Origin of the sequence: Litorivicinus lipolyticus (assembly GCF_009650135.1) — a bacterium.
In the GTDB taxonomy this organism is placed as follows: domain Bacteria; phylum Pseudomonadota; class Gammaproteobacteria; order Pseudomonadales; family Litorivicinaceae; genus Litorivicinus; species Litorivicinus lipolyticus.
In genome coordinates, this window is the sequence record NZ_CP045871.1 from 2,026,996 (window position 1) to 2,083,181 (window position 56,186).

General features: G+C 60.6%; 62 protein-coding genes and 1 other RNA gene (1 of these 63 running past the window's edge). 19 read left to right on the top strand and 44 right to left on the bottom strand.

Annotation, left to right across the window (positions count from 1 at the left end):
- From ftsZ to rsmI, 17 genes are all read right to left on the bottom strand, one after another.
- On the bottom strand, positions 1–292 hold the beginning of the coding sequence (gene ftsZ, locus GH975_RS10305; RefSeq protein ID WP_153714442.1) for a cell division protein FtsZ. It extends 863 nt beyond the left edge of the window; the window shows 292 of its 1,155 coding nt (coding positions 1–292); it begins with the start codon at positions 290–292; its stop codon lies off the left edge, out of view.
- 18 nt (positions 293–310) lie between these two features.
- Entirely contained in the window at positions 311–1,546 is a 1,236-nt protein-coding gene (gene ftsA, locus GH975_RS10310; RefSeq protein WP_170272626.1) for a cell division protein FtsA, read from the bottom strand.
- Positions 1,539–2,354, bottom strand: a complete 816-nt coding sequence (locus tag GH975_RS10315; RefSeq protein ID WP_170272627.1) for a cell division protein FtsQ/DivIB — start codon at positions 2,352–2,354, stop codon at positions 1,539–1,541. The genes ftsA and GH975_RS10315 overlap by 8 nt, the downstream gene beginning before the upstream one ends.
- On the bottom strand, positions 2,338–3,243 hold the full coding sequence (locus tag GH975_RS10320; RefSeq protein WP_153714445.1) for a D-alanine--D-alanine ligase: 906 nt from the start codon (positions 3,241–3,243) through the stop codon (positions 2,338–2,340). Before GH975_RS10320 ends, GH975_RS10315 begins: the two co-directional genes overlap by 17 nt.
- Positions 3,240–4,652, bottom strand: coding sequence for a UDP-N-acetylmuramate--L-alanine ligase (gene murC / locus GH975_RS10325; protein ID WP_153714446.1), 1,413 nt, complete (start codon positions 4,650–4,652; stop codon positions 3,240–3,242). Before murC ends, GH975_RS10320 begins: the two co-directional genes overlap by 4 nt.
- On the bottom strand, positions 4,649–5,707 hold the full coding sequence (gene murG / locus GH975_RS10330; RefSeq protein ID WP_153714447.1) for an undecaprenyldiphospho-muramoylpentapeptide beta-N-acetylglucosaminyltransferase: 1,059 nt from the start codon (positions 5,705–5,707) through the stop codon (positions 4,649–4,651). Before murG ends, murC begins: the two co-directional genes overlap by 4 nt.
- Complete coding sequence (ftsW, locus tag GH975_RS10335) at positions 5,704–6,840, bottom strand: putative lipid II flippase FtsW (RefSeq protein WP_153714448.1); 1,137 nt, start codon at positions 6,838–6,840, stop codon at positions 5,704–5,706. The genes murG and ftsW overlap by 4 nt, the downstream gene beginning before the upstream one ends.
- The gene (gene murD / locus GH975_RS10340; protein ID WP_153714449.1) at positions 6,837–8,183 is read right to left on the bottom strand and encodes a UDP-N-acetylmuramoyl-L-alanine--D-glutamate ligase; all 1,347 of its coding nucleotides are present in this window, start codon (positions 8,181–8,183) and stop codon (positions 6,837–6,839) included. Before murD ends, ftsW begins: the two co-directional genes overlap by 4 nt.
- 3 nt (positions 8,184–8,186) lie before the next feature.
- Positions 8,187–9,269, bottom strand: coding sequence for a phospho-N-acetylmuramoyl-pentapeptide-transferase (gene mraY, locus GH975_RS10345; RefSeq protein WP_153714450.1), 1,083 nt, complete (start codon positions 9,267–9,269; stop codon positions 8,187–8,189).
- Complete coding sequence (locus GH975_RS10350) at positions 9,270–10,583, bottom strand: UDP-N-acetylmuramoyl-tripeptide--D-alanyl-D-alanine ligase (protein WP_170272628.1); 1,314 nt, start codon at positions 10,581–10,583, stop codon at positions 9,270–9,272. It lies immediately after the preceding gene.
- Positions 10,576–11,991, bottom strand: a complete 1,416-nt coding sequence (locus GH975_RS10355) for a UDP-N-acetylmuramoyl-L-alanyl-D-glutamate--2,6-diaminopimelate ligase (RefSeq protein ID WP_153714452.1) — start codon at positions 11,989–11,991, stop codon at positions 10,576–10,578. Before GH975_RS10355 ends, GH975_RS10350 begins: the two co-directional genes overlap by 8 nt.
- On the bottom strand, positions 11,988–13,682 hold the full coding sequence (locus GH975_RS10360; RefSeq protein ID WP_153714453.1) for a peptidoglycan D,D-transpeptidase FtsI family protein: 1,695 nt from the start codon (positions 13,680–13,682) through the stop codon (positions 11,988–11,990). Before GH975_RS10360 ends, GH975_RS10355 begins: the two co-directional genes overlap by 4 nt.
- A complete protein-coding gene (gene ftsL / locus GH975_RS10365) occupies positions 13,676–13,984 on the bottom strand; it encodes a cell division protein FtsL (protein ID WP_170272629.1) in 309 nt (102 codons plus the stop codon). The genes GH975_RS10360 and ftsL overlap by 7 nt, the downstream gene beginning before the upstream one ends.
- Complete coding sequence (gene rsmH, locus GH975_RS10370; protein WP_153714455.1) at positions 13,981–14,907, bottom strand: 16S rRNA (cytosine(1402)-N(4))-methyltransferase RsmH; 927 nt, start codon at positions 14,905–14,907, stop codon at positions 13,981–13,983. The genes ftsL and rsmH overlap by 4 nt, the downstream gene beginning before the upstream one ends.
- Positions 14,904–15,356 (bottom strand): division/cell wall cluster transcriptional repressor MraZ, encoded by a 453-nt coding sequence (mraZ, locus tag GH975_RS10375; RefSeq protein ID WP_153714456.1) that lies wholly within the window; start codon positions 15,354–15,356, stop codon positions 14,904–14,906. The genes rsmH and mraZ overlap by 4 nt, the downstream gene beginning before the upstream one ends.
- A 269-nt stretch (positions 15,357–15,625) precedes the next feature.
- Positions 15,626–15,962: RNase P RNA component class A (gene rnpB, locus GH975_RS10380), an RNA gene on the bottom strand.
- A 12-nt stretch (positions 15,963–15,974) separates the two neighbouring features.
- Complete coding sequence (gene rsmI, locus GH975_RS10385) at positions 15,975–16,904, bottom strand: 16S rRNA (cytidine(1402)-2'-O)-methyltransferase (protein WP_170272630.1); 930 nt, start codon at positions 16,902–16,904, stop codon at positions 15,975–15,977.
- Between rsmI and GH975_RS10390 the strand changes: the two genes are divergently transcribed.
- The 4 genes from GH975_RS10390 to GH975_RS10405 are packed head-to-tail and all read left to right on the top strand — an operon-like array spanning position 16,904 to position 20,108.
- Positions 16,904–18,595 (top strand): penicillin-binding protein activator, encoded by a 1,692-nt coding sequence (locus GH975_RS10390; RefSeq protein ID WP_170272631.1) that lies wholly within the window; start codon positions 16,904–16,906, stop codon positions 18,593–18,595. The genes rsmI and GH975_RS10390 overlap by 1 nt on opposite strands.
- Positions 18,592–18,948: a YraN family protein gene (locus tag GH975_RS10395; RefSeq protein WP_153714459.1), complete on the top strand. Its 357-nt coding sequence runs from the start codon at positions 18,592–18,594 to the stop codon at positions 18,946–18,948. The genes GH975_RS10390 and GH975_RS10395 overlap by 4 nt, the downstream gene beginning before the upstream one ends.
- 2 nt (positions 18,949–18,950) lie before the next feature.
- Positions 18,951–19,529: a D-sedoheptulose-7-phosphate isomerase gene (locus tag GH975_RS10400; protein ID WP_153714460.1), complete on the top strand. Its 579-nt coding sequence runs from the start codon at positions 18,951–18,953 to the stop codon at positions 19,527–19,529.
- Positions 19,530–19,532: 3 nt separating this feature from the next.
- Complete coding sequence (locus GH975_RS10405; RefSeq protein ID WP_153714461.1) at positions 19,533–20,108, top strand: BON domain-containing protein; 576 nt, start codon at positions 19,533–19,535, stop codon at positions 20,106–20,108.
- On the opposite strand, the gene GH975_RS10410 is transcribed toward GH975_RS10405, so the two are convergent.
- From GH975_RS10410 to GH975_RS10450, 9 genes are all read right to left on the bottom strand, one after another.
- On the bottom strand, positions 20,105–20,512 hold the full coding sequence (locus GH975_RS10410; protein WP_153714462.1) for a ClpXP protease specificity-enhancing factor: 408 nt from the start codon (positions 20,510–20,512) through the stop codon (positions 20,105–20,107). The two genes, GH975_RS10405 and GH975_RS10410, sit on opposite strands and share 4 nt — an antisense overlap.
- Before the next feature lies 1 nt (position 20,513).
- Positions 20,514–21,143, bottom strand: a complete 630-nt coding sequence (locus tag GH975_RS10415) for a glutathione S-transferase N-terminal domain-containing protein (protein ID WP_153714463.1) — start codon at positions 21,141–21,143, stop codon at positions 20,514–20,516.
- Between the two features lie 71 nt (positions 21,144–21,214).
- Complete coding sequence (locus GH975_RS10420; protein WP_153714835.1) at positions 21,215–21,994, bottom strand: cytochrome c1; 780 nt, start codon at positions 21,992–21,994, stop codon at positions 21,215–21,217.
- Entirely contained in the window at positions 21,994–23,247 is a 1,254-nt protein-coding gene (locus tag GH975_RS10425; protein ID WP_153714464.1) for a cytochrome b, read from the bottom strand. The genes GH975_RS10420 and GH975_RS10425 overlap by 1 nt, the downstream gene beginning before the upstream one ends.
- The gene (gene petA / locus GH975_RS10430) at positions 23,247–23,867 is read right to left on the bottom strand and encodes a ubiquinol-cytochrome c reductase iron-sulfur subunit (protein WP_153714465.1); all 621 of its coding nucleotides are present in this window, start codon (positions 23,865–23,867) and stop codon (positions 23,247–23,249) included. The genes GH975_RS10425 and petA overlap by 1 nt, the downstream gene beginning before the upstream one ends.
- A 218-nt stretch (positions 23,868–24,085) precedes the next feature.
- Positions 24,086–24,478: a 30S ribosomal protein S9 gene (rpsI, locus tag GH975_RS10435; RefSeq protein ID WP_153714466.1), complete on the bottom strand. Its 393-nt coding sequence runs from the start codon at positions 24,476–24,478 to the stop codon at positions 24,086–24,088.
- Positions 24,479–24,487: 9 nt separating this feature from the next.
- Positions 24,488–24,916 (bottom strand): 50S ribosomal protein L13, encoded by a 429-nt coding sequence (rplM, locus tag GH975_RS10440; protein ID WP_153714467.1) that lies wholly within the window; start codon positions 24,914–24,916, stop codon positions 24,488–24,490.
- Positions 24,917–24,996: 80 nt separating this feature from the next.
- A complete protein-coding gene (gene zapE / locus GH975_RS10445) occupies positions 24,997–26,103 on the bottom strand; it encodes a cell division protein ZapE (protein WP_153714468.1) in 1,107 nt (368 codons plus the stop codon).
- Positions 26,100–26,735: an alpha/beta hydrolase gene (locus GH975_RS10450; RefSeq protein WP_153714469.1), complete on the bottom strand. Its 636-nt coding sequence runs from the start codon at positions 26,733–26,735 to the stop codon at positions 26,100–26,102. Before GH975_RS10450 ends, zapE begins: the two co-directional genes overlap by 4 nt.
- Before the next feature lie 106 nt (positions 26,736–26,841).
- Between GH975_RS10450 and GH975_RS10455 the strand changes: the two genes are divergently transcribed.
- Complete coding sequence (locus GH975_RS10455; RefSeq protein ID WP_153714470.1) at positions 26,842–27,267, top strand: YhcB family protein; 426 nt, start codon at positions 26,842–26,844, stop codon at positions 27,265–27,267.
- Here GH975_RS10455 and GH975_RS10460 read toward each other — a convergent pair.
- Positions 27,264–28,004: a Nif3-like dinuclear metal center hexameric protein gene (locus GH975_RS10460; RefSeq protein ID WP_153714471.1), complete on the bottom strand. Its 741-nt coding sequence runs from the start codon at positions 28,002–28,004 to the stop codon at positions 27,264–27,266. The two genes, GH975_RS10455 and GH975_RS10460, sit on opposite strands and share 4 nt — an antisense overlap.
- Before the next feature lie 39 nt (positions 28,005–28,043).
- On the opposite strand from GH975_RS10460, the gene GH975_RS10465 reads away from it, so the two are divergent.
- Positions 28,044–29,183: a S1C family serine protease gene (locus tag GH975_RS10465; RefSeq protein ID WP_153714472.1), complete on the top strand. Its 1,140-nt coding sequence runs from the start codon at positions 28,044–28,046 to the stop codon at positions 29,181–29,183.
- Positions 29,184–29,186: 3 nt separating this feature from the next.
- On the opposite strand, the gene hisC is transcribed toward GH975_RS10465, so the two are convergent.
- The 9 genes from hisC to GH975_RS10510 are packed head-to-tail and all read right to left on the bottom strand — an operon-like array spanning position 29,187 to position 35,983.
- Complete coding sequence (gene hisC, locus GH975_RS10470) at positions 29,187–30,275, bottom strand: histidinol-phosphate transaminase (RefSeq protein ID WP_211365807.1); 1,089 nt, start codon at positions 30,273–30,275, stop codon at positions 29,187–29,189.
- Positions 30,268–31,578, bottom strand: coding sequence for a histidinol dehydrogenase (hisD, locus tag GH975_RS10475; RefSeq protein ID WP_153714473.1), 1,311 nt, complete (start codon positions 31,576–31,578; stop codon positions 30,268–30,270). The genes hisC and hisD overlap by 8 nt, the downstream gene beginning before the upstream one ends.
- Positions 31,575–32,201, bottom strand: a complete 627-nt coding sequence (gene hisG, locus GH975_RS10480) for an ATP phosphoribosyltransferase (protein WP_153714474.1) — start codon at positions 32,199–32,201, stop codon at positions 31,575–31,577. The genes hisD and hisG overlap by 4 nt, the downstream gene beginning before the upstream one ends.
- Positions 32,198–33,457: a UDP-N-acetylglucosamine 1-carboxyvinyltransferase gene (gene murA, locus GH975_RS10485; RefSeq protein ID WP_153714475.1), complete on the bottom strand. Its 1,260-nt coding sequence runs from the start codon at positions 33,455–33,457 to the stop codon at positions 32,198–32,200. Before murA ends, hisG begins: the two co-directional genes overlap by 4 nt.
- Before the next feature lie 2 nt (positions 33,458–33,459).
- Positions 33,460–33,711, bottom strand: coding sequence for a BolA/IbaG family iron-sulfur metabolism protein (locus GH975_RS10490; protein WP_153714476.1), 252 nt, complete (start codon positions 33,709–33,711; stop codon positions 33,460–33,462).
- On the bottom strand, positions 33,708–33,953 hold the full coding sequence (locus GH975_RS10495) for a hypothetical protein (protein WP_153714477.1): 246 nt from the start codon (positions 33,951–33,953) through the stop codon (positions 33,708–33,710). The genes GH975_RS10490 and GH975_RS10495 overlap by 4 nt, the downstream gene beginning before the upstream one ends.
- Positions 33,953–34,414 carry an outer membrane lipid asymmetry maintenance protein MlaD gene (gene mlaD / locus GH975_RS10500; RefSeq protein WP_153714478.1) on the bottom strand — a complete coding sequence of 154 codons (462 nt, stop codon included), beginning with the start codon at positions 34,412–34,414 and terminating at the stop codon, positions 33,953–33,955. Before mlaD ends, GH975_RS10495 begins: the two co-directional genes overlap by 1 nt.
- Positions 34,414–35,196, bottom strand: coding sequence for a lipid asymmetry maintenance ABC transporter permease subunit MlaE (mlaE, locus tag GH975_RS10505; RefSeq protein WP_153714479.1), 783 nt, complete (start codon positions 35,194–35,196; stop codon positions 34,414–34,416). The genes mlaD and mlaE overlap by 1 nt, the downstream gene beginning before the upstream one ends.
- Complete coding sequence (locus GH975_RS10510; RefSeq protein ID WP_246164719.1) at positions 35,189–35,983, bottom strand: ABC transporter ATP-binding protein; 795 nt, start codon at positions 35,981–35,983, stop codon at positions 35,189–35,191. Before GH975_RS10510 ends, mlaE begins: the two co-directional genes overlap by 8 nt.
- A 103-nt stretch (positions 35,984–36,086) precedes the next feature.
- Between GH975_RS10510 and GH975_RS10515 the strand changes: the two genes are divergently transcribed.
- From GH975_RS10515 to mgtE, 12 genes are all read left to right on the top strand, one after another.
- A complete protein-coding gene (locus GH975_RS10515) occupies positions 36,087–37,019 on the top strand; it encodes a calcium/sodium antiporter (protein WP_153714480.1) in 933 nt (310 codons plus the stop codon).
- The gene (locus tag GH975_RS10520; RefSeq protein WP_153714481.1) at positions 37,016–37,984 is read left to right on the top strand and encodes a KpsF/GutQ family sugar-phosphate isomerase; all 969 of its coding nucleotides are present in this window, start codon (positions 37,016–37,018) and stop codon (positions 37,982–37,984) included. Before GH975_RS10515 ends, GH975_RS10520 begins: the two co-directional genes overlap by 4 nt.
- Positions 37,981–38,493 (top strand): KdsC family phosphatase, encoded by a 513-nt coding sequence (locus tag GH975_RS10525; protein WP_153714482.1) that lies wholly within the window; start codon positions 37,981–37,983, stop codon positions 38,491–38,493. Before GH975_RS10520 ends, GH975_RS10525 begins: the two co-directional genes overlap by 4 nt.
- On the top strand, positions 38,490–39,014 hold the full coding sequence (gene lptC / locus GH975_RS10530) for an LPS export ABC transporter periplasmic protein LptC (protein WP_153714483.1): 525 nt from the start codon (positions 38,490–38,492) through the stop codon (positions 39,012–39,014). The genes GH975_RS10525 and lptC overlap by 4 nt, the downstream gene beginning before the upstream one ends.
- A complete protein-coding gene (gene lptA / locus GH975_RS10535; RefSeq protein ID WP_153714484.1) occupies positions 38,999–39,481 on the top strand; it encodes a lipopolysaccharide transport periplasmic protein LptA in 483 nt (160 codons plus the stop codon). Before lptC ends, lptA begins: the two co-directional genes overlap by 16 nt.
- Positions 39,478–40,209 carry an LPS export ABC transporter ATP-binding protein gene (gene lptB, locus GH975_RS10540; RefSeq protein ID WP_211365808.1) on the top strand — a complete coding sequence of 244 codons (732 nt, stop codon included), beginning with the start codon at positions 39,478–39,480 and terminating at the stop codon, positions 40,207–40,209. The genes lptA and lptB overlap by 4 nt, the downstream gene beginning before the upstream one ends.
- A gap of 43 nt (positions 40,210–40,252) precedes the next feature.
- Positions 40,253–41,701, top strand: coding sequence for an RNA polymerase factor sigma-54 (locus GH975_RS10545; protein ID WP_153714485.1), 1,449 nt, complete (start codon positions 40,253–40,255; stop codon positions 41,699–41,701).
- A 102-nt stretch (positions 41,702–41,803) separates the two neighbouring features.
- Positions 41,804–42,106 (top strand): ribosome hibernation-promoting factor, HPF/YfiA family, encoded by a 303-nt coding sequence (hpf, locus tag GH975_RS10550; RefSeq protein WP_153714486.1) that lies wholly within the window; start codon positions 41,804–41,806, stop codon positions 42,104–42,106.
- A 54-nt stretch (positions 42,107–42,160) separates the two neighbouring features.
- On the top strand, positions 42,161–42,637 hold the full coding sequence (locus GH975_RS10555) for a PTS sugar transporter subunit IIA (protein ID WP_170272632.1): 477 nt from the start codon (positions 42,161–42,163) through the stop codon (positions 42,635–42,637).
- Positions 42,634–43,497 carry an RNase adapter RapZ gene (gene rapZ / locus GH975_RS10560; RefSeq protein WP_246164720.1) on the top strand — a complete coding sequence of 288 codons (864 nt, stop codon included), beginning with the start codon at positions 42,634–42,636 and terminating at the stop codon, positions 43,495–43,497. Before GH975_RS10555 ends, rapZ begins: the two co-directional genes overlap by 4 nt.
- On the top strand, positions 43,490–43,774 hold the full coding sequence (locus tag GH975_RS10565; RefSeq protein ID WP_153714488.1) for an HPr family phosphocarrier protein: 285 nt from the start codon (positions 43,490–43,492) through the stop codon (positions 43,772–43,774). The genes rapZ and GH975_RS10565 overlap by 8 nt, the downstream gene beginning before the upstream one ends.
- Positions 43,755–45,113: a magnesium transporter gene (gene mgtE, locus GH975_RS10570; RefSeq protein WP_153714489.1), complete on the top strand. Its 1,359-nt coding sequence runs from the start codon at positions 43,755–43,757 to the stop codon at positions 45,111–45,113. Before GH975_RS10565 ends, mgtE begins: the two co-directional genes overlap by 20 nt.
- Here the strand turns inward: mgtE and GH975_RS10575 are convergent.
- The gene (locus GH975_RS10575; protein WP_153714490.1) at positions 45,110–46,459 is read right to left on the bottom strand and encodes a TldD/PmbA family protein; all 1,350 of its coding nucleotides are present in this window, start codon (positions 46,457–46,459) and stop codon (positions 45,110–45,112) included. The two genes, mgtE and GH975_RS10575, sit on opposite strands and share 4 nt — an antisense overlap.
- On the opposite strand from GH975_RS10575, the gene yjgA reads away from it, so the two are divergent.
- A complete protein-coding gene (gene yjgA / locus GH975_RS10580) occupies positions 46,458–46,940 on the top strand; it encodes a ribosome biogenesis factor YjgA (RefSeq protein ID WP_153714491.1) in 483 nt (160 codons plus the stop codon). The two genes, GH975_RS10575 and yjgA, sit on opposite strands and share 2 nt — an antisense overlap.
- 1 nt (position 46,941) lies before the next feature.
- Here yjgA and tldD read toward each other — a convergent pair whose 3' ends face one another.
- From tldD to GH975_RS10615, 7 genes are read right to left on the bottom strand one after another with little or no spacing between them, the layout of a single operon-like run.
- Positions 46,942–48,378, bottom strand: coding sequence for a metalloprotease TldD (tldD, locus tag GH975_RS10585; RefSeq protein ID WP_211365890.1), 1,437 nt, complete (start codon positions 48,376–48,378; stop codon positions 46,942–46,944).
- Positions 48,375–51,755 (bottom strand): YhdP family phospholipid transporter, encoded by a 3,381-nt coding sequence (locus GH975_RS10590; RefSeq protein WP_153714493.1) that lies wholly within the window; start codon positions 51,753–51,755, stop codon positions 48,375–48,377. Before GH975_RS10590 ends, tldD begins: the two co-directional genes overlap by 4 nt.
- A complete protein-coding gene (gene rng, locus GH975_RS10595) occupies positions 51,755–53,194 on the bottom strand; it encodes a ribonuclease G (protein WP_153714494.1) in 1,440 nt (479 codons plus the stop codon). Before rng ends, GH975_RS10590 begins: the two co-directional genes overlap by 1 nt.
- Complete coding sequence (locus GH975_RS10600; RefSeq protein ID WP_153714495.1) at positions 53,184–53,765, bottom strand: Maf family protein; 582 nt, start codon at positions 53,763–53,765, stop codon at positions 53,184–53,186. Before GH975_RS10600 ends, rng begins: the two co-directional genes overlap by 11 nt.
- A complete protein-coding gene (gene mreD, locus GH975_RS10605) occupies positions 53,765–54,241 on the bottom strand; it encodes a rod shape-determining protein MreD (protein WP_153714496.1) in 477 nt (158 codons plus the stop codon). The genes GH975_RS10600 and mreD overlap by 1 nt, the downstream gene beginning before the upstream one ends.
- Complete coding sequence (gene mreC / locus GH975_RS10610; RefSeq protein WP_153714497.1) at positions 54,241–55,068, bottom strand: rod shape-determining protein MreC; 828 nt, start codon at positions 55,066–55,068, stop codon at positions 54,241–54,243. Before mreC ends, mreD begins: the two co-directional genes overlap by 1 nt.
- A 55-nt stretch (positions 55,069–55,123) precedes the next feature.
- On the bottom strand, positions 55,124–56,161 hold the full coding sequence (locus GH975_RS10615) for a rod shape-determining protein (protein WP_153714498.1): 1,038 nt from the start codon (positions 56,159–56,161) through the stop codon (positions 55,124–55,126).
- Between the last annotated feature and the right edge of the window lie 25 nt (positions 56,162–56,186).

The window sequence follows — 56,186 nt, forward strand, 5'->3', positions numbered from 1 at the left end:
CCGAGCCCTGGATCGCCTCGGCAATAGTTTCACGGTCTTCCATCGCCGCATTGCGGCCGACTTCGGGGTTGGCACCGGCACCCAAACCGCGGGTTACATTCGGGCCCAACTGCAATGTGGTGTTAGCGGACGCGTCATTGAGCGCCTGGCTGTCGGTGTTGGCGATAACAAATTCGACGCCGTCGACGTCAGCTCGGGTCATGTGCGAGATGGCATTGCCACCACCGCCGCCGACTCCGATGACTTTAATAACGGCGCTGTTACCCGCTGTTTCTGCTAGATCAAAATTCATGGCTGTTACCTGCTGTTGTTAAAATTGTTTAAAGAGCTTTTTCAGCGATGCGCCGATGCCACTCCATCCCTCACCCTGACGTGAACGCTGACGACGCCCACCTTCAGAATCTTGTGTGCTGGCATGCAATGCCAACCCCGCCAACCCGGCCATTCCCGGGTCGGACAAAAACTTTGCGTCGGCCGCCAGGCCCTGGATCTGACCCAATCGAACCGGCAGCCCCAGAATGCTTTTGGCCAGCGGCGCAATCCGCTCCAGCCGCGCCGTGCCGCCGGTCAGTACGACCCCGGCACCAAGCACTTCGCCAAGCCCGCTGGCGCTGATTTGCTCGCCGACCATTTCCAAAATTTCGCGCACGCGCGGCTGCATGTAATCGACCACCAAACGGCGCGACCAGTCCGCGGACTGGGTGCCGTCCACGCGGCGCACGGGAATGGGCTCTTCCATCCGCGCCGCATCGATGTCCGGATCCAAATACGCCGTGCCGAACTCGCATTTGATGCGTTCCGCGTCCGGCGCCGAGATGTGCGCAGCGACCGCCAAATCTTTGGTCAGGTGCTCGCCGGCGACCGGCAATACCGCCATGTAACGCAGCGCGCCTTCTTTGAACACGGCGACGTCCGTGGTGCCGCCACCGATGTCTACCAGGCACACCCCAAGGTCCTTGTCCGCGTCAGACAAACAGGCCGCCGCGGCGGCCAGGCCGCTGGGCAACAATTGGTCGCACTCGACGCCGGCGCCGGTCAGGCATTTTTTCAGGTTGCGCGCAGTCGCTTGTGACCCAGTCACCAGCGTCACATTGGCCGCCAAACGCACACCACTCATGCCCACGGGCACCAAAATTCCGGCCTGGCCGTCGATCAAGAATTGGCGCGGCACGACCTTGACCACGGTCTGGCCGGGCGGCAGCACAATGGCGCGGGCGGCGTCGTATACACGCTCGACGTCAATCGGGGTGATTTCGTCACCGCTGACCGGGACCGCGCCTTCGCTGTCGTGGGTCGCCAAGTGCGAGCCCCCTAGGTTGCAGGTGACCGACGAGATGCGGCACTGGCCCATTTCAGCGCATTGGTTGATGGCGCGCTCGATAGCACGGGTGGCGGCCTCAATATCGACCACCATTGAACGTGAAATGCCTTTGGACGGCGCGTTGCCCAGCCCCAACACTTCGGGTTGTTCACCGTGGCTGACGCCGACCACCAAAGCGCGTACGCGATGACTGCCGACGTCCAGCGCGACCACCAGCTTATCCATCGTTTGACTCCTCAAAACCCAGGCTGACGCCATTGGGGTAACGCAAATCGACCCGAACCAAGTTCGGTGTTTGGGCCAGCTTTAACTGCCAGGCTTGATCAAAACGGGTCAAGCGACCCTCCAAATCCATACGCCCCAGCTGGATGTCCAAGCCGCCGACGGTGTGCAGACGCCAGCCACGGTCAACATCAAACTCGACCCCATCTAATTCCAAACCGCTTTGGGCCATGCGCTCGGCCCACAGCTGAAAGCGCTCAAACACATCGCGTTGCATGCCACGCGGGCCCGCTAGGTCAGGCAAGGCCATCAGCGGCGCGCGGGCCGGCTCAAACAAATCGCCCTGCATGCCCAAAAACTGGTCGCTATTCCAGCGCGCCACGGGGCGCTGCTCGATCACTTCGATACGCAGCGCGTGCGGCCATACCCGGCGCACCCGCACCTCGGCAATCCAGGGTTGGGCGCTGAGCTGGCGCTGAATCTGTGACAAGTCGCTGCTGGCACGTGCATTGACCAGCAAATCGTCCAGCCGGCGCTGAACATCGCCCGGTCGCAGGTGGACAAAGTCGCCCTCGACTTCGACCCGCTCGATCACAAAGTCACCGAGTAATCGCTCGCTCGCCATGACCACACCTGCGCCGCTGATGGCGGCACACAGACACAGCACCAGGCCCCAGGCGCTGGTCAAACTAGGCACTGCCAGCCGCGGCAGCCGCAGCCAAGCCGGACGTGACAAACGCGTCCACAACCGTTGACGGATGGGCTGGGCGCCGCGGCGCGTGCGGTTGCGCGGCTTAACCACGTGATTCACCGACTGCATCATTTAAAAGTTGCAGGCAAAGATCGTCGAAACTCAGCCCGACCGCCGCCGCCGCTTTGGGCACCAGCGAGGTCGGTGTCATCCCCGGCACGGTATTCACTTCCAGGGCGACAAAACCGGTCTCGCCTTGGATAAAATCAACACGGCTCCAGCCGCTGCATCCGAGCGCGTCGTGCGCGCGCAGCGCCAGCGACTGCAGGTAGGATTCGTCGTCGTCCGATAGCCCGCACGGGATGTGGTACTGGGTATCGCCGGTCTCGTACTTGGCCGCGTAGTCATACACGCCGCCCTGGGCTTGGATACGGATCACCGGTAAAGCCACACCGCGGACCACGGCACAGGTGAATTCCGGGCCGTCGACAAAATGCTCGGCCATGACCGCGCCAAATTCGCGGGCCTGGGCAAAGGCTGCCGCGACCTGATCGCTGGAGTGGCAAATGAAGTTACCGACGCTCGAGCCTTCCGCGTTCGGTTTGACCATCACGCGCGGACCGAGCGCGTCATACACAGCGCCGGCTTGGTCGGCCGAGGTCATGATCTGGCTATCGGCGATCGGGATTCCGGCGGCGGCGAACAGCTGTTTACTGCGCTGTTTGTCCATCGCCAGGGCGCAGGCCGCGGGGCCGGAGCCGGTGTAGGGTACCGCCATCAAGTCCAGCACCGCTTGAATGCGGCCGTCTTCACCGGCGCCTCCGTGCAGCACAACAAAGGCGGCATCGAACGGCTCGGATAACAGGGTGGCAATCGGGTCGCGGTCCGGATCCATGGCGAAGGCATCGATGCCCTGACGCAACAAAGCTGCAAGGACGGGTTGCCCGCTCGCCACTGACACAGCGCGTTCGCTGCTGTTGCCGCCAAATAAGACCGCGACCCGAGTCATGGTGCCAATCCCTGCTTAATTAACTCAGGCAGACGACCGACGTCGCCTGCACCTTGGGTGATCAAGACCGTTTGATCAACCAATAACGGAACTAAGGTATCACAAACACCTTCCGGTTGTGTTACCACGATCGGGCTCACTTTGTTACGCATGCGCAGCGCGCTGGCCAGTGCTCGGCTATCGGCATGGCTAATAGGGGATTCCCCTGCCGGATACACATCCAACAATACCAGCTGGTCAACCGCCTCTAATACCTGGACAAAATCGTCGAACAGATCGCGGGTGCGGCTGTAACGGTGCGGCTGAAAAACCAAACTCAGCGGTTGGCCCGGGAAAGCCTCGCGTGCCGCTCGAATGGTGGCGGCAACCTCGGTCGGATGGTGGCCGTAGTCGTCGACCAAGTGGATTTGACCGCCCTGGGGCAAGGCCAACTCACCGTGTGACTGAAAGCGCCGGCCGACGCCGGCGAACTCGGACAGCCCGCGTTGAATGGCGGCCACTGCGACCCCCAAATCCAGGGCAATCGCAATCACACCGAGGGCGTTCAGGACGTTGTGACGACCCGGCATCTTGACCGCGAACCCGGCCTCGAATCCATTCGGCCCCAACACGTCGAAATGTGTCGTCATGCCACGCACATCCAAATTGATGGCCCGATAGTCGCAGTCCGTATCGATACCAAACGTCAGCATCGGGCGCTCAAAGCGTGCCAGCAGCTCGCGAATCACCGGATCGTCGGCGCACACCACCGCCAAGCCGTAAAACGGCAGATTGTGAATAAAGCGCACAAAGGCGTCTTTGAGCTGGCTAAAGTCGCCGCCGTAGGTCGACATGTGGTCCGCTTCGATGTTGGTAATCAAGGCGGTCATCGGCAACAGCTCCAGGAAGCTGGCATCGGACTCGTCGGCCTCGGCCACCAGCAAATTACTTTGCCCAAGCTTGGCATTGGTGCCGGCGGCGTTTAAACGCCCGCCAATGATGTAGGTCGGGTCCATGTCGGCGCCAGCCAGGACCGAGGCCAGCAAACTGGTGGTAGTGGTCTTGCCGTGGGTGCCGGCGACCGCGATGCCATGTCGAAACCGCATTAACTCGGCCAACATGACCGCGCGGCGGACCACCGGAATGCGCCGTGCGCGGGCCGCTTTGACCTCTGGGTTTTCCTCATTGACGGCACTGGAGACGACGACCACGTCGGCATCACCCAAATTCTCCGGGGCGTGGCCTTGATGGACCCGGGCGCCCTGGCTAACCAGACGACGGGTGACCGCTGAATCGGCCAAGTCCGACCCCGAAATACGGTAGCCCAGGTTCAAGAGCACCTCGGCGATACCGGACATGCCGCTGCCGCCGATGCCAATAAAGTGGATCCCTTGGATCCTGCGCATAGGGTTGGATGGAGCAATAATCATAGTGCGCAGTCCTCGCATAAGTCGGCCAGCAAATCGGTCGCCTGGGGTTGTGCCATTGCACGCCCCCGCGAGGCGGCCTGAGCCATCAGCTCGGCATCGCCAAGCCAGTGCTTGAGCATCCCGCCCAAGCGCGTTGAAAGTTCAGACTGGGGCAGCACATCCGCCGCCCCAGCACGCGCCAGCCAGCGCGCGTTTTGGGTCTGGTGATCGTCGACCGCCGACGGCAACGGCACCAAGATCGCCGCGACACCGGCGCAGGCCAGTTCACTAACGGTCAGGGCGCCGGCGCGGCCAATGACCAAGTCGGCCCAGGCATAGGCGTCCGCCATGTCGTCGATAAATTCGCTGACACTGGCCTCAATGCCTGCGCTCGCATAGGCGGCACGGGTCGGCTGGTCTTTGCCGCGCCCGGCCTGGTGACGGATCTCCAGCGCCATGCCAACACTGGCCAGCGCGCCGGGGACCTGTTCGTTCAGGGCTTGGGCGCCTTGGGAGCCGCCGAAAATCAACACCCGCGCCGGGCGGTGGCGACCGGCATCACGCGTCACCGGGTCGGCGATGGCTTGGATCGACTGGCGCACGGGGTTACCCGTCACGCGGGCGCAGGCCAAGGCACCGTCGAAGGCCTGCGCCTGGCCACGGGCAATTTTGCTGAGTAGCCGATTGGTGACACCGGCGACCGCGTTTTGTTCGTGCAGCACCAGTGGCACGCCCAACACCTTGGCGGCGACGCCGCCGGGGCCGGCGGTATAACCGCCTAGGCTGACCACCAGCGCGGGCTTTAGTTGACGCAGCAATAGCAAAGCCTTGACCCCGGCGCGGACCACTTTTAGCAGCCCGAGCACCCGGCCGACCGGGCCACGACCGCGAATCGAGTCGGTGCCCAAGATATCCATCGGGTAACCGGCCGCCGGCACCGCGCGCGTCTCGATACCGCGACTGCCGCCGAGCCAGTGGATGCGCCAGCCGCGCCGACTCAACTCATCCGCCAAGGCCAACGCAGGGAACACATGGCCACCGGTGCCGCCGGCCATGATCACTGCCAGGCGGCTCATTGCTTGGCCTCCCAGGCGATGCGCTGGAGCAAGCCGAGCATAATCGCGCTGACAATTAAGCTGGACCCGCCGTAGCTCATCAACGGCAAGGTCAGGCCCGTGGTCGGCAACAAGCCGGTGTTAACGCCCATGTTGACGGTGGCTTGACCGGCCATCATCAGGGCGAAGGCGTAGGCCAGGTAGGCATTAAAGAACTGACCTTTTAGCTCGGCCATGCGGCCAATTCGAAAACTGCGCCAGATCAGCACGACAAACAGTGCCACCACCGTCAAAGCGCCGACCAGACCCAGCTCTTCGGCCAAGATGGCGAACAAAAAGTCGGTGTGGGCTTCGGGCAGATAAAACAGCTTTTGCACGCTGTTGCCCAAGCCTTCGCCGAACCAGCCGCCTTTGCCAAACGCCAACAACGCCTGGGTCAGCTGGTAGGCCTCCGAGTAGCGGTACTCCCAAGGATCCAGCAGCACCATCACGCGCTTCATGCGATAGGCCTCGGTGGTCGCCGCATAGGCCACCATCAACCCGGCCGCGCCCAACATGACGAACCATTCGACCAGCCGCGAACCGGCCAAGAACATCACGCACAGGACCATCGCAAAGATGATCACAAAGGCCCCCAAATCCGGCTCCGCCAACAACAGCGCGCCATACACCAGGGTCACCAAGATCGGCCGAATAAAGCCCCAAAAGGTCTGAGTGGCGGCCTGACCAAAGCGGACCAGAAAGCTGCTCAGGTAAATCGCCAGACACAGCTTGGCCACTTCCGAGGCCTGGAGCTTGATGATCACTAGGTTAAGCCAGCGCGTTGAACCGTTGACGGTGTGGCCAATGCCGGGCAAGAAAACCGCCGCCAACAGCACCAGACCCAGCAAATAAAACCATGCGCTGTGGCGCTGTAAAACGTTCGGGTTCAAACGCGCAGCGGCAATGCCGGCGCCCATCGCCAAGACCCAAAAAATGCTGTGCCGGACCAGGTAGTGAGAGGGGTCATTTTGCTTCGCCGCCGCGTACTCGATACTGGCAGACCCGACCATGACCACACCGAGCAAGCTCAGCGCGATCGCGGTCCAAAACAAAATCGGATCCGGCAGCGTCAGGGTTTTGCCCTGGGGCAAGGCCTGCAATGCCGTGCTCATTGGGCCACCGCGCGAGCGCTGACCAAGGCTTCGAATTGCTCGCCACGGGCCAGGTAGCTGGCGAACTGATCAAAGCTGGCACAGGCTGGCGACAACAACACCGCGTCACCGTCAGCCGCATCCACCAGCGCCGCGTCCAGAGCCTGGGCCAATGTCTCGACCCGCTGGCCGCGGCCGGCGGCGTCGACAATTTGCTGGCCATCACGACCAAACCCAATAAGTTGTGCGTCGACTCGCTGGACGGCCTTAGCCAAGGCCGAAAAATCGGCGCCCTTGCCGTCACCGCCGGCCAACAAGAACACCCGCCCCGGCAGTGCCGAGGCCAGACCGGTCAGAGCGGCGATCGAGGCGCCCTCGTTCGTGCCCTTGGAATCGTTAACACAAATGGCACCATTGACGCGGCCACAGACCACCCCGCGATGGGGCAACCCGGCGAACTGTTTCAACACGTCAAGCGCCGGCGCCAAATCCAAATCCAGCGCCTGAACCACACCAAGTGCGGCCATGGCATTGGCCAGGTTGTGGTCGCCGACCATGGCCAACTCGTTGACCTTGATCAGGGGTTTGAGGCGGAAGTAGATCGCGCGATGATCGCCCTGCCCCTCGACGCCAAAGCGGTGGAAGTCGCTGGCATAAAGCGAAAACTCAACCATTTTTAGGTTTTCGCCAACCAGTGGGCGCGACAAGGCGTCTTCAAAATTGACCACACAGGCGCTGGCACCCGAGAAAATGCGGTGCTTGGCCTTGTAATAGCTCGGCATATCCCCGTGCCGATCCAGGTGATCCGGACTCATGTTCAGCACCGTCGCCACGCGCGGTCCGAAAGGCCGCGCCCGCTCAAGCTGGAAGCTAGACAGTTCCAACACCAAACAATCGGCACCGTCGTTCAACAAATCCAGCATCGGACGGCCGAGGTTGCCGCCGACCGCAACCCGGCGACCACAGGCCGCGAGCATCTTGCCAACCAGGGTGGTGACGGTGCTTTTGCCATTGGTGCCGGTGATGGCGACGATGTCCAAATCCGGTGCCGCGCGACGCAGCAGGTCCAGCTCGCCGATCAACGGCACCTCGCGCGACCGGGCTTGCTCCAGCAGCGGATCATTCAGGGCAATGCCCGGCGACACCACCACTTCACTGGCCTGGGCGACCCAAGCCGCGTCGACCTGATCGCCAGTGCGGCACACCACGCCTGGATAGTCCGCCAGCAGTGCCGCCACATCCACCGCCGCACGGGTATCGGCCAACTGCACCGGCACGCCGTGCGATAGCAGGTGACGCGCACAGGCCTGCCCGGCAATGCCAAGGCCCAAGACCAGGGTGTAGGTGGAGGCAATCAGCTGCATCGGTTAACGCAACTTCAAGCTGGCAAGGCCGATCAACACCAATACGACGGTGATGATCCAAAAACGCACGATCACACGCGGTTCCGGCCAGCCTTTTAATTCAAAGTGGTGATGGATCGGCGCCATCCGAAACACGCGCTTGCCGGTCAGTTTGAACGACGTCACCTGGATGATCACCGACAGGGTTTCCATCACGAACACGCCGCCCATAATCGCCAACACGATTTCTTGGCGAGTCATCACCGCCAAGGCACCGAGCGCGCCACCCAGTGCCAACGCGCCGACATCGCCCATAAAGACCATCGCGGGATAGGTGTTAAACCACAGAAAGCCGAGGCCGGCACCGACCAAGGCGCCGACAAAGATGACCAATTCACCGGTGCCGGGCAGGTAGGGTATCAACAGGTATTCCGAGAACACCAGGTTACCGCTTAGGTAGGCAAACACGCCCAGCGCGGCCCCGACCAGAACCGTTGGCAAAATGGCCAAGCCATCCAATCCGTCGGTCAAGTTGACTGCGTTTGACGAGCCGACAATGACGAAATACGTCAGCACGATGTAACCCAAGCCAAGGTCAAACACCGCATCTTTAAAGAACGGGATTAGCAGCTGAGTTTCCGCAGGCGCCTTGGCGGTGGCGTACATGAACACGGCGGCGGTGAAGGCGATGATCGACTGCCACAGGTACTTCCAACGTGCCGGCAAACCCTCGGGGTCCTTGTTGACCACCTTGCGCCAGTCATCGACCCAGCCCACCGCACCCAAGCCCAGTGTCACAAACAGCAGCACCCACAGGTAACGATTGGACCAATCACCCCAAAGCACACAGCTCAGGGCAATACCGACCAAAATCAGGGCACCGCCCATGGTCGGCGTGCCGCTTTTGCTCAGATGCGCTTCAGGGCCGTAATCCCGCACGGTCTGGCGAATCTGGCGGATACCGAGCTTGCGAATCATGATCGGACCGACCCACAGGGTGATGATCAGGGCCGTGAGCACGCTCAAAATTGCGCGCAGCGTCAGGTACTGAGCGACCCCAAACATTGGGTCAAACTGGGCCAACCACTGGGATAACCAAAGCAGCACTTATTTCTCTCCTTGAATAAAGTCGCTAAAACAGCGTTCCATCCGCGCCCCGCGCGAGCCCTTAACCAGCAGCCAATCGCCGGCGCCGGTGTGGGCTTCAATCCAGCCCGCAACCGCGCCGGTGTCGGCAAATTCTTGGGCGTCAGCACCAAAGCCTTGGGCGATGCGCGGGTCAGTGGTGACCAGAGTCTGGACCCCGATCGTGCGGCAATAGGCGCCCAGTTCGCGGTGCAGCTGGTCCGCCGATTGGCCGAGCTCGTACATGCTGCCCAACACCGCAATACCCTTGGGCGACTGGCTCAGTAACTGGGCAATCGCGGCGCGCATGGCCTGGGGGTTGGCGTTATAGCTGTCGTCGATCAGAGTGGCGCCGGTACTGAGGCGCAGGTACTGGCCGCGGCCTGCTTCGGGCTGCACCTCGGACATGGCTTGAATGCTGTCGTCCAGCGCCAGCCCCGAGGCCACGCAGATCGCCAGCGCACACAGCGCATTGGTAATTTGATGGTCGCCTTCCAGCGCCAGCACCAAGCCCAAACGGCGGCCCTGGTGTTCGACCAGCCAGCCGTCGCCGTCACGAACACCGCGCACATCGGACGCCACATCCAAACCAAAACTCAATTGGTTGCAGGCATCGGCGCGGGCCGCCCAGATGCCGTAGGCTGAATCGTCACGATTAAGCACGGCGATACCGCCCGGCTCGATGTGATCCAGTATCTCGCCCTTGCCCTTGACCACACCTGCGAGGCCGCCAAAACCATCCAGGTGCGCAGGACCGGCCAGCGTAATCGCCGCCACATTGGGTCGCACCAGACCCGCCAGCTGATCGATCTCGCCCTGATGGTTGGCACCCAGTTCCAGCACCGCCTGACTTTCACGCGTGGCCCGAATCAGCGTCAAAGGCACACCTAGGTGGTTGTTGTAGTTGCCCTGGGTGGCCAAGGTCGGTTTCGGCATACAGGCGTTAAACGCCGCCTGAACCAAGCGGCGCGTGGTGGTTTTACCCATCGAACCGGTAATCGCAACGACCCACTTCAGCTCGCGCCGGTGAATCGCCGCCATCTTGGTCAAGGCGACCAAACTGTCACTGACCTGAAGGTCACAATCCGCACGCTCGCCCATCACCCAGGCGCCGCGGGCGCGGGCGTCATCAATAAAGTCATGGCCGTCACGTTGGCCACCACGCAGCGCAACGAATAGATCGCCAGGACCGCAATCGACGCTGTTCATCATCACGCGCCGGGGCATGGCCGATTCAACCTGGTGCAAGGTGGCACCCAGTTCGCGGGCCCAACGACTGAGGCTGCGCTCAAGCATCCAGACCATCCAGTGCGCGACGCGCGACCTCGGCATCGTCGTGATGCATGACCTGGTGGCCAATAATCTGTTCGCGCTCGTGCCCCTTGCCGGCAATCAACAGCGTGTCCTGTGGTGCCATCTGGCGAATCGCCCATTCGATCGCCAGCGTGCGCTGGGTCTGGCGATGGACCGGGCGATGAATCGCCGCTTCGATGTCGTCCATAATCAATTCAGGGTCTTCGGATCGCGGATTATCGCTGGTCAGCACAATACGGTCGGCCAATTGATCGGCCGCCTGACCCATCAGCGGCCGCTTGCCGGTATCGCGATCACCGCCAGCCCCAAAGACGACCCACAACTGACCGTGACAGTGCGCGCGGGCACCGCGCAACGCCGCCGCCAAGCCGTCAGGCGTGTGCGCATAATCCACCAGCACCAGCGGTGACTGACTGATCACCTGCATCCGACCACGCACCGGACGCAGCCCAGCCAGCGTTTTACAGACCGTGGCGAATGCGACGCCCTGGGCCAACAGCACCGCGGCACAGGCCAGCAGGTTGTCAACGTTAAAATCGCCCAGCAACTGGGACTCGACAGTGCCCCGATCAGCCTCGGTGACCAGCTCAAAGGCGACCCCGGATGGGCGCGCCTGAATGTGTTGCGCACGGACCGAACCGCCGTCGCCATACAGGGTCGCCGCGTCGGCCAACGGCGCCAACAGTGCCGCCTCCGGAGTCTGGGCGTTTAACACCCAGTGGCGTGGTCGCAGGCCAACAAACAGGTGCTGCTTGGCCAGTGCATAGCGGTCCATGTCACCGTGGTAATCCAGATGATCACGGCTCAAATTGGTGAACACGCCGACATCAAAGCGCAGCGCCTCGGCGCGGCCCTGTGCCAGGCCATGCGACGACACTTCCATGGCGACATCGGTGACCGCATCGGTGCGCAGCGCCGCCAAATCCGCCTGTATCTGGATCGGATCGGCCGTGGTGTTGCCCGAATAGCCATAGTCGCGGGCGCCGTACACACCCAGCGTGCCCATCGCCGCACTGCGATGACCCAAGGCATGGTGGGCCTGTTGCAGCAGGTCACACAGCGTTGATTTTCCGTTGGTCCCAGTGACACCGACTAGACGCAGGTCATGGCTCGGATCGGCATAAAAGCGCCCAGCCAGGGCACTCAGAGAATGGCGCAGTTGGGGGTCCACCACACAGGGCACCGACAGCTCGCAGGCGCGTTCACAGATAACCGCACTGGCGCCCGATTCAATCGCCGCCTGGATAAAGTCGTGACCGTCGCTGAGTGCACCGCTGACTGCGCAAAACAGCATGCCCGGAGCGATCGCCCGGCTATCGAGCGTCAAACCGGTAATCTCGGGGTTATCGAGGCCGCTGTAATCGCCACACAAATCGCGTAAACGGATCATCGCGCCGCCTTGGCAACAAGCGGCTCAGCTTGATCGGGGCGAATATTCAAAATACGCGCCGCTTCGCGGGTGATGTCAGCAAATGCAGGCGCGGCGGTGTTGCCGCCGTAGAATTGATCGCCCTGTGGATCGTGCATCACGATCGATATGATCAGGCGCGGGTCGGACGCTGGGAATAGCCCGGTAAAACTGGCGTCGTAACGGCGCGACTCGTCGGAGTAACCGCCGACACCGGCCTTGATCGCGGTACCGGTTTTACCTGCGCTGCTGTACCCCGGAATTTTGGCCTGGGTCGCGGTGCCGCCCTGCTCAGTCACCAGCCCCATCATCGCCAGTACTTTGGGAGCAATGCCGCGTTCGAATACACGCACCGGATCAGCCGGCGGCAACCCACGCACCAGCTGAATACCACGCATTTCTCCGTCATTGGCGAACACGGTGTAAGCCCGAGCCAGCTGCAAGACATTAGCGTTTAAGCCATAGCCGTAGGCCAACGTGGCCTGCTCGATGTCGCTCCAGCGTTTGGGTGACGGTAACCGCCCCGCCGCTTCGGCCGGCAGCGACAAACCGACATCTTGGGAAAAGCCAGCCAATCGCAAACGGTCAGCCAAGTCACCCGGCTCCAGGCGCAAAGCGACCTTGGCGGTACCGACGTTGGACGATTTTTTAATGATGCCGGCGGGGTCCAACTCGACATAATTACGATGATCGCTGATGGTTTTACGGCCAACTTTAAACAGCTTCGGGGTCTTGATAACCTCGGTCAGCCCAAGCTTGCCCTGCTCCAGCGCCAGCGCAATGGTAAAGGGCTTGATCGCCGAACCGGGCTCAAACAGGTCAGCAACAAAACGTGGCCGGGTCCGAGCCGGAGTCCGGTCACGCGTTTCATTCGGGTTAAAACTCGGGAATGAAGCTGCCGCCAACACCTCACCCGTTTTGGCGTCGATGACGACCGCACTGCCGGCGACGCTGCGCGTTCGGATGGCCGCGCTTTTTAACGCTTTATAGGTCGCGTACTGAAGGTCCAAATCCAAGGTCAACTGGATATCGTTACCGAAGGCCTCGCTTTCGCCGCCTGGCAAATAACGCACGGCTTTTTGCGGCCGATCGACCAGCACCCAACGGCTGCCGTGTTTCGGCGACATAAACCCGTCAAACGCCAGCTCCAGCCCCTCGCGGCCACGGTCATCAACATCGGTGAAACCAACAATGTGCGCGGTCGCTTCGCCGGCTGGGTAAAAGCGACGCGCCTCGCGGATCGCAGTCACGCCCGGTACGCCCAAGTCCATCACTCGGCTGGCCTGTTGCGGCGTCATGTTACGGCGAATGTACATAAAGCGCCGATCGCGGGCGTCGTTAAAGCGCACCGCCAAGCGATTCATGTCGACACCGGCGGCGTCGGCGACCTGGGACAACCACTCGCCCGGCGGCGGCGCTTTGGACGGGTCGACCGCGACTGACATCCCCGGCGTACTCATCGCCAACGGCTGGCCGTTACGGTCCGAAATCGACCCGCGAAAGGCCGGCACCGCTTCCTTGCGGACACTGATCTGCTCACCCCACGAACGCAGGCGTTCTTGGTCCGACACCTGCAACACGTATAGGCGTGCGACGATCGCCAACGCAATCAACAGCAGACCCGCGTAGGCCAGCCACAAACGCCATACCGGCGTCGCCGAGCGGGTCACCACGACAGCACCTCGTGCTCACTGGCAACCTCGAAGCCTTGCTCACGGGCCCAGGCATCAAGGCGTGCATGCGAGGCCAGTGCACCGACCTCGAGGCCGAGCTGGGAGCGTTCGTTTTGCAAACTTTGAATGCGTGCGAACTGGCTTTGCTGGGCCTGATACAGCAACCGGGTCTCGTGGGTGGTTCGATTGACTGCGATTGCGCTGCCCATGACCACCAACACCATCAGCGCCAAGGACACCACATGACGGTTAGTGAGCAACCCAACTGCGACGGCCAAGGCCTCGAAAAACAGGCTTTTCACGCCGGCACCGCACATTTTTCAGCAACCCGAAGCACGCTCGAACGCGAGCGCGGATTAGCCTCAACTTCGGCCGTGCTGGGGCGAATCGCCTTGCCCAATGGGCGCAGGCGCGGTGCCGGCTGCGGCAGCAATCCCAGCGGGTCACCCGGCGGATTGGCCTGATCGCGGATAAAACGCTTGATGCGGCGGTCTTCGAGCGAATGAAAGCTGATCACCGCCATACGGCCAGCGGGTTTCATCACCGATAGGATTTGCGGCAGCACGGCATCGATCTGCTCGAGCTCGGCGTTGACCGCGATCCGGATCGCCTGAAAAGTTTTGGTGGCCGGATGGCGGCCTGGCTCCCAGCGTGGGTGCGCCGCCTTGACGATCGCCGCCAATTGCAGGGTCCGCTGAATCGGCGCCTCGACACGCGCCTCCAAGATAGCACTGGCGATACGCGACGCGTTCTTCTCGTCGCCCAAGGTTCGCAGCGCCCGCGCCAAGTCCGGGTGCTTAACACGCGCCAGCCAGTCAGCGGCAGACACCCCCCGGGTCGGGTCCATGCGCATGTCCAGCGGGCCGTCAACCTGAAAACTAAAGCCACGATCGGCGACATCTAACTGTGGCGAGGACACCCCCAAGTCGGCGATGATGCCGTCGACTTGCCCAGTCAAACCGAGCGAACCCAGCTCGGATTCAAGATCCCCAAAGGCTGCATGTACCGCCACGAATCGGGGATCGTCGGCAAAGCGGGCACTGACGAACGCGATCGCATCCGGGTCACGGTCAAAGCCGATGACGCGGGCGTCCTCTCCCAGCTGACTCAGTAAGTAGGCGGTATGGCCACCACGGCCCAGGGTGCAGTCGACGTAAAGGCCATTGGGATCGGCAAGCACCGCATCGACGGTCTCGTGCAGCAGTACACTGACGTGGGCGCTCATAAGGTGAAGCCGGCTAACGCATCGGCATCGGCATCGTCATCCTCGTCCGCCAAGTAGGCTTCGGTCTTGGCTTGCCACAGGGTCTCGGACCAAATCTCGAAACGCGAATTTTGACCCATCAAAACGACACGCTTTTCCAGTCGAGCGTGCTCGCGCAACACCGCCGGTAGCATGATTCGACCGGCCGAGTCCAAATCCAAGTCGGTGGCGTGGCCAACCATCATGTACTGCAGGCGACGCGCCGCCTTGGTGTGGTTGGGCATGGCATTGATTTGTGACTCGACCGTGGCCCAGTCCGGCGCCGGGTACAGCAGCAGGCAGCGCTCGCGATGATCAACGGTCAGGACCATTTTTTGGGCGCAACGCTGCTCGATCACGTCGCGGAACCGCGTCGGAATCGCCAGACGCCCCTTGGCGTCTAAGTTGACCTGCGTTATGCCTCTAAACATCCTGCTCTAAATACCCACTGTTGCGTTCAAAAATTCACTTTTCGACACTTTTTACCAAAATTTCCCACCAACGAAGTCTAGAGACGCCTCGGATCAGGGTCAACCAAGCTTGGGGCTTGGTGCCAGACCAATAAGTCGTTTATTTTCAAACAGTTAGTCGTACTGTATATAAGAACAAGTGGCGCAAAAAAGCGCGCCCAAAATCGCAAAATCAACGACTTACGGCGCGCGGCGGAAGTAACTTCGAGAAGAAAAGTTTTTTAGGAATAAGGTGAAGACGACCTATAAGCCGGGTTCTGTCGTGGACAGTCATTCATCTAGGCGCGCCATCGCTGACGCGCTCAAGCAACCTACCCGGATCCAGCGCGAGCCACGCCAAAGGATCCCTATTTGGTCTTGCTCCAGGTGGGGTTTACCCTGCCATCCACTGTTACCAGGGATGCGGTGCGCTCTTACCGCACCTTTTCACCCTTACCCGAAGGCGGTATATTTTCTGCGGCACTTTCCGTGGGCTCACGCCCCCCAGGCATTACCTGGCACCTTGCTCTATGGAGCCCGGACTTTCCTCCCGCCATTTACATGGCCGGCGACTGTCCAGTCGTCTTCGGCGCGCAGTGTCTAGGCTTTGCCGTCGTTGTGCAAGGCTTCAATCAGCTCAAACAGCTCACGCCGTGAACCACCGGTGATTTCGGCGGCGACCTTGGCCGCTTTCGAGGGTGGCAGCGCCTTAGCCAAGGCCTTGAGCACGCGCATTTGGTCAATCTCACTGCCCTGACGCTCGCCGGCACTGACCACCACCGCGTATTCGCCGCGGGCGTGATCGCTACTGGCGTCGTACCACGCCTGGGCTTCGCCGACCGACCCGCGCCATATTTGCTCATGCAGCTTGGTCATTTCGCGGCAAAATGCGACCTGCCGGTCCGGCCCACACTGATCCACCAGATCACGAATCAAGACCGGCATTCGGTTGGCCGACTCGTACAACACCATCGCCCCGCCGGAACGCTCGCCACGTTCCAACCGATCGCGCCGGCCGCTGCCCTTGTGCGGCAAAAATCCAAGGAACTGCAGGTGATCCATGGCGAAACCCGAAACCACGGTGGCAGCCAACAGCGCCGACGCCCCCGGGATCGGAATAATCGGCACCCCTTGGGCAATCGCCTCACGGACCAGCGGCAAACCCGGGTCGGACAGCAGCGGTGTCCCAGCATCACTGACTAATGCCAAGGGCATATCTCGAGCCTGGGCCACCAATTCCGGGGCCAAACGGGCTTCATTGTGCTGATGGACGGCAATTAATCGCGGACTCAGACCGTAGGCCGTCATCAATTGACGGGCACGTCGCGTATCCTCAGCCAATACGATCTCGACTGACGACAACACCCTCAGCGCCCTAAGGGTTAGGTCCCCAAGGTTGCCGATGGGGGTCGAGACCACGTAAATTGCGGGCTCAATAGGCCCTCTTGCGACCAAACGCTCTGGAATTTGCAACGATGAAAGCTCCTCAAAATCATGCCACTCGACGCCGCCTATGGCTGGCGACCGCATTGACTGCAGCATTGTTGGGCGGGTGTGCCAGCGGGCCGGGCACCACGGTGGTAACGCCTCTGGACACAGAACTTGCGAGTCTGACGCAATTAGCTGGTGCCGAACAGGCCTCTCAGTTGGCGCTGCAACTGGGCGCACTCAACCGCTCCGGCCAATTCGAGCTGGCGTTGGCGCTGTCGCAGCGCGTTCCGGTGGACGCTGCGCTCGGGCCACTGTATCAACAGGTTGAACGCCAAGCGACCGCCGCCATGATCGGCGTGGGCGACTACAATGGCGCCTTGGCCCGTATCGAGCGCGCCAGCCAAGCCCCGGACCAACTAGAATGGCTGGGGTTGGAGACGCAGGCCTACGATGGTCTGGGCGACCAGCGCGCCGCCATGGCTGCGCTCGCCCGCTTAATTGAACTCACCCCGGACGACGCCAATGGGCGCTTGCTAGGCGATATCTGGGTGCGCGCCCAGCTGGCCAGCCTACTAGACGCAGGCGGCGACGATGCCGTCAGTGGCTGGCTGGCGCTGGCCCAAGCCGCCGAAGCCGGTGCAGGCGACGTGCGCGCGTGGCGCAAAGCCTGGCCGGATCACCGCGCCAACCGGGTTCTACCGGCCGACATCCAAGCGCTATTAGCCAGAGGCTGGGCCAAGCCCGCACGCATTGGCGTGATCTTGCCCCTGTCCGGACCGCTGGTTGGGGTCGGCTCCAACCTACTCGACGGCATCATGTCCGAACAGCTGAGTGACCGAAGTACCACCGTAATCGTCAGTGATGGCAGCCTAGGGGTCGAGGCGGCGGTGGCCGAACTGACCGCGCAGTCGGTTGACTTAATTGTTGGCCCCCTGCCGAAAGACCAGGTCAATCAATTGCTGGCGATGGCCATTGATTTGCCACTTCTGACCCTGAACTACAGCGACATCGAGGCCGATGCACTGGCGCCACGTGCGCAAATGGGACTGGCGCCGGAAGACGCCGCACGCGATGCGGCACGGTTGATGATGCTGGACCTTGACGACCCACGGCGCCCCATCGTGTTGGTGCCGGGTGACGCGACCGGCGAGCGTGTCAGCGCGGCTTACATCAGCGAATGGACCGACAACGGGGGTGTCGCCCCAGTCATCGCGCCCTACCTCAACGACAACCAGCGCCAAGTGGTCGCGGATGCGATCGGCATCGCCGCCAGCCAAGCCCGGCACAGCGCACTGCAGCGACTGTTGGCCGCGGACTTGGAGTTTACGCCACGCCGACGCGCAGACATCAGCAGCGTTTACATCTACGCCAACGCCGTCACCGCCGCCCAGCTTAAACCCTTGCTGGCGTTCTATTACGCCGGCGACCTTCCAGTGTGGGTCGCCGACGCCGCACTGGACCGGGATCTGGACCTGGTCCGCGACGACCTGGTCGGTGCCAACCTTGTGGCAATGCCATGGCAGCTCGATAGCCTGGCTGATTCGAACGTACTATTTGAGCTCGGACGCGATGCCTGGCTGCTGGCCAATAGCTTGGACAGCCTCGCCCAAGGCAACGCATTCGACGGCCGCACGGGGCTGTGGACCCTGGAATCCGAGCGTCTGACTCGTGCGATGAGCCCGGCGCGCCTAACAGCCGAGGGCTTCACCGCCCTCGAGCGACCGCCAGAGCGGGCTGAACCGCTGGCGACAGGACTGCCTGCCAACAGCGCCCCGCCGCTCGAACTGTGAGCGACCGCCAGGCCCGCGGCCTCGCCGCTGAGAACTGGCTGATTGGGCGCCTGGCCAACCGCCGGGTTCAACTCAGGCACCACCGCTATGGCTGCCGGCTTGGGGAAATTGACTTGGTGCTGGAAGATCCGGACCACATCGTCATGGTCGAGGTCCGCTACCGCAGCTCGCTGACGGCCGCCATCCAGAGCATTGACTGGCATAAACGCCGACGGCTCAAAGCCTGCGCGTATGTCTGGCTGGCAAATAACCCTACCGACAAAGTCATTCGCTTTGATACCGTAGGCATTAGCGGAACGCCACCAAACTGGCGGCTTCGCTGGATACCCCACGCATTTGAGATGGATGATTGACCATGCTGGAGCGCATCGCCCAGGATATAGCCGAGCACCAAGCCGCGGTCACTGCACTGCAAACTGAACACGCCGCCAGCATCGCGCAAATCGCCGCTCGGCTGACCCAGACGCTGTTAAGCGAGGGTCGGATACTGGTGTGCGGCACCGGGACTGCGGGGGCGCTGGGGCAAATGTTTGCCACTCACTTGAATCATCGACTGGATCGCGAGCGACCATCGCTGCCAGCATTGTCGCTCAACAACGACACCCATTTGATCAATGCAGTCGCCACCGCGCACGGCTCGGCTAACGTCTTTGCCCATCAGATACGCGCCATGGGCCGGGAGCTGGATTTGTTGGTGGTGCTGAGCGCGACCGGCAGTGAGCCGGCATTGATGAAGGCGGTCCAGGCCGCCCACGACCAAGACATTGGGGTCATCTTATTAAGCCAGCACGAGGGTGGACAGATTTCGTCCCTGAGCGGCTTTGAGGACCAGGAGCTACGACTGCCCGCGGTAACCCCATCGGGGGTGGCGCAGTTGCAGCTACTAACTCTAAACTTACTAACACAATCCATTGAATCGCAACTGTTCGGGTAAACCATGAAAAAACTAGTCAGCGTCACCCTTATTTCCGCAGCCGTTATGCTGAGCGGCTGCACCACCGTCGTCAGCAGCATCGTCGACGAACCGATCCAACCGAACATCGGCAGCCGAACCTTTGGCGGCTATGTCAGTGACCAACTGATTGAAGAAATCACCTCGGTCAACCTAAACAAGACGTCGGAAACGCTGAAGCAATCGCATATCGTCGCCACCACGTTTAACGGCACCACTTTGTTGACCGGCCAGGTACCCGACCAAACCACCCAGCAAGCCGCTCAGGCCGTGGCCGCACAGGTGCGCGGCGTCAAAAAGGTTGAGAATGCGCTGACCGTGGCCGGCGCCACCAGCTTTGGTGTACGCGCCAACGACGCCTACTTAACCGCCGCGATTAATACCGCGCTGGCGAAAGATCTCGGATTCACACTGGCACGCCGAACCAAGGTAACGACTGAAGACGGCACCGTGTATTTGCTGGGATTTTTGACCGAAAACGAGATTGCTCAGGTCACCGCGTCCGCGCAAAGCGTCGGCGGTGTTGAGCGGATCGTCGCGCTGTTTGAACGAATCGACTAACGGACGATGCGCAGCCCCGGACGCGAAGGCGTCGGGGGTTCATCATCCGGATCGGCGTCGGCGCCTTCCGGCTCGACCCCTGCGGGCGGATCACCTGGCTCGGTCAAAAACTGCATGCCCTCGCCCGTCTCTTTGCTAAAAATACCTTTGACCGCCGCCATTGGCACCCATACATTTTCGGGCTTGCCGGCGAAGCGCGCCGAAAAACTCAGGTCAGTATTGGTAATGCTCAAATCGCGCACCGCCGACGGCGACAAACTCAGCACCACCATACCGTCCTGACCGAACCCAGCAGGCACCTGAACGCCGTACTGAGTTTCATCGACCATGATGTGCGGCGTGGCGTCGTTGTCGAGCATCCACTCGTACAGACCGCGCAACAGGTAAGGACGCGATGAATTCATATCAGTCGCGCATTTCCGCTTCGACTTCAGACATCGACAGCTGGAAACACTCGCGACCAAACACACGCTCGCCGTATTCACGGATCGCCACGGTGCTTTTGGCCGGCAAGTCCAAGCCGAGCAAGTTCGAGCGCCACAAAATCGGCGCAACCGCGCAATCGACCAAACTAAAGTCGTCGCTCATGAAGTACGGCTTTTCTTCGAAAATCGCGTTGGTCGCGATCACCGAATCACGCAGTGCTTTACGCGCCGTGTCGACACGCTTGCCGGTTTTCTCTTTCAAGATGACTCGAGCCAACGCGGTCCACTCACGGTCAATACGGGTAATCATTTGGCGACTGTTGGCACGCGCCACCGGGTAAACCGGCAGCAACGGCGGGTGCGGAAAGCGCTCGTCCAGGTATTCCATCATCACGTTGGCTTCAAACAACGACAGATCACGATCCACCAAGGTCGGCAGTTTTCCATAGGGGTTGAGCTCACGCACTTCGTCCGGAACGTTTTCCGGGTCGCAGTCGACGATCTCGACGGTCACGCCCTTTTCGTGCAGCACCATGCGCACCCGGTGCGACATAATGTCAGTCGGGTCGGAGAAAAAGGTCATTGAAGAACGTTTGGTGACCACGGTCATGTGGGGTCTCTCCTTAAAATACAAAAACCCCCGCAGGCAATCCCACGGGGGTTGATCAAGCCTAGGCTGCGTTAGTGAACGTCTTTCCAGTATTCACGCTTAAGCAGGTACGCCACGATAAAGAACACAAACAGGAACAACAGAACGTAGATACCCAGACGTTCCGATTGGGCTCGGCTAGGCTCAGCAACATAGGCCATGTAATTTACCAAGTCGTAAATGACTCGATCATACTCATCAGCCGACAGCTGACCGCTGCCCTCGACCACGTCCAACACGCCACACTGATCTTCCAGTATCGGGTTGCCGGTTAGCGGATCGGTTTTAACTACGCCATTTTCTTTGACCGGTGCATTCGTGCACACCAGCCGCTGCTCGCCCTGCAACGGCTGCAAAGCGTGCGGCATTCCGACCTTAGGGAACACCAAGTTGTTCACGCCCAAAGGACGCGACGGATCGGTGTAAAAGGTCTTGAGGTAGGTATAGACCCAGTCGTTACCACGCTTACGCGTGACCAAGGTCAAATCCGGCGGCGGTGCGCCGAACCATTCACCCGCGGCATCGGCCGGCATTGAAATGGTACCCAGGTCGCCAATTTTCTTGTGGCCCGGCAGCAAGTGCTCCTCGAACAGGGCATTTGAAATACCCAGGTCATTCGCGGTGCGCTCGTAACGCTGGTATTCCATGCTGTGACAGCCTGCACAGAACTGGCTGTAGGTCGCCAGTCCGCGCTGCAGCGACGGCTGGTCCGTCACGTCGGTATCAATGTGTTCCAGCGGGTAGCCAGAGCCACCGGCCGCTACTGCGGCGCCTGACACCAGAGTCAGCGCCAATAAAATTCCCTTAATCATCAGCCAGTCACCCTTGTCGGAGCAGGTTTGCATTTTTCCATCCGCGTGTACCAAGGCATCAGGATGAAGTAAGCGAAGTACAACGCGGTGCACAGCTGCGCCAGCGCGGTACGGCCAGGCGACGACGGAATCGCGCCCAAAACACCCAGGATGACGAAGGACACGGCAAACACCGCCAGCCATACACGCGAGATCCAGCCTTTGTAGCGCATGGAGCGAACCGGCGAGCGGTCCAACCAAGGCATGACAAACAGCACCGCAATCGCCGCGCCCATAAAGACCACACCCCAGAACTTGGCGTCCAACCCAAACATCGGGAAGGTAATCGCGCGCAAGATGGCGTAGAACGGCGTGAAGTACCAAACCGGCGCAATATGCTCGGGGGTCTTCAGCGGGTTAGCCGGTTCAAAGTTCGCGTACTCCAAGAAGTACCCGCCCATTTCTGGGAAGAAGAACACCACCAAACTAAACACAAACAAGAATACCGCGACACCGGCAATGTCTTTGACTGTGTAGTACGGGTGGAAGGGAATGCCGTCCAACGGCTTACCGTTCTCGTCTTTGTTGTCCTTGATATCAATGCCGTCGGGGTTGTTAGAGCCGACTTCGTGCAAGGCCAAAATGTGCAAAACGACCAAACCGGCAATCACGAACGGCAATGCAATGACGTGCAGTGCAAAGAAGCGGTTCAAGGTAATGCCCGAGATCAGGTAGTCGCCCCGGATCCACTGCGCCAAGTCCGCACCGACCACGGGGATCGCCCCGAACAGTGACACGATGACCTGAGCACCCCAGTAGGACATTTGCCCCCACGGCAGCAGGTAGCCCATGAAGGCTTCTGCCATCAGCGCCAGGTAAATGGCCATACCGAACAACCAAATCAGCTCGCGCGGCTTTTGATACGAGCCGTAAAGCAAGGCGCGGAACATGTGCAGATAAATCACGACAAAGAACGCCGAAGCACCGGTCGAGTGCATGTAGCGAATCAGCCACCCGAACTCGACATCACGCATGATGTACTCGACCGAGGCGAATGCACCTTCGGCGCTGGGTACATAGCTCATAGTCAGCCAAATACCAGTCAGGATTTGGTTAACCAGCACCAACAGCGCCAGTGAGCCAAAGAAATACCAGAAGTTAAAGTTCTTGGGCGTGTAATACTTGCCCAAGTGCTTATCCCAGGCGTCAACCACGGGCAGACGTTCGTCAATCCAGCCCAACACGCCTGTTGCTGTACTTTTACGCAACGCCATTATGCAACACCCTCATCTTCACCAATCACCACAATCGCGTCAGTTTCATAGCGGTGCGGCGGAACCACCAGGTTCAACGGCGCAGGCACAGCTTTAAAGACACGACCGGCCAAATCAAACTTAGAGCCGTGGCACGGACAAAAATAGCCGCCCTGCCAATCAGCCCCCAAGTCGGCAGGCCCGACTTCGGGGCGGAACTGCGGCGAACACCCAAGGTGCGTACAGATCCCGACGGTGATAAAGACTTCGGGCTTAATCGACCGGGTTTTCTTATCAACGTAAGACGGCTGCTGTTCTTTGGCAGACATCGGATCGGCGACCGTGTCGACCAGCGCATCCAATGATGCCAGGTTGGCTTCGGTGCGGCGCAAAACGAACACCGGCTTACCGCGCCATTCGGCACGAATCTGTTCGCCAGCGCGGACCTTACTGACGTCAACACGGACGGGGGCGCCGGCGGCCTTGGCCTTGGCACTCGGGTTCCATGAACCGACAAAGGGGGTGGCGACGCCAACCGCGCCAACCGCGCCCATGGCCGCCGTAGCGGCCACTAAGAACTTGCGTCGACCTGGATTGACCGTCGAATCATCAGGCGTTTCCGCCATGGTGGAGTCGGACATGCTGGGTCCTCTAGAGAGTAAAGGGTTGCGATATAAAATTCCGCGCAAAGGATAGGGTTTCAGGCGCGCGTAATCAAGTTTTGGGTGTAAGCAAATAGCCGCACAGGGGCGCTTTTCACGGCCGATTGGCGCAAAACCGAAAGCGGCAGGCGACCGCAAAATCGAGCGCCCACAAAAAAGCCCGGACCAAGCCGGGCTTTCGCACCACCAAAAGCGTATTAACGCTTCGAGTACTGCGGACGCTTACGCGCTTTGTGCAGACCGACCTTCTTACGCTCAACCATGCGCGAATCGCGGGTTACAAACCCAGCTTTACGCAGCGCAGGGCGCAGAGTTTCGTCCATTTCCATCAGGGCACGTGTAATGCCGTGACGAATTGCACCCGCCTGACCAAATTCACCACCACCTTTGACGGTGCAGTAAACGTCGAGCTTTTCCAACATCGCAACCAATTCCAGCGGCTGACGCACGATCATACGTGCGGTCGGGCGACCGAAATACACGTCCACCGGACGCTGGTTAACAGTAATAGTGCCGTTACCGGGGCGCAAAAATACGCGTGCGGCTGAGGTCTTGCGTCGGCCTGTGCCGTAGTTCTGAATCGCTGACATAATCGTTCCTTACAGAGCCAGAGGCTTCGGCTCTTGGGCCGCATGCGGATGTTCCGCACCAGCGTAAACTTTAAGTTTGCGATACATGGCGCGACCCAAGGGGTTCTTAGGCAGCATGCCCTTTACGGCAAACTCGATCACTTTCTCGGGACGGCGTTCGATCAACTGTTCGAACGAGGCTTCTTTCAAGCCACCCGGAAATCCTGTGTGGTGGTAATACATCTTGTCGCTTGCTTTGCGGCCAGTCACTGCGACTTTCTCTGCATTTACTACGACGATGTAATCACCGGTGTCTACGTGAGGCGTGTACTCGGCCTTGTGCTTACCACGCAGACGGCGTGCAATCTCAGTCGCCATGCGACCTAGAGTTTGGCCCGCCGCGTCTACTACCAGCCATTCGCGGCTGACTTCTTCTGTTTTGGCGCTGAAAGTCTTCATAATTCCTGCTGCTGCTTGTGGGGCGCACCCCATTAACGAGGGGGAGGATTCTATAGAGCGTCCCCGATGATATCAACCCCTCATGGCAAATGCGGTTGAGCCAAATACTCTTGACTCTGCATTTCCGTGAGTCGGGACACGGTTCGATCAAATTCAAAGGTCACACGAGACCCCTGATAGAGCGACATTAACGGCGCCTCGGCGCTGACGATCAATTTAACATTACGGTCGTAAACTTCATCAATTAAATTTACAAATCGTCGTGCGGCATCGTCCATCTGATCGGTCAGGACTGGAACGTCCGAGACCACCAGTGCATGAAAACGCTTAGCCAACTCAATGTAATCGCTGGTCGATCGCGGGCCCTGGCACAACTCTTTAAAGCTGAACCAGACCACATCGTCGCTGATCGCCCGGGTACTGAATTGACGACCATTGACGTCAATCTTTACGCCCTCGTGAACCTGACCGGGCGCCAGCTGGGCGAATTCCTGAGCCAGCAAAAGGTCCGCATCCGGCCGCTGGGCATCCAGGTACAACTCGACCTGGGTCAACACGCGCAACCGCCAGTCCGTACCACCGTCCAGATTAAACACCTCACAGTGCGCATACAGCATGTCAATGGCCGGCAAAAATAAGGCCCGCTGCAAGCCGTCTTTGTACAGCCAGCGTGGCTCGACGTTGGAGGTGGTGACCAATGCCACCTGGCGCCGGAACAAGCCTCGAAACAGATTCGCCAAGATCATCGCATCGGTGATGTCGGTGACGATGAACTCGTCCAAGCACAGCACCCGCATATCATCCGCCAAACGATCGGCGACCCGCTCTAGCGGATCCGGCTGGCCCTGCATTTCACGCAACTGGGCGTGCACGCTCAACATGAACCGGTGAAAGTGAATGCGCTTTTTGTCCTCGAACGGCAGGCTGTCGTAGAACAAGTCCATTAAAAAAGTTTTGCCACGCCCGACCCCGCCCCAAAAATACAGCCCGCGTTCGGGCAAGGGAGGCGGCGGTGGCTTCCAGCGCCCTAACAGGTTACTGACAAAGCCCTTGGCCGGGTGCGCCGGCTGAAAATTGATCAGGCGGGAGCGCAGCTGGTCCAGCATCCCGACCGCAGCGGCCTGAGACGGATCAGGGTAGATCTCGCCGCTATCCAGCAGCGCCTGATAGCGCGTCAGCGGATTCATCGGCGCTGCGCCTCCAGCCAGGCCTGGACGGCACGCTTCAAGGGGCCCAAACGGCCGTGGTAGAAATGCCCACCGACCTCATCGATGACACAACTCGGCGGCGTATGCTGAGCATCAACCCACGCCTGCATCGAGACCGGGGTAACCACGTCATCATCGCGGTTAAACGCGACCAGGGTCGGCACCTGACTTTGCACGGCGGTCATATCAAAGCGACTGGCGGCCGGGGCAATCAACACCAAGCCGGCCACGGACTGGCGCTCGGACAGTTTGGCGGCGATATAGCCGCCAAACGAAAAGCCCATCAACCACAGCCGAGCATTCGGGTAGCGCCGGCGCAGCTCAGCAGCGGCCAACTCGGCGTCGTCGACCTCGCCACGACCTTCATCCCAGACCAGCGCACTGGCGCCGACCCCGCGAAAGTTGAAGCGCAACGCCGGCAGCCCCAAATCACGCGCCATCCGAACCAGGGTGGTCACGACCTTATTGTTCATACTGCCCTCGTGCAGCGGATGCGGATGGCACACCAGCGCCACATCGGACACCGCGGGGTCGGGCTGATCGACGGCGACGGCCGTCAATACAGCCTCCAGGTAATCAATTCGCAGGGGGATTTCTTGGGGCCGGGACATCAGCTGCCTCAATCAGATTAGATACAGAGCTGAAAGTGTAAACGCTACCCCACGCCCTCCCAAGGCTTGGTACACTGAAACCGACGAAAAGAGGAAATTGGGCTTTATGACTACCGCATATTGGTTTTACTTAGCCGCCATTGGCCTGGTCGGCTGCGGCATCGGATTCACGTGGGGCCGCAACACTCGGCCTGACTTAAAGGCCCGCGCGGACTTAGAGTCGCGCATGCAAGAGGCCGATCAGCGCCACACGGCCCTGCAACACCAAATCAGTGACCATTTCAACGAGACCGCTCGGCTGGTCAACCAGCTGTCCAGCCAATACCGCGCGGTCCATGAACACTTGGCCGAGGGCCAACGGGCGCTGATGGATCCGGCTGATATCGACCCGGACAGCGAGATCAAGGCGTTGATCGAGCCGCCGGCGCCGGAAACATTACTGGCGGACGACGCCGCTCAACCGCGCGACTATTCAGAAACCCCGGGCACACTGAGCGAAGCCAGCCAGCGCGGCCAAACCAGCGCCTCTTAAACGGGGCTGGCGATCTCGATAAACTGATGCGCCAGGCCGCACTGCTCGGCCAGGCGCCGGCCCAAGGCCTGAACCCCATAGCGCTCGGTGGCATGATGGCCGGCGGCAAAGTAATGCACCCCCGCCTCACGCGCCAGGTGCACCATGGGTTCGGAAATCTCCCCGGTAACAAAGGCGTCGACGCCCTGATCGATGGCCGATTGAAAGTAGGACTGGGCCGCCCCGGTGCACCATCCCAAACGATGAATCGGCCGCCTGGCGTCAATCCACAACGGCGCCTGGCCCAATTTAAGCGCCAACGCGGCCGCCATATCAGCACCGGATATGGGGTCGCAACTGCCTAAGTTTCCGATCCCCTCGGGGTTCAACGGCGCATCCGAGCGCCAGCCCATCAGACGCGCCAATTCGGCGTTATTGCCCAGTTGTGGATGCGCATCCAGCGGCAAGTGATAGGCCAGCAGGCTGATACCCGCTTCCAGCATGGTTCGCACCCGGCGTCCCTTGAGGCCGGTTAGGGTCTGCGATTCGCCTTTCCAAAACCAACCATGGTGAACCAACAGCGCGTCAGCGCCCGCGTCCACCGCCGCATCAATCAACGCTTGGTTAGCGGTCACTCCGCTGACCAGCGTCCGGACGGGCCGATCACTGTCCAGCTGAAGCCCATTGGGTGCGTAATCGCTGAAGCGCTCAGGCGCCAGCCACGCATTGATTTGAGTTTCCAGTTCGGTCGGGGTCATGGCATCCGCTTTATCAAGGTTTGTGCGTAAGATACGCACATGAATCGACTTCGTGAACAGATCGCTGCAATTGCCAGCACCATTGCCCTACCCGCCGTCGCAGGCTTAGCCATCGCCATGAGCGTACTGTGGTGGCAAGGGCGTGATGGCGCGCCGCAACTGTCGCTTAACGTATTGCCCAGCGCCGAGCGCAGTATGTCGACGCCGCCGCCCGGCAGCTACCGTGAAGCGGTCTCCCGGGCCGCACCGGCAGTGGTCAACATCCACACCTCGACCCAGAACTTGGCCGCGGACCACCCGCTACTAAGTGACGCCACGCTGCGTCAATACCTCAACAGCAATCTTCGCCAGGACCGCTCGACGGCACCGCTGGGCAGCGGCGTGATCATTTCCAACCAAGGCCACATATTGACCAACCATCACGTCATCGCGGACGCACCGGTGGTATTGGTCGAGCTGCGGGATGGGCGACGCGCCATTGCGCGGCGGGTCGGCAGCGACCCTGAATCGGACCTGGCGGTACTGCAAATTGAGCTGCCTAATTTGCCTGTCATCCCGATCGCACAATCGCCCTCGCAAATCGGCGACAGCGTACTGGCCATTGGCAACCCATTTGGCGTCGGCCAGTCCGTCACCAAGGGTATTTTGAGCGCGACCGGGCGGATTGCCGGACTGGCCACCTTTGAAGACTTCATTCAAACCGACGCGGCGATCAACCCGGGTAATTCGGGGGGCGCCTTGACCAACATATTTGGCGAGCTGATTGGCATCAACAGTGCCATATTTAGCCGCGGTGGCGGCTCGCAAGGCATCGGCTTCGCCATCCCGACCAGTTTGGCGCTGGACGTCATGCAGCAGATTTTGACCTTTGGCCGAGTGATTCGAGGTTTCTTGGGCATCGAAGTCGAAGCCCTAAGCGATGAGCTGGGCAAAACTCTGGGTGTGATGGATGGGCTGGTAATCACCACCGTGTACCGCGACAGCCCGGCGCAGATTGCCGGCATGCTGCCCGGGGACGTACTGGCCGCGATTGATGGCCGCCCGGTGACCAATGGCCGCACCGCGATGCTGCAAATTACCGACATGGCGCCGGGCCAAAAAACCGTGCTGACGGTGCTAAGGGAACAAACGCAGCTGGACCTGAATGTCGAAATCGGCGTGCGACCCCAAGCCCAGTAGTCCCTAGCGCTGGGCCTTTAAAGCGACGTCCAAGGCGGCCAGAAAGGCCGCATTTTCAGCGTCCGTGCCGATCGAAACCCGCAGGCACCGGGCCAACATCGGGTGGGCCTTGGAGAGATCCTTGATCAGCACGCCCTGGGCGGCGATCGACGCATTGACCGCACTCGGCTGGTCGACTTCGAGCAACATGAAATTCGCTTCGCTGGGGTGGACCCGCAGCCCGCGCGCGCTCAAGGCGTCGAACAGCTGATCCCGACCCACTCGCAAGGCGGCGCTCTGTTGGGCCAACACAGCACGCCCTTCGGTCAACGCGAATCGCGCCACCGCCTGGTTCAGCACACCCAAATTGTACGGTAGCCGGACCTTATTGATCTGTTCGATCCATGCGACATCACCGACCAGATAGCCACAGCGAAGGCCCGCCAACCCCATTTTCGAAAACGTCCGCATCACCAGCAAATTCGGGTACTGGCCCAACCAGGATTGATGATTGCGCGACGAAAACGGACCATAGGCCTCGTCAATAATCACCAAGCCGGGGCAGGCCTCGATGACCCGGCGCAGATCCGCCTCGTCATACAGGTTGCCGGTCGGATTGTTCGGCTGGGCCAAAAACAGCAGCGCCGGATTGTGCCGCTGCATAGCCGCGATCAGGCCATCCGCGTCCAGTGAAAAATCACGATTCAGATCGACGCCGACGTACGGCACGCGACATTGGCCAGCAATGACCTCGAACATCACGAAACTCGGTGCCGGGGCCATGACCGGCCGGGCGCCGTCGCAAATGGCCTGGATCAGCGGCTGGATGATCTCGTCACTGCCATTGCCCAGCATCACCCCCCAGGCGTCGTCCAAATCATCATGCGCGCGAATCGCCGCAATCAGCTCGCGGCCGGCAGCATCCGGGTAGCGGTTGATTTCAGCGCCGCTCAGCGATTCCATACAGGCACGCCACAGGTCCGCCGGCCAACCAAAGGGATTTTCCATTTGATTGAGCCGAATCGCCGTGCCCGGATCCGCCACCGCATAAGCCGTACGGGCCTGAACATCGGTGCGCACGGTGCGTTCGATCCAGCCGCGCAAGTCAGTCATGCGCCAGCCTCATTTCAGCGGCACGCGCATGCGCGGTCAGGCCTTCGGCGCGGCCGAGCACCGAGGCAATTTGGCCCAGCACCTGACTGCCCTCGGCTGATATTTGCATCACGCTGGAGCGCTTAACGAAATCATAGACACCCAACGGACTGGCAAAACGCGCGGTCCCCGAGGTCGGCAATACGTGGTTGGGGCCGGCGCAGTAATCGCCCAGTGACTCCGGCGCACGGTGACCCAGGAAAATAGCACCGGCGTGGCGAATACCGGCCATTAACGCGGTGCTGTCATCAACGCACAATTCGAGGTGCTCCGGGGCGACCTGATTGATCAGCTCACAGGCTTGCTCGGTACTGGCGACATCCACGATCACGGCACGCTCGCGCAGCGACACTTCAACAATCTCGCGGCGCTCCAAACTCGGCAGCAAGCGCGACATCGCGTCCAACACCGCAGTGGTCATGCGCGGTGACAGCGAGACCAAAATGGACTGCGCCATTTCGTCATGTTCGGCCTGACTAAACAGATCCATCGCGACCCACTCCGGATTGGAGCTGTCGTCACAGACCACCAGTATTTCACTGGGTCCGGCGATCATGTCGATGCCGACGCGGCCAAATACGGCGCGCTTTGCCGCCGCCACATAGGCGTTACCGGGACCGACAATTTTATCCACCGCCGGCACGCTCTCGGTACCAAACGCCAAGGCCGCAACGGCTTGGGCGCCACCGATGCCAAACACGCGATCGACGCCAGCAATGTCGGCCGCCGCCAGCACCGCATCATTGACCACGCCGTCCGGCGTTGGCACCACCATGATGATCTCGCTGACGCCGGCGACCTTGGCTGGCATCACGTTCATCAACACGCTGCTGGGGTACGCCGCTTTACCGCCAGGCACGTAGACACCGACACGGTCCAATGGGCGAATGCGTTGGCCCAGCGAGTTGCCCAAGGCATCCGTATACGACCAATCAGCGGCACTTTGGTGCTGGTGATACTCGCGTACACGCTCGCCGGCAGCGACCAGTGCCGCCTCCAATTCAGGCGCGATTCGCGCACGCGCGGCGGCCCACTCGCCCGCTGGGATTTCGAGGGCATTGCGGTGGCGGTCAAATTGTTCGGTAAAGCGCACCAGCGCCACATCGCCTTCGCTACGCACCGCCGCCAACACGCCGTTGACGGTATCGTTCAGCTGGAGGTCAGCGACCGCCTCCCACTGGGTCATCAGCGCTAATGCGGTCGGCGCGTCGGCGTCGGACCACTGCAGGTGGCGAATCACATCGCGCCAAGGTTTTACGCTCATACCAGCGCAGCCTCCATTTGATCGACCAAAGGTTTGAGTTGTTCGAAACGGGTTTTCCATGCGGCTTTGTTGGCCACCAAACGCGCCGACGAGTGCATGATCAATTGACGCGGTTCCAGTCCATTGGCCTTTAAGGTGTTACCGGTGTCAACGATGTCGACAATTTCATCGGCCAGACCCACCAAGGGTGCTAATTCCATCGCGCCATACAACTTAATCAGTTCGACCTGAACGCCCGTGCGAGCATAGTACTCGCGCGCCAAGTGCAGGTATTTGGTGGCGACCCGGCGACGGCCGAGCGGCAGCGGCGCGCCGACCACGCCGGCGGTCATCAAACGGCACACCGACACCTTCAAATCCAACGGCAGGTACAAATCATCGAGGTTCTGCTCGGCGATCTGGTCCAGTCCACTGACACCCAGATGGGCCGCACCACGGGCCACAAAGGTCGGCACATCGACTGCGCGCAAAACGATAAATTTAACGTCATCGCGGGTGGTGTCGAAAATCAGTTTGCGTGAATCCGATAGGTCTTCGGCCGGCTCTATCCCGGCCGCCTTCAACAGCGGCAAGGTTTGGGTCAGCAAGCGCCCTTTTGAAAGGGCGATAATCAACGGATTCATTTAATGCGGCTCACGTTGGCGCCGACGCCGCGTAGTTTTTCTTCAATCCGCTCATAGCCACGGTCCATGTGATAGATCCGATCAACCAGGGTCGTGCCCTCGGCCGCCAGGCCCGCGATAACCAATGATGCACTGGCGCGCAAATCAGTCGCCATCACCGGCGCTGACTGCAAACGCTCGACCCCGCGGATAGTGGCGGTGTGGCCGTCCAGCTGAATGTCGGCACCCATACGCTGCAGTTCCGGCACGTGCATAAAGCGGTTTTCGAAAATGTTCTCGCTGACTTTGCCGATGCCGTTGGCCATGGTGTTCAAGACCAAAAATTGGGCTTGCATGTCGGTCGGGAAACCCGGGTGCGGCGCGGTGTTGATATTGACCGCGCGCGGACGCCCTTTCATGGTCAAGCCAATCGAGTCGTCTTGGATATCCAAGACAGCCCCCGCTTCCTCGAGCTTCAGCAAAACCGGTTCCAACAGGTGCGCAAAGGTATGGGTGACCCGGATGTCGCCGCCGGTCATGGCACCCGCCACCAAATACGTACCGGTTTCAATACGGTCAGGCACCACGCTGTGCTCGGCACCGTCCAACTTGGCGACGCCTTCAATAGTGATTTTAGCGCTGCCATCGCCCTTGATACGGGCGCCCATGCGTCGCAACAGGATCGCCAGATCGACAATTTCCGGCTCTTGAGCGGCGTTCTCGATGACCGTAACACCGTCCGCCAAGGCCGCCGCCATCATGATATTTTCGGTGCCCGTGACGGTCACCATGTCAAACAAGATGTGGGCACCCTTGAGCCGGCCACCGGGCACGCTAAGGTTGATGTAACCACCCTCTTGGGTGATCTCGGCACCCATGCGCGCCAGTGCCGCCAAGTGCAAGTCGACCGGACGCACGCCAATTGCGCAGCCGCCGGGCAACGACACCCTCGCCTTACCAAAGCGTGCCGCCAAGGGCCCGAGCACCAAGATTGATGCGCGCATGGTTTTGACCAACTCGTAGGGCGCGTCGACGCTCGTGATTTCGCTGGCGTCAACCTCGACCCCATCCTGATCATCAAACACCGCCTGGGCACCCAACTGGCCCAGCAACTTGAGCAAGGTGGTGATGTCGTCCAGGTGCGGAACGTTGGTCAAGCGCACCGGGGTTGCGCTCAACAGCGTTGCCGCCAGTAGCGGCAAGGCTGCATTCTTGGCACCGCTGATCGGAATTTCGCCGCGCAGCGTGGAGCCGCCGATGACTTGTAATTTATCCATGATTAAACCTGATTGAATCCAGTTGCCGCGGCCACTTCCGCGGGTGTCTTAGCGACGATGGTGACGGCGTGCACCGCACCGGACGAAATCAAGTCGCCCAAGCCTGCGTAGACTTTTTGCTGGCGCTTAACCGCGTTGAGTCCGTCAAAGCCCGTATCGGTCACCTGTAACAAGAACTTACCGCCCTCGCCCTGGACCTGAATGTCGGCATCTGCAAAAGACGCGCGCAGTGTTTGTGTAATTTGCTCAATCATTGTTCATTCCAAGTAAACCAAGGTTCAACACCGGCGACGCGGGCTAAGCCCAGCAATCCATCCGGCACGTTAATCAACTTTAAAGCGGTCGAGCGGCCTGTCTGGACCCGGCATAATGCCGCCAACAGGGCGCTGGACCCCTGCTCAAAATCACCTAAATCAGCACTATCGTCGGCGCTGGCGCGAGCCGCTGCTACACGCGACTCCCACTGGGCATCACCGTCCGGGCGCGCCCAACGCATCAATCGCCCCCCGACGAGTTCAACAGAAAGCGCCCAATCAGGTCTTCTAATACCAGAGACGACTGAGTATCCATGATCTCATCGCCGTCCATCAGCATGTCAAATTCGGCGCCAAAACGGATGCCGATGTACTTCTCGCCGAGCAAGCCCGCGGTCAAGATCGAGGCCGCCGAATCCAGCGGGAACTGATCGAAGCGTGATTCGATGGCCATGATTACCTCGGCCTGGCCAATCTCGGGATCCAAGCGGATCTCGGCGACCCGGCCAACGGTTACTCCGGCGCTGGTGACCTTGGCGCGCGGCTTCAGCCCGGCGACGTTACTAAAACGCGCGCTGACCAAATACTCGTCACCCGGGCCGTTGAAGCTCAGGCCGCTGACGCTGATCGCCAGCCAGGCCAGAGCCGCGAGGCCAAGCGCCACAAAGGCCCCGACACAAATTTCAATTACCCGCATGCTCATTAAAAGTCTCCAAACATCATGGCAGTCAAAAAGAAATCCAAGGCCAGCACTGACAGCGACCCGTACACCACCGTTCGGGTCGTCGCACGGCTAATACCTTCCGCGGTCGGGATCAAATCGAGCCCTTGGAACACCGCAATCCAGGTTACAAAAATGCCAAATACAAAGGCTTTAATCAGGCCATTGAGGACGTCAACCTGAAAATCCACCGACGCCTGCATGTTGCCCCAGAACGCTCCGGCATCGACCCCCAACCACTTCACCCCAACCAGGTAGCCACCCAAAATACCCAGCGCCGAAAATACCAGCGCCAACAGCGGCATCGAAATGACGCCGGCCCAAAAGCGCGGCGCGACCACGCGCTTGATCGGGTCAACACCGATAATGCTCAAGCTGGCGAGCTGCTCGGTGGCCTTCATCAAACCGATTTCCGCGGTCATGGCACTGCCGGCACGCCCTGCAAACAGCAGCGCCGTAACTACCGGTCCCAATTCACGCAGCAAGGTCAACGACACCAGCTGGCCCAGCGACTGCTCGCTGCCAAAGTCGACCAAAATCGAGTAGCCCTGTAACGCCAGCACCATGCCGATAAACAAACCGGACACCGCAATAATCAGCAGGCTAAGCACGCCTGCGCTGAAAATTTCCGGCCACAACAGCGCCAGTTTGGCGCCCGCGCCGCGCGGGGTAAACACCGCCTGGAGTAGGACCGAAAAGGCCCGCCCCAATCCAGCCAGTCGGTTCAGAGTAGCGTGGCCCAGGGCCTGCAGAACATTATGCATCGGCCAACGCCTGTGTCAGCGGATCAGCCGGCATGTGAAACGGTACCGGGCCGTCTGGATGGCCACCAATAAACTGGCGAACCCGAGCGTCGTCGCTGTTTTGGATTTGCTCGGAGGCGGCGCCGGCGATGCACACGCCCTGACTTAAAATATGGACCCGATCGGCGACCATGAAGGTCTCGTGCAAGTCATGTGAAACGATCACGCTGGTGATGCCCAGCGCTTCGTTAAGCGCTTCGATCAAGCGCAGCAGCGCACCCATTGAAATCGGATCCTGACCGACGAACGGTTCGTCATACAACATCAGGCTGGGGTCCAACGCGACTGCTCGGGCCAGCGCGACCCGGCGCGCCATGCCACCGGACAACTGGTCCGGGCGAAAGTCTGCGGCGCCGCGCAAGCCAACCGCCTCTAATTTCAACAAGGCGATTGCGCGAATCATCGAGCGACTTAAATCGGTGTGGACGTCGAGTGGAAACATGACATTTTCCAACACCGTCATGTCGGTGAACAACGCCCCGGACTGGAACAGCATCCCCATCGATTTGCGCAGCCCCATCAAACCGGATTTGGACTGGCGATGGACGTCTTTGCCGTTGATCAATATGCGCCCCTGATCGGGCCGCAACTGCCCTGAAATCAGGCGTAACAGGGTGGTTTTTCCGGTCCCAGACGGGCCCATGATCGCCGCCACTTCGCCGTGGGCAATTTCCATGTCGACGCCTGTGAAAATCGGGCGATTGGCGCGCGCGAAATGCAGGTTTTCAATCTGGATGTGTGCGGTCAAGGGGCTACTCGACAGTGACTGGAGCGCGCATCATACTGATTTCCCTGGGCAACGTCATGGACGTCGCCGTCTTTCGCTTGCAATACAGGAACACCCTATCCTCATGTGGCTATACACCACCGCGATCGTCATCGGCATCGTGGCGCTTACTTGGTCGGCTGACCGCTTTGTTGAGGGGGCCAGCGGCGTCGCCCTTAAATTTAATATCTCGCCGCTGGTCATTGGCATGACCATTGTCGCGATCGGGACCTCGGCGCCCGAAGTACTGGTCTCGGTCATGGCCGTCACCACCGGCGCGCCGGACCTGGCGGTCGGCAACGCGGTCGGTTCGAACATCGCCAACATTGCCTTGGCGCTGGGCATCAGTGCCTGCATCGTCACCATCCCACTGGCGCGGCGGGTCAAAACCCACGCCCTACCGGCGCTGGTCGCAATCACCATTTTGGGCACTGCCATTGCGTGGGACGGCCTCCTTAACTGGGTCGACGGCGTCATCATTTTGATAGCCGGTGGCGTCGCGACCTGGCTGGCCTCGGCCGGCCACGACGCCGAGGAAGTCCCCGAGGGCGCAGACAAACTGTCGCTCGGACGCAGCCTGCTGTGGTTAGGGCTGGGGCTGACGACACTGTTGGCCAGTGCACGCCTGTTGGTCTGGGGCGCCAGTGAAATGGCCATTGGCTTCGGTGTACCCGAGGTCGTGGTCGGCCTGACCGTGGTCGCAATTGGGACCAGCCTACCCGAAGTCGCAGCCAGCGTTGCCGGCGCACTCAAAGGCCAGCCGCAAATCGCCATCGGTAACGTCATTGGTTCGAATATTTTCAACATCGGCGGAGTCTTTGCCGTCGCCGGCCTGTTGGCCGAAGTCCGCATCGCCGAGCTCACGCTGCAGCGCGACTTTATGACCATGCTGGGCCTGACGCTGTTGGTGTTGGCGCTGGCATGGATCGGGCGCGGCCAGATCGGTAAACTGATCGGCGCCTCGCTCATTGCGATCTATGCCGGGTACCTCGGCCTCTTAACATGGACATCCTTATGAGTCACTTCGATTACCTGGCCAGTGCTCGCCGCACCCTGACGCTGGAAGCCGACGCCATCACCGACTTGGCAGCGGCACTGGACCCGCATTTTGAACGGGCCTGCGAGCTGATACTGGCCTGCACCGGCCGCGTCATCGTCACCGGCATGGGCAAAAGCGGCCACATTGGCACCAAACTGGCCGCGACCCTGGCAAGCACCGGAACCCCGGCGTTTTTTGTTCACCCCGGCGAAGCCAGCCATGGCGACATGGGCATGATCACTAAAGACGACGTCGTCATCGGGCTGAGTAATTCCGGTTCGTCCGGCGAAGTGGTCGCGATGCTACCGCTACTGGCGCGTCTGGGCAGCAAACTGGTCGGCATCAGCAGCAACCCTGATAGCCCATTGGGCCAAGCCAGCCATGCGCATTTGACAGTGGCCGTTAAGCGCGAAGCCTGTCCGCTTAATTTGGCACCGACGTCCAGCACCACGGCGGCACTGGCGATGGGTGATGCGCTGGCGATTGCGCTGTTGGAAGCGCGCGGCTTCACGGCTGACGACTTTGCCTTTTCCCACCCCGGTGGCGCCTTGGGTCGACGCCTATTAATGAAGGTCGACGACCTGATGCACGCCGGCGATGCACTGCCCTGTGTCAGCGACCAGGCGGCCGTCAGCGATGCGATCATGGAAGTCACCCGCGGCGGGCTTGGCATCACCGCGGTCACCGATGTCACGGGCAAACTGATTGGGGTGTTTACCGACGGCGATTTGCGCCGCGCCCTGGACAAGGACCTGAGCCTCAAATCGACCGCAGTCAACCAGGTCATGACCGCCGGCGGTCAGCGTGTCAAACCCGGAACTCTGGCCGCCGAGGCCGTGCGCATCATGCAAGAAACCCGGGTCAACGCGGTCGTGGTCACGGACAACGATCGCCCGATTGGCATACTCAACATGCACGATCTGATGCGCGCAGGTGTCGTATGAGTCTCGCTAAAATTCGCCTTTTGGCGCTGGATGTCGATGGCATTTTGACCGACGGTCGGGTCTGGTTTGACGGCGACGGCGAGCAACTCAAGCCCTTTCACACCCAAGACGGCCTCGGTATCAAATTGGTCCAAAGCCACGGCATCGCCGTCGCGCTGGTGACAGGGCGAGTATCGCCGATGGTCGACTACCGGGCGCGCCAATTAGGCATCGCACACGTCATCCAGGGCCGCGATGACAAGCTGGCGGCGATTACTGAACTGACCGGCACGTTACAGCTGACCCTGGACCAGGTTGCCTACATGGGCGATGACCTGCCCGATCTGTCGGCACTGTTAGCGGTTGGCGTCGGGCGTACCGTGCCGGGTGCTGACCCTTGGGTGCGCGAACGTGTTGAGGCGACGCGCGCCGCCGGCGGCATGGGTGCCGTGCGCGAACTGTGCAATGCGCTGCTGGCGGCCCAGGGCCATCAGGCCAGCGTATTGGCCGAATTCGGAGTCGGTGAATGAACCCGGTTTGGGTCGCAGGCCTGATCCTAGCGGCACTGATTTGGGTCAGCTGGGATGACACTCGGGCGCGCCCCGTGGTGGTTGACTTGGCCGCCGCCGAACAAGACGTGGCGCTGCGCGTGGTCAACCCGCGCCTTCGTCAGTTCGATGCGGACGGCGCGCTAAAAAGCACCATGACCGCCCCCGAAGCCCTCGACTTTGACGGTTCCCGACCCGGCCAGATCACCCAGCCGGCGCTGACCTGGCCACTGTCTGGCTGGCAAGCCGAGTCGACGATTGGCGAGACCTACCCGGATCGAACGCTACTCAAGGGCGACGCAACGGCTACCCATGCCGCCGAGCGGCGAACCTTGAACGCCGACCAAATTGAATACCAAGGCGACGTTATGACCGCCACCGGCAACGCGAAAATACACGCCCCCGACTTTACCGCAGGCGCCGGACAGGTCAGGATCGAAACCACAACCGATACCATCGAACTGACACAACAGGTAACCACAACCTTATGGCCCGCTCGCTAATTGCTCTGTTGCTGACCCTCAGCACCGCCGCCGCTGCGCTGCCCGAAGATCGCGACCTGCCGATCACGGTCAACGCCGACAACGCCAGCTTTGATGAGCGTGCTGGCCGCGCCGTGTACACCGGCAATGTAATTCTGACTCAGGGCGCACTGCGCATTGAAGCGGCGCGACTGACCGCGAAGCTGATCAATGGTCAGGTCGACAGCATGACCGCCACTGGCAGCCCAGCAATTTTTGCTGACACCCCAAACGTCGAACAAGGTCCAGTCAAAGGCATTGCCAGCACCATCGACTGGACCCTGACCGACCAGATTATGGTCCTGACCGGCGACGCGGAGTTGACCCAGTCAACCAACACCGTAATTGGCGAGTCGGTCATCTACCGCCAAGCCAAGGGCACCCTTGAAGCCAGCAGCCAGGGCAGCGGCGAGCGCGTGCAAATGACCCTGACACCCAACAATTCGTGACTGAGCGTGCACTGACAGCCAGCGGTCTGGCTAAGCGCTACGGCAAACGTCAAGTCGTCAAAGACATGTCGGTGCGCGTCGAACCGGGCGAGATTGTCGGCTTGCTGGGTCCCAATGGCGCCGGCAAAACGACCTCGTTTTACATGATTGTCGGCTTGGTTAAAGCCGACAGCGGTGCGGTCACTATCGACGGCCAAGACGTCAGCCGCCAACCCATGCACCGACGCTCCCAGCGCGGGCTGGGTTATCTGGCGCAGGAAGCCAGCATTTTTCGACGACTGTCCAGTCGCGACAACTTGTTGGCGGTACTGGAATTACGCCGCGACTTGGATAAGCGCCAGCGCCAGCAAAAAGCCGACGCCTTGCTGGCCGAGTTCCACCTCGAACACGTCGCCGACAGCCTCGGCCAGGCCCTATCCGGCGGCGAGCGGCGGCGCGTCGAAATCGCCCGTGCGCTGGCCATGGACCCCGCCTACGTGTTGCTGGACGAACCCTTTGCTGGGGTCGACCCGATCTCGGTGAGCGACATCAAACGCCTGGTCCGAGGGTTGGCGGCACGCGATATCGGCGTCCTGATCACCGATCACAACGTGCGCGAAACGCTCGACCTGTGCGATCGCGGTTACATCGTCAGCGACGGATCCTTGCTCGCCCAAGGCAGCCCCCAAGACTTACTGGCCAACGAGACCGTACGACAGGTCTATTTAGGGCACGAATTTCGCATGTAGGCCAAAATCTGGGCTATAGTCGGTACCGGATACGGGGTAACGCATGAAGCAATCTCTACAGCTAAAGATGGGCCAACAGTTGGCGATGACGCCACAACTGCAGCAAGCCATCCGCATGCTGCAGCTGTCGACGCTGGAACTGCAGCAAGAAATTCAACAAGCGTTGGACGAAAACCCGTTGCTGGAACGCGAAGACGACGAAGGCTTAGCCGCCGCGCCGGATAGCGACAGCATCACCGAACAGCCCGATGCCAGCGAAAAAAGTGTCGACGAACTGGTCAGCCAAACCGATAACCTTGGCGACAACGACGCCATGGACTCGCGCTGGGAAGACACCTTCGTTAACAACTCCAGCTCGATCGAAGGGCTGCCCGAATTTGAAGCCCGCTCCAGCGCGCCCGTCACCTTGCACCAACACCTCCTGGACCAAATGTGGCAGCTGCACCTGACACCGCGTGACCAGGTGCTGTTTATTGCCCTGGTTGACGGCATCGACGACGCCGGTTACCTGCGCGAAAGCCTAGAGACCATCTGCGAAGCGACGGCGGATGAACTAGACGATATCGCCGAAGTCGATGAAGTGGCGGTCGTATTGAAGCAAATCCACCACCTTGACCCGCCCGGCATTGGCGCCCGCGACGTCCAAGAATGCCTGCGCATTCAACTGCGCCAACTGGGCGACTCCGTTGATGCCCGCGAGACCGCGATCCGCATCATCGACGAACGTTTTGAGGCTCTGGCCAAGCGCGATTTGACCAGCATCAGCCGCGGCTTGGGCGTCGACAAGTCCGAAGTCCACGAAGCCCTCAGCCTGATCAAAACCCTGTCGCCGCGCCCCGGCAGCGCGATTGGCTCAAGTGATACCGACTATGTCATTCCAGATTTGGTGGTGCGCAAGGTCAACACCCTGTGGCGCGTCGAGCTGAATGCCGAGGCCGTGCCGCGGTTGTACCTCAACCGCACCTACAGCGACTTGGTCGAGCACCTGGACGACGACTCCAAAAACTACATCAAAGCGCAAACCCGCGAGGCCAAGTGGCTAATCAAATCGGTCGAAAGCCGCTATGACACGCTGCTTAAAGTCGGTCGCACAATTATGGCCGAGCAACTGGAGTTTTTGGAGCACGGCGAAGAGTCCATGCGCCCGCTAATCCTGGCCGACATCGCCCGTCAAATCGACATGCACGAAAGCACGGTGTCGCGCGCAACCACGCAAAAGTTTGTGCTGACTCCCAAGGGTCTGTTCGAGCTGAAGTTCTTTTTCTCGTCGCAGCTGGCCTCCGCCGACGGCTCCGAAGCGGCCAGCTCAACCGCCATTCGCGCGGTCATCAAACGCCTGGTCGCGGCCGAACCTCGGACCAAACCGCTGTCGGATTCAAAACTGACGGCGTTGCTGGGCGAGGAAGGCTACACAGTCGCCCGGCGCACAGTTGCCAAATACCGTGAAGGCATGGGCATTGCAGGTTCCAGCGAGCGCAAGCAGTTCGCGTAACGGAACACATCGGACCCCAGGGACTGGTCAGCTCGGTTCAACCGGAGTAGGGTAAATTAGTCGATATTCATCGACCACGATAAGAATGTTAAGGAGCTGCACATGCACATCAGTATCAGCGGGCAACATCTCGAAATCACCGACGCCATTCGCGACTACGTCCAATCCAAATTCGATCGACTGACCCGACACTCTGACACCATCACCCGAATCGAAGTGGTGCTGCGGGTCGAGAAAACACGCCAAATTGCCGAGGGGTCGATCCATGTTGCCGGGGCCGATTTACATGCGCTGTCGGAAAACGACGACATGTATGCGTCGATCGACCTGATGACCGACAAGCTCGACCGACAAGTCCTTAAACATAAAGAGAAGAACGTCGCACGAAAGCAAGGTGCGGCATAGCCCGAACACGGCTACAATCCGGTGGGTCAATGAATGCCCCACCGGAGTTCTTTTTTGAACCAATCTCTCTCTGACTATTTGCTACCTACACAGGTCCATCCGCAATTTGCCGTCAAAAGTAAAAAGCGCTCACTGGAACTGGCTGCCGTTCAAATTTCCGAAACCCTAAATTGTGATGACCACCAAGCCGAGTTACTGATGGACGGCCTGCAGGCGCGCGAGCGCTTGGGCAGCACCGGCATTGGCCAGGGCATTGCCGTACCGCACTGCCGCAGCAGCGTCGTCAACGAACCCAGCGTGCACCTGTTTGCGCTGGAAAACCCGATCGACTTTGACGCCCTAGACGGAGCACCGGTCGACTTCTTGTGTGTGCTGCTGGTTCCAGAAGACGCTAACGAAGTCCACTTGCAGCTATTACGTGATGTCATTCGCACCTTTGGCAACCCCGAATGCCGAGCGCCGTTGTTGGCTGCGAAAACCCCAGCGGTGCTGCATCAAACCGCTATTGACCTGTTCGAGCGGCTGGCATGAGTTTGCGCCTGGTCGTCGTCAGTGGTCGTTCCGGGTCCGGCAAAAGCGCCGCACTGGGCGCACTCGAAGACGCCGGCTACACCTGTATCGACAACTTACCGGTGGGGGTCTTGTTACCCACGCTGCGGTTGTTGGAACAGCGCGACCAGGCCCAACCCGTTGCCGTCGGCATTGATGCCCGTGGTCGTGCCGAGGACCTAGCGGCGCTGCCCAACGTGCTGTCAGGCATGGCCGAATTGGGTATTGAAAGCAGCATTGTCTGGCTGGATGCCAACACCTCGACGCTGATCAACCGATTTCATGCCACCCGTCGACGCCACCCACTGCTGACCGCCTCAGGTTCGCTCGAGAAAGCCTTAGAGGCCGAACTGCGCCTGTTGGACCCCATTGTTCAGCACGCGGACCGGCACATGGACACAACCCGTCTGAGCCTGCATGACCTGCGCGCCGGCATCCTACAGGTGGCCGATCCGGATCATCAGCCGGGGCGGCCCGAGGTCCATGTGCTGTCGTTTGGCTTCAAGCATGGCGTACCCGACACCATCGACTTTGTGTTTGATGCACGCTTCCTGCCCAACCCCTTTTGGGAGCCGGTGCTGCGTCCGTTCAACGGCACCGACCCCGCGGTCATCGAGTTTCTGAGCGCGCGCCCAGAGTCGCTCGAGTACCTGTCCGACCTCGGAGCGCTGCTGCTGCGTTGGGTGCCAAATATCATCGCCACCGGGCGCCCGAATGTGACCGTCGCGATCGGCTGCACCGGCGGCCAGCACCGCTCGGTGTTTTTGGCCGAACAATTAAAAACCCGCTTGGCAGACAGCTTCGACGTCAGCGTTCGCCACCGAGAACTCAGCCGTGATTGAGCGGACCGTGCGCTTGGTTAACCCGAAAGGGTTGCATGCGCGCGCCTCGCACAAACTGGCCGAATGCGCCCAGGGCTTTACCTGCGACACCCAGCTGTTTTTCGAGGGGCACCAGGCCAATGCCAAACAGATCATGTCGGTGATGCTGTTAGCGGCGCCGGTTGGCAGCGCTCTGACCCTGCGCTGTCATGGAACCGACGCAACCGCCTGCTTAGATGCCCTGTGTGCACTCATTGCGAATGGCTTAGGAGAGCTAGGTGAACGCGCCGAACACTGAATTACTGGCCGAAGAACGCCTCCAGGTCGTCGAACAGGCGCTATCCAATGGTGCGCTGGCGAAAATTCGCCGCATGCTCAACGGCGGCATGGCGCCGGCGGACGTGGCCCACCTGCTGGAATCGTCGCCGCAAAAAGACCGCGTGGTGCTGTGGAACCTGATCGAGTCCGAACTGGACGGCGAGGTGCTGCAGTACCTTGGCGAGGAAGTGCGAGCCGAAATCGTTGGACGCATGACCCAGGGCGAACTGCTTAACGCGGTTGCGGCCTTCGAAACCGATGACTTAGTGGATTTGCTCCAGGAATTGCCGGAACGTGTGTCCGAGCAGGTCCTGCAGGCTATGGATTTTCAGGACCGCGAACGTATCGAAGCGGTACTGTCGTATTCCGAGGACACCGCCGGCGGTTTAATGAACACCGACACCATCACCGTGCGTCCGGACGTGACCTTGGACGTAGCATTTCGCTTTCTGCGTCGTCACCCAACCCTGCCGGACATCCTGGACAATCTGTTGGTGGTCAACCGGCGTGATGAATTCATCGGCATTTTGCCCCTCAACATATTACTGACCTCCGACTCGGGGCTGTTGGTGCGCGACGTCATGCGCACCGAAACCGAGGTGCTACGCCCAGACGTCAGCAGCGATGAAGTCGCCCGGCGTTTTCAGCGCATGGACTTGGTCAGCGCACCCGTGGTGAGTGACAACAACAAATTGTTGGGGCGCATCACGATCGATGACGTGGTCGACGTCATCAAAGAACAAGCCGAGCACGCCTTGCTGCAACTGCAGGGACTGGACGAAGACGTAGATTTGTTCGCACCGGTCTTGCGAACCGCGCGGCGACGCGGCGTGTGGCTGGGCATCAACTTGCTGACCGCGTTCATTGCCAGTGCCGTGATTGGGTTGTTCGAGGCGACCCTGCAGCAGGTCGTCGCGCTGGCGGTGTTGATGCCGATTGTCGCCAGCATGGGTGGCATTGCCGGAACACAGTCCCTGACTATCGTGATTCGCGCTATGGCACTGGGCCAGATCACCCCGGCACGCGGTCGATCCTTGGTCATCAAGGAAATCAGCGTCGGCCTGTTAAACGGCATATTTTGGTCCTGCGCGGTCGCGCTGGTGGCCTACCTGTGGTTTGGCGATGCCACCTTGGGCGCCATCATTGGCATATCGATCGTGGTCAACTTGGCGACCGCAGCGTTGGCAGGGACAACCCTGCCCGGATTGCTCAAACGCATCGGTGTTGACCCGGCCCTGGCCGGCGGCGTGCTGCTGACGACCATTACCGACGTGGTCGGATTTTTTACCTTTTTGGGCTTGGCCGCGCTGGCGTTTTAACTCGCTACCGTCACCGCTGGGAACAGTAACGAGGGTGCATGCGTGCTGCCGCGGCAATCGGCATCGGCGGCGACCGCTGCCAGCGTTGGCCACAACGTTTTAAGGTTGCAGGCCACCGTGATGCCCTCGACCGCGTGCTGGATCACGCCATTGTCGACCCAAAATCCACTGGCGCCGCGGGAGTAATCACCGGTCACCGCATTCAACCCATGCCCCATCATTTCGGTAATTAACAACCCGGTGCCCATCTGTTTGAGCAAATCGGCCTGACTGCCCTGGCCGCCGCTGAGTTGGAGGTTACGAGTGCCACCGGCGTTGCCCGTTGAGGGTAAGTCAAGGCGACGCCCGGCATACACGTCCAGCACATACGACGCGACTTGGCCGTCCTCAATAAAGGTCTGATCACGTGTCACCAGCCCGTCGCCGTCGACGCTGGAGCTGGCCATGGCGCCACGCAGGTGCGGGCGTTCAAACAGATCAAACCCGGCCGGCAATATCGACTGGCCCAGGGCGCCCAGTAACCACGAGCTTTGGCGCCATTGGGCGTTGCCATTCAATGCACTGGATAACGCACCGATCAGCGAGCCGCTGACACGGGGGTCAAACACCACCGCCACCGATCCGGTTTTAATCGGCCGGGCAGCGCAGCGCGCCAGGGTGCGAGCCTGAGCCATCGCCCCAATCGACTCGGGGCTGTCCAAATCGTCCGCATTGCGCCGGTAATCATAGGCATAGTCACGCTGCAGGCCGTCGCCATCGCGCGCCAACACCACCGCCGACAACGAATACTGGCTGGACATTTGAATCAAGCGTTGGCCGTGGGAGTTGGCACTGACACGAACGCCGCGACGGGCGCTGTAGTCGGATCCTTCGGAGTTCACAATATCAGCGTGGTCCAGCGCTCGGGCCTCGCAGGTGCGGGCGATATCAAAGGCTTGCTCGGGGCTGATGTCCAAGGTGAAGTCCTGGCCCAAGTCATCGGCCTGTTGGGCCAGCTGCTCCGGCTCCGGCAACCCGCCGTAGGGATCCGCCTCGGTATACTGAGCAATCGAACACGCGGCTTTGACACAGGCCTCCAAGGCGGCCGCACTGAGGTCGCTGGTCGACGCACTGCCCTTACGGCCATCGATCCAAACACTGAGGCCGATCGAGCGGTCGTTTTCGAACTCCAAAGTCTCCGGTGCACGGTTACGAACCGTGACGCTTAAACCTTTTGACGCATTCGCCCCCATCTGCGCATGGTGCGCGCCGTGCTTGACCGCTAAACTAAGCATTAACTCGGCGGCGTCGGACAGTTGCGCGCCCTCTCTTTTCGGATCCCATACAAAGGACACAGATTCAGTCATGACGGACGACTCCTTGGAAGACTTTGACGATCGCCCCAGTAAAAGCGAACTGAAAAGGGAAATGCACGACCTGCAGGCTATTGCGCATCAGCTGGTCGACTTGACCCCGACACAGATGGCCAAGGTTCCCATGCCCGAGGTGCTGCTGGTGGGCGTCAAAGACGCCCAACGCTTTAAAAAAGAAGCCAAACGCCGGCAAATGCAGTACCTGGGTAAAGTCATGCGAAGGCTTGATCCGGAACCGATCAAAGCGGCGCTGGCCGAATTTGACGCCGCCAGCGCTGAAAGCATTAACCGCATGCGCGGACTGGAACAATGGCGTGAACGCTTGATCGCAGAAGACCGTGTGTTGACCGAGTTTTTGGACCGCTACCCGCACGTTGATGCACAGCCGCTGCGCCAGCTGGTGCGCAATGCACGCGCCAATAAGTCCGGTGCCGCGCGCGCGCTGTATCGATTTATCCGCGACCAGATCCAATAGTTCAGGCGTCACCGCCACCCACCACCAGCTGATCAATTTTCAAGGTCGGCTGACCGACACCCACCGGCACGCTTTGGCCTTCCTTGCCACAGGTGCCGACACCGTCATCCAGCGCCAAATCATTGCCAATCATGCTGATTCGGCCCATCACTTCCGGGCCGTCGCCGATCAAGGTGCTGCCCTTGATCGGCTCGGCGATTTTACCGTTGCGAATGCGGTACGCCTCGGTCGTCGAAAAGACAAAATTGCCGCTGGTAATATCGACCTGGCCGCCACCGAAGTTGGCCGCGTAGATACCGTCTTTGACCGACCCGATAATGTCCCCGGGATCATGCTCGCCGGCTTCCATAAAGGTGTTGGTCATGCGCGGCATGGTCATGGCGCTATAGGATTCTCGGCGGCCATTGCCGGTGCTTTGAGTGCCCATCAAACGGGCGTTCAAGCGGTCCTGCAGGTAGCCGACCAAAATGCCGTCCTCGATCAGCACGGTGCGCTGGCCGGCGACCCCTTCGTCATCAACCGACAGCGAACCGCGCCGATCCGGCAGGGTCGCATCATCCACCACCGTCACACCGGGGGCCGCGACGCGCTCGCCGATACGGCCGGAAAAGTTACTGGTGCCCTTGCGGTTAAAGTCGCCTTCCAAGCCATGCCCGACCGCTTCATGCAATAAAATGCCCGGCCAGCCGGCCCCCAGCACCACTGGGTAGGAGCCCGCCGGCGCCGCCACCGCATCGAGATTCACGCAGGCGACGCGAACCGCTTCGCGCGCCCAAGCATGACAGCGTTCGCCCTCGGCCAGCTGCGACAGTGCGATCCGGCCACCACCGCCGGCTTGACCGCGCTCGCGCTTGTCTCCCTCGACCACGATCACGCTAACGCCAAAGCGCACCAGCGGCCGCACATCCATCGCCAGATTGCCGAGGCTATCGAGCACGCAAATGCGCTCGTGCAACACCACCATCGACAGGCTGACCTCGGCCACACGCGGGTCCAATTCACGGGTGTAACGATCCAATTGTTGCAGTAACTCGACCCGCGCGGCGCGCTCCATGTCCGCCGGCGAGTCCGCACGGTAGAGGCTGGGTACCGGTTGCCGTTTCAAATTCGCAGTCGCCGTTTGACCGCTGCCGGCGATGCCACCCGCCGCTCGAATGGCGTCACGCAAGGCACTGTCCGAGAGATCATCCGTGTATGCAAAGCCAACCTGTTCGCCGCTATTGACGCGTATCCCGGCACCTTGATCGTGACTGTACCCGGCATCGGCAACGCGGCCGTCCTCAAGCGCAAAGGATTCCAGCACCTGGTCTTGCAGGTACAGGTCAGCGAAGTCATACGCGCGGCTGGAGATGGCACCAAACACCTGATTAAGCCGATCAACGGATTGGCCGTGTTGGGTCAGCCATTGGCTGACGGGATGTTGTTCGTTCACCGTTATTGCTCCACGCGGATGGCGTTGATGACCGGCGCATCAAAGGTGCCGGTCAGGGTGTAATTCGTTTCACCGATGCGTTTTAGGCTGTCGCCGGCGACCTGGTCGACTAGCAACACAATGCCGGCGGCAATGGCGGGAAAGCCAGCCAGCAACGCGGCCGCCGGCAACTGCGCCGACAGCGGCACCTGAACGCGCAAGCGATGATCCAAGGCGTCGGTCGCCAAGTTTGAGGTGCCGGTCAGCTGCAAGCTGGCCGAAGGGCCGTCGATACTTAGCGGTTCGACAAAATCGAGCTGGCCGTCACGCAGCCGCGCTTGGCCCGAGATCCGGTCAAATGCCAACCCCGGTTTCAGCAAATCCGAAAAGTCCAAGCGCAACCGCCGGGTCAACGAGGCAATGTTCAGCACCCCCAACAATCGCAGAGCGTCGGCCGCACCAGGGCTGTCTAAGAAGCGGCCGTCGGTGGTGTCGAGGCTGACAACCCCAGTCGCCTGCCCCATGTTCGGCGACCATGGCACGCCAGGCCAATCCAAGGTCACATCCAACAACGCTGATCGCGTTTCCAGCAACTCGCCCCAGCCGCGGTCGGCCATCAACTCGCCCAGGTTTTGGGTCTCGATGCGCAGGTCCGCACTGGAGGCAGGCTGACCTTTGCTCCAGCGCGCGGAGCCTTGCATCAATGCCCCGCCTAGGGTGAAAGACAGGCCATTAAACAGCACATCTTGGTCAGTTGAACGTACCTGAGTCGCTAAGTTGTAAAGCCGGTTGTCACCGACCTCTAACGTCTTTACGGCGATGTCGATATCCGGCATCGCGGCGGGCGCGCTGAACACCTGACCCGGCGTATCCGGATTCAACATCCGGCCCTTGATCGCCCCCGCCGTCAATTTCAGAACCGGACCGAACTCGACCGCCGCATCAACGTGCGGACCGGCCAGGGTCACCCGGCGAGCGTCGGCGTCAATCCGCGCGGCCCCCAACGAAATACCGCCCAATTGCAATTGGCGAACGTCCAAACCTAGGGCGGGTGACTGATCACCCGTGCCCGCCATCAGCCCGGCCCAGGCCAAGGCATTCAGGGCCTGTGCGGACCCTTCAATACGGCCGTCTTGCTGCACGAGGTTGATCCGGTCGGCAAATGACAGCGACTGCCACTGCTGCCCGGCACCCTCCACGTACAGTGTCCCGGCGCGCCCAGCGATTGGCTCGGGCAGGTTCAACTGGCCGCCAGCGACGGCCGCCGATAGCGACCAGCTTTTTGGATTCCAGCTGACGCGGGTGTTGGCCCGCCCCTTGACCGCGCCGACCAGCCCCGGCACAAAGCGACGGCTGGCCCAGCTCAAGGGCACCGCGGCGGTCGCGTCTAGCTGCATCGGCAGGCCCGGCGGCGCACTCAGCTCAATGTGTGCCGCGCGCTCAAACAGCATGGCTTTAAAGGTGCTTGGCTGCAGCCCACGCGCCAAGTCGATGTTGAGGGTGCCGGCGACCTGTTCGGCGATAAGATCCAGCGCTCTGACTTCGACACGGGCAGCGCTGGTCGCCAAATCAAGGTGACCGCTGATCTGGGCGCCCGTGGTTAAATCCAAGGCACCTTGAATGGGCCCGCGCACGGCAATCGCGTCACCCACAGCAGCCAAATCCAAAGGCGTGCGGGCAATGAATGTTGGCAAGTCAGCGCCATCCATGCGCGCATTGGCTTGGACCTGCCAGTTGCGGTCACGGCGGCGGATACGTGCATCACCGCGCGCTTGACCGAACGCGGCCTCGGCCACGTCAATACGAATATCGGCGTCGTTAATCCGCACCGTCCCGGTCGCGTCGGTGACGGCAGGCCAGCCCGCCACCGGCGTTAGCTGGGCGCGCTCGACGGGAATCTCCAAGGTCAACTGATTTGGGTAGTCGGGGCTTAAAAACAACCACAGCAGGCTTGGACCGGCAACTGCCTGGGGCTGGGCGTCCTGCCAAAAGCGGACACCGGCGTCACCCAGGTAGCGCAGCGGAACGCGGCCTTGGGCAGGCGCACCCTGGCTATCAAAGTTCAGCAATAGGCCAAGTTCGGGACCCGCCGGGCTTAGGTCCAAGCGGAAGCGACCGTCCAGATTTAAGCTCGAACTGCGCAGCGACAGCGTATCGGAGGCCAGTGACCAATCGCGCGGGCCGTTGCGCCGCCAAGCAACGCGGCCTGCCCCGCCGTCAAACGCCACAGCGTCATCAAAGGCGGCCAGACTTTGGAACTCGCTGATGGCGTCGACCTCGGCCATGCCCAGACCGTTGTGCAGCCATATGCGCGCGCGCTCAAACGCGCCACCCGGAATATTATTAAGCGGGTGCGCATGACCGTTCTTCAGCGTCGCGGCGACACGCACACCTTCGGTGCCGAGTTCAGCCTGAACGGACTCGACGGTGGCGGTCGGCGCGATCGCATCCAAGCGCTCGGCTAGGCTAGGCGGCAACAGCGCCGACGCCGAGGTTGGCCAGTTTGCGACGTCAAACGCACCACTGCTTAGGCGCCAACCCTGCGCGGTTTGCTCCGCCGCCAGCGCCGGGACAGCGACCTCGTCGATTAGCACATCCCTAGCTTGTATACGCCACGGCAGGTCATCCAGCGCCTGCCAGTGCAGCGCGCCGGACACGGCCAAGTCGTCAATCTGAGCGGTACCGCGCCACTGAAGATCCTGACGCGTCGGCGCCCACTCAATCCAGGCTTCGCCCTCACCCGCCACGGCATGCTGGCCCGACAGCCCATCCACGGAAGCACGTGCTTTGTGTTTAACAAAACCGGTTAATTGCTGGTCGGTGGCCAACAGATTGGCGCTAAACGAGGCTCCGACTTGACCGGTCACGGCTTGACCGACTACACGAATACTGGCCCCTTGAGGGGTTCGGCTGAGGCGGCCGTTGAGGCCCGTCAGGGCAAAGTTCTGGCCGCTGATTTGGGCATCCAGCAACTGCACCTGATCCGCCATCGCCAAGGGCACCAACAACTGGCCCAAGAGCGCCTTGGGATCGACCTTGACCTCGCCACTGGCGTCCGGCAATTGCAGCACCAGCCCCTCAAACTGAGTTTGCGCAAAACGCAAAGCACCCGCATTCAAGGACGCACCCAGGTCCAGCTGCAGTTCAATGTTACGCGCGCGCACGCTAAAGCCGTCGCGATCGGCTTGAATATCCGAGGCCGCCAATGCGACCTGACCACCACGCCAGGTCAGGTGAATATCCGAGGCTTGAACCAACACGCCGGCGCGCGCATGAATATCCCGCAACAGCGCATCCGTCAGGTCCGGAAACACAGACGAGCCCAGGCGCAAGGCCAAGGTCACCAGCGCGAACACCAGCAGCACCAGTGCCCCGAGCCACGCTAAGAAGGCCCGCACTGCCATCAGCAGGGCACGACGTCGTACTGTTCAGGGGTGAACTCGGGTGCTTCCTGAAGCCGAATCGAGCGCTTAATGAAGGCTTCTAGGTCGGCCAGTTGATCGGGCTCGTGCTCCAAAATAAATTCGATCACGCGCGGATGCGCCAACACCAGCATTGATTTGGTTTCCAGGTACGCTCGCGATTCGCGCAGAACGTCTCGAAACAAGTCGTAGGCCACGGTTTCCGCGGTCCGAATGCGACCCCGACCACCACAGGTCACGCACGGCTCGCACAACTGGCCGCCCAACGACTCGCGCACCCGCTTGCGGGATATTTCGACCAGCCCAAGCGGGCTGATACCGCTGACCCGATGACGCATTGGATCCTTACGCAGCGCCGCCTCCAAGGTCCGCAGCACGGCATCGCGGTGTTCGGCATCACGCATGTCAATGAAGTCGACAATAATGATGCCGGCCAAGCCGCGCATGCGCAGCTGCCGGGGCAGGCTGTTGGCCGCCTCTAGGTTGGTTTTAAAGATGGTTTCTTCGAGGTTGCGCTGGCCAACAAAGGCGCCGGTATTGACGTCAATTGTGGTCATGGCCTCGGTCTGATCGATCACCAGGTACCCGCCTGATTTCAGATCAACGCGGCGCTCCAGCGCCCGTCGAATTTCTTCTTCGACCGAGTACAGGTCAAACAGGGGCCGTTCGCCCGGGTACCACTGCAGCTTATCCAGCACTTCCGGTTCGGCCACCTCGCAAAATGCCTGGGCGGCGCGGAAGGTCTCGGAGCTGTCGATGCGCACGACCTCGGTGTCAACCTGGATTAGGTCTCGACAGGCGCGCAGGGCCAGCGGCAGTTCTTGGTGCAATAAACGCGGCACATCGCCGGAGGCCGAGGTCCCCGACTGGATTTTGGCCCAGGCTTTTTGCAAGTAATGGATGTCCTGAGCCAGTTCGTCGTCACTGACGCCCTCGGCGGCGGTGCGCACCACAAACCCACCCATGCCCTCGCCCAAGGCCTGGACCCGCTCGCGCAGGCGTTCACGTTCCGCATCGTCCTCGATCCGAGCGGATACACCAATATGGTCGGCGTCCGGCATAAACACCAAATACCGGGCCGGCAGGCTGATCTGAGCAGTCAGCCGCGCGCCCTTGTCACCAATCGGGTCTTTCTCAACCTGAACCCGCAGAGCCTGACCTTCGTGGACACGCGAATTAATCGGCGCGGTGCTGTCGCCACGCAAATTACGTTCGTGAATAAAGGCGCTACGATCCAAGCCGATGTCGACAAAAGCCGCCTGCATACCGGGTAACACGCGGACCACCCGCCCCATGTAGATCTGGCCGACGAGGCCGCGGGTACGACTGCGTTCGGTGTGCAGTTCCTGGAGCATGCCGTTTTCAATGACCGCGACCCGGGTTTCTTGTGGCGTGACGTTGATCAGCAGTTCACCGCGCATTAGACAGCCCCCATGGGTTAACGCCGACCGCAACCAAGGCCCGCGCGATCACAGCGGTGGGCAAACCAACCACGTTGTTGTAGTCGCCTGCCAGGGAGCGTACCCAGACCCCAGCCGGGCCTTGAATGCCATAGCCTCCCGCCTTATCGACCGCCTCGCCAGTGTCCCAATAGGCCTGAACCATGGCATCCGTCAGTACCGAAAAGGTCACAGCGGTGGTCTCGACGCCTGAGTGTAGCTGACCTGCGTGGGCGATCGCCCAGCCGGTCATGACCTGGTGTGTACGGCCGCTTAACGCCGCCGTCATGCGCACATAATCGGCCTGATCGGCTGGCTTGCCCAAAATCTGGCCGTCAATCGTGACCACCGTGTCAGCCGCTACCACCGGGCGGGAGTGGGACACGGCCATGGCTTTGGCCCGGGCTAAACGTGCCACATGGTCCTGCGCCAACTCACCGTCCCATGGGGTTTCATCAATGTCAGCCGGCACCACGTCCATACTCAGGCCAAGGGCCGCCAGCAACTCGCGCCGGCGCGGCGATTGCGACGCCAAACAGATATCAGGGCCCATCAGGCCTCCCGCATTAAACGAAGATGTAGGGTCGTCAGCGCATGCGCAAACAGCGGCCAAACCAGTATCGAGGTGGCAACGCTTGCCAGCGCGATCAGTGGGTTCAGATCGGCGCCAAGAGCGACTCGGATCCACAGTGACGCGGCAAAAAATACACTAACGGCCAGCCCCACCATCAGTGACTGCTGCAAAGGGTGCATGTTGCGAATACGTATACGGAAGAGTGTGAGGCCATATATGCACAAAGACAGTGCAAAGGCTTGGCTGCCTAACGGCGTGCCGCTGAGTAGATCCAAACATAAGCCGACCAACCAGCTGGCGATGATGCCGCTGTAGCGAACCACATGGAGCGCCAGCCAGATTTGCACCAAGACCGCCCATACCGGCCACCACAGCAGGTAGTCAGAGGGTAACGGTACGGCAGTTAGCACCCACCCTATCAACACACACAGGGCAACGAAGGTTAAAGGGTGCATTAGCTGTCGCCAGGATCGCCCTCAAGTGACGCCAGAGCTCGATCGCGGGCTGATTGAGCTCGGTACACCAACATCACGCTGTTGGCGCGATCAGTTCGCGCCACTGGGGCGGCGACAATTTCAGAAAATGCGCGGCCCGGGACCCGGTTAACCTGAAGCACACGGGCAACCGGATAGCCGGCTGGAAAACGCTGACCCAAGCCCGAGGTCACCAGCATGTCGCCGGCTTTAATCGCGGCGGTCACCGGAACATTTAACAACTCCAACCGATCCGCATCACCGGTACCACGGGCGACCGCTTTCAAACCGGTACGGGCCACAGTGACTGGGACCTGGTGACTGGAATCCGTGACCAGCAAGACCTGGGAGCTGAGTGAGCCGACCTCGACAATCTGACCGACCAACCCGAACTGGTCGACCACGGCTTGGCCGGTTGCCGCGCGCGCGCCAAAGCCGCGATTAACGGTCAGGCGCTGAACAAAGGGGTCGTGGGAATAGGACAGTACTTCGGCGTGAACGAATTGGTCGTCAATCCGCCGTGAAGCACCTAACAAGCGTCGAAGTTCTTCGTTTTCAGCCTCGGCCGCCTGCATGCGCTGCTGGCGCACCAGCAACATGTTGTTCTGTACTTTTAGCCGTTCCAGGTCAGCCTGCAGCTGGCCCATGTCGCGGTGCGAAGCGCCCAGCCGATCAACCAAATCAACCGGTAAACGAGCCAGCGCGTGGACCGGCGTGAAAATCTGAGCGAACTGTCCGCGCACGTTGGCGACTGAGCCCATGCTCGCTTCAACCAGCACAACGAGCGCGCTCAGCAAGGCCACAAACATCAAGTGTCTGCCAGCGGCCAAGTTAGGGTTAAAGATGTCTTTAATGACGCAAGCCTCAGTCGGAGTTAAACAATTGGAAGGTTTGTTTATCGATCAGTTCAAGGGCTTTACCGCCACCCACTGCTACACATTGTAGTGGGTTCTCTGCAACGAACACCGGAAGTCCAGTCTTTTCGGACAGAAGTGTGTCCAGGTTCGCTAACATGCCACCGCCGCCGGTTAAAACGATACCGCGCTCGGCAATATCCGACGCCAGTTCCGGCGGTGACTGCTCCAAGGCATTTTTAACCGCGTTAATAATGTTCTGCACGGGCTCTTGGATGGCCTCGGCGATCTCGTTGGTGCTGAGGGTAAAAGGCTTGGGCACGCCCTCGGCCAAGTTACGACCACGCACGTCGATTTCTTTTTCGTCGGCGACCATGGTCGCCGAGGCGATCTGGTGTTTGATCCGTTCGGCCGTGGCGTCACCAATCAAGGTCCCGTACTTGCGCCGGATATAGGCGGTGATGGCCTCGTCCATACGATCACCACCGACCCGGACCGATTCCGAGTAGACAATGCCGTTGAGCGAAATAATCGCAATTTCAGTGGTGCCACCGCCAATATCCACGACCATAGAACCGGACGCTTCCTCGACAGGCAAGCCGGCGCCTAAGGCCGCAGCCATCGGCTCTTCGATCAAGTAAACCTCACGTGCACCGGCGCCCATGGCCGACTCCTTGATGGCGCGGCGCTCGACCTGGGTCGATTTGCACGGCACACAGATCAAGACACGCGGGCTCGGCGCCACGAATGAGGATTCGTGGACCTTCGCGATAAAGTGCTGGAGCATTTTCTCGGTGATGTGAAAGTCGGCAATCACGCCATCTTTCATGGGGCGAATCGCAGCAATGTTACCCGGCGTTCGGCCCAGCATGCGCTTGGCTTCTTCGCCGACAGCCGCGACTTGACGCTGGCTGCCGTTGGTACGAATTGCGACGACGGACGGCTCGTTCAACACGATGCCTTTGCCGCGGGTGTAGATCAACGTGTTAGCAGTGCCCAAGTCGATCGACAAATCGTTTGAAAACATCCCGCGAAAAAACTTAAGCATAAAACGCACGCAACCTTAGCAAAAT

Bases quoted from the DNA above. Each gene is read 5' to 3' on its own strand.
- ftsA (WP_170272626.1), bottom strand. From the start codon at position 1,546: ATGGATAAGCTGGTGGTCGCGCTGGACGTCGGCAGTCATCGCGTACGC.
- GH975_RS10320 (WP_153714445.1), bottom strand. From the start codon at position 3,243: ATGACTCGGGTCGCGGTCTTATTTGGCGGCAACAGCAGCGAACGCGCT.
- murC (WP_153714446.1), bottom strand. From the start codon at position 4,652: ATGATTATTGCTCCATCCAACCCTATGCGCAGGATCCAAGGGATCCAC.
- murG (WP_153714447.1), bottom strand. From the start codon at position 5,707: ATGAGCCGCCTGGCAGTGATCATGGCCGGCGGCACCGGTGGCCATGTG.
- ftsW (WP_153714448.1), bottom strand. From the start codon at position 6,840: ATGAGCACGGCATTGCAGGCCTTGCCCCAGGGCAAAACCCTGACGCTG.
- murD (WP_153714449.1), bottom strand. From the start codon at position 8,183: ATGCAGCTGATTGCCTCCACCTACACCCTGGTCTTGGGCCTTGGCATT.
- GH975_RS10350 (WP_170272628.1), bottom strand. From the start codon at position 10,583: ATGCTTGAGCGCAGCCTCAGTCGTTGGGCCCGCGAACTGGGTGCCACC.
- GH975_RS10355 (WP_153714452.1), bottom strand. From the start codon at position 11,991: ATGATCCGTTTACGCGATTTGTGTGGCGATTACAGCGGCCTCGATAAC.
- rsmH (WP_153714455.1), bottom strand. From the start codon at position 14,907: ATGAGCGCCCACGTCAGTGTACTGCTGCACGAGACCGTCGATGCGGTG.
- mraZ (WP_153714456.1), bottom strand. From the start codon at position 15,356: ATGTTTAGAGGCATAACGCAGGTCAACTTAGACGCCAAGGGGCGTCTG.
- rsmI (WP_170272630.1), bottom strand. From the start codon at position 16,904: ATGCGGTCGCCAGCCATAGGCGGCGTCGAGTGGCATGATTTTGAGGAG.
- GH975_RS10400 (WP_153714460.1), top strand. From the start codon at position 18,951: ATGCTGGAGCGCATCGCCCAGGATATAGCCGAGCACCAAGCCGCGGTC.
- GH975_RS10405 (WP_153714461.1), top strand. From the start codon at position 19,533: ATGAAAAAACTAGTCAGCGTCACCCTTATTTCCGCAGCCGTTATGCTG.
- GH975_RS10410 (WP_153714462.1), bottom strand. From the start codon at position 20,512: ATGAATTCATCGCGTCCTTACCTGTTGCGCGGTCTGTACGAGTGGATG.
- GH975_RS10415 (WP_153714463.1), bottom strand. From the start codon at position 21,143: ATGACCGTGGTCACCAAACGTTCTTCAATGACCTTTTTCTCCGACCCG.
- GH975_RS10420 (WP_153714835.1), bottom strand. From the start codon at position 21,994: ATGATTAAGGGAATTTTATTGGCGCTGACTCTGGTGTCAGGCGCCGCA.
- GH975_RS10425 (WP_153714464.1), bottom strand. From the start codon at position 23,247: ATGGCGTTGCGTAAAAGTACAGCAACAGGCGTGTTGGGCTGGATTGAC.
- petA (WP_153714465.1), bottom strand. From the start codon at position 23,867: ATGTCCGACTCCACCATGGCGGAAACGCCTGATGATTCGACGGTCAAT.
- rpsI (WP_153714466.1), bottom strand. From the start codon at position 24,478: ATGTCAGCGATTCAGAACTACGGCACAGGCCGACGCAAGACCTCAGCC.
- rplM (WP_153714467.1), bottom strand. From the start codon at position 24,916: ATGAAGACTTTCAGCGCCAAAACAGAAGAAGTCAGCCGCGAATGGCTG.
- zapE (WP_153714468.1), bottom strand. From the start codon at position 26,103: ATGAATCCGCTGACGCGCTATCAGGCGCTGCTGGATAGCGGCGAGATC.
- GH975_RS10450 (WP_153714469.1), bottom strand. From the start codon at position 26,735: ATGTCCCGGCCCCAAGAAATCCCCCTGCGAATTGATTACCTGGAGGCT.
- GH975_RS10455 (WP_153714470.1), top strand. From the start codon at position 26,842: ATGACTACCGCATATTGGTTTTACTTAGCCGCCATTGGCCTGGTCGGC.
- GH975_RS10460 (WP_153714471.1), bottom strand. From the start codon at position 28,004: ATGACCCCGACCGAACTGGAAACTCAAATCAATGCGTGGCTGGCGCCT.
- GH975_RS10465 (WP_153714472.1), top strand. From the start codon at position 28,044: ATGAATCGACTTCGTGAACAGATCGCTGCAATTGCCAGCACCATTGCC.
- hisC (WP_211365807.1), bottom strand. From the start codon at position 30,275: ATGACTGACTTGCGCGGCTGGATCGAACGCACCGTGCGCACCGATGTT.
- hisD (WP_153714473.1), bottom strand. From the start codon at position 31,578: ATGAGCGTAAAACCTTGGCGCGATGTGATTCGCCACCTGCAGTGGTCC.
- hisG (WP_153714474.1), bottom strand. From the start codon at position 32,201: ATGAATCCGTTGATTATCGCCCTTTCAAAAGGGCGCTTGCTGACCCAA.
- murA (WP_153714475.1), bottom strand. From the start codon at position 33,457: ATGGATAAATTACAAGTCATCGGCGGCTCCACGCTGCGCGGCGAAATT.
- GH975_RS10490 (WP_153714476.1), bottom strand. From the start codon at position 33,711: ATGATTGAGCAAATTACACAAACACTGCGCGCGTCTTTTGCAGATGCC.
- GH975_RS10495 (WP_153714477.1), bottom strand. From the start codon at position 33,953: ATGCGTTGGGCGCGCCCGGACGGTGATGCCCAGTGGGAGTCGCGTGTA.
- mlaD (WP_153714478.1), bottom strand. From the start codon at position 34,414: ATGAGCATGCGGGTAATTGAAATTTGTGTCGGGGCCTTTGTGGCGCTT.
- mlaE (WP_153714479.1), bottom strand. From the start codon at position 35,196: ATGCATAATGTTCTGCAGGCCCTGGGCCACGCTACTCTGAACCGACTG.
- GH975_RS10515 (WP_153714480.1), top strand. From the start codon at position 36,087: ATGTGGCTATACACCACCGCGATCGTCATCGGCATCGTGGCGCTTACT.
- GH975_RS10520 (WP_153714481.1), top strand. From the start codon at position 37,016: ATGAGTCACTTCGATTACCTGGCCAGTGCTCGCCGCACCCTGACGCTG.
- GH975_RS10525 (WP_153714482.1), top strand. From the start codon at position 37,981: ATGAGTCTCGCTAAAATTCGCCTTTTGGCGCTGGATGTCGATGGCATT.
- lptC (WP_153714483.1), top strand. From the start codon at position 38,490: ATGAACCCGGTTTGGGTCGCAGGCCTGATCCTAGCGGCACTGATTTGG.
- lptA (WP_153714484.1), top strand. From the start codon at position 38,999: ATGGCCCGCTCGCTAATTGCTCTGTTGCTGACCCTCAGCACCGCCGCC.
- GH975_RS10545 (WP_153714485.1), top strand. From the start codon at position 40,253: ATGAAGCAATCTCTACAGCTAAAGATGGGCCAACAGTTGGCGATGACG.
- hpf (WP_153714486.1), top strand. From the start codon at position 41,804: ATGCACATCAGTATCAGCGGGCAACATCTCGAAATCACCGACGCCATT.
- rapZ (WP_246164720.1), top strand. From the start codon at position 42,634: ATGAGTTTGCGCCTGGTCGTCGTCAGTGGTCGTTCCGGGTCCGGCAAA.
- yjgA (WP_153714491.1), top strand. From the start codon at position 46,458: ATGACGGACGACTCCTTGGAAGACTTTGACGATCGCCCCAGTAAAAGC.
- GH975_RS10575 (WP_153714490.1), bottom strand. From the start codon at position 46,459: ATGACTGAATCTGTGTCCTTTGTATGGGATCCGAAAAGAGAGGGCGCG.
- GH975_RS10590 (WP_153714493.1), bottom strand. From the start codon at position 51,755: ATGGCAGTGCGGGCCTTCTTAGCGTGGCTCGGGGCACTGGTGCTGCTG.
- rng (WP_153714494.1), bottom strand. From the start codon at position 53,194: ATGCGCGGTGAACTGCTGATCAACGTCACGCCACAAGAAACCCGGGTC.
- GH975_RS10600 (WP_153714495.1), bottom strand. From the start codon at position 53,765: ATGGGCCCTGATATCTGTTTGGCGTCGCAATCGCCGCGCCGGCGCGAG.
- mreD (WP_153714496.1), bottom strand. From the start codon at position 54,241: ATGCACCCTTTAACCTTCGTTGCCCTGTGTGTGTTGATAGGGTGGGTG.
- mreC (WP_153714497.1), bottom strand. From the start codon at position 55,068: ATGTTTGTGGCCTTGCTGAGCGCGCTCGTTGTGCTGGTTGAAGCGAGC.
- GH975_RS10615 (WP_153714498.1), bottom strand. From the start codon at position 56,161: ATGCTTAAGTTTTTTCGCGGGATGTTTTCAAACGATTTGTCGATCGAC.